We start from the raw sequence: 53,724 nt of genomic DNA, 5'->3' as shown, positions 1-53,724 counted from the left end.
AAAAAGAACTACAAAGGAGCCGCCACCTAACGATTGATGAACCGTTAAAGCGACAGCCCCTGCATACCTATTTTATATTACTAAGCTTACCCTCAGACATATTTAAAGTAATATATCTTTTATCACTATATATACTGCTGTCATGTGTAACCATTACAAGTATTTTATTCTCATCCATTATATTATCCACATATTCCATTATCAGTTTTCTGTTTTCAATTGACAGTGATGAAAAAGGTTCATCAAGTATCAAGACAGACGGACCATTTACCATTACTCTTGCCAAGGCAACAAGGTGCTTTTCTCCGCCTGACATTTGAAAAACTCTCTTTTTAAGTAACTTTTCAATTCCAAGTATCTCGGCAATTTCAATAACTCTTTTCTTTCTTTCAAAATATCTGTATTTTTTTGAATAGATAAGCGGAATAAATATATTATTGTATGCACTTTCATTCTCAAGAAGTTTATTATCTTGAAACATGAATCCGAAGACTTCATTCCTAAGTCTTGCAATATCACTTCCCGACATACTTAAGACTTCTTTTCCGTTATTCTGTATGTACCTGAAAAGTTTTTATCAAGGAGTCCGAGAATTTTTACAAATGTAGTCTTTCCACTGCCGTTTTCTCCAAATAAAGCATATCTTTTCCCGATATCAAATGTAGCCGTACAACCGTCAATAATATTTTTATCCGAATTATTATAATGTTTTTTTATATCAGTCATTTCAATCATTGCCGGTCACTCCTTTCTGACAAAAAATCATCATTTAAAGTGCTAATCACATTAACTATGAGCATTATCAGTAGAAAAAACAAAGATATTACTACTGTGAGTGCAGCAGCAAAATCCCATCTGAACCTGTTTAAATAAAACAGTATCAAAATATCTGCCAATATCACCACAAAGCTCATAGCGAAATTTCTGATTATAATATCCCTTTTTCTTGCCCCATATGTTATATGTATCATAAACACTTTGTGCATTTTATTCTTTATATGCTCTAAAAATATAAAAAGCACTGAAATGATTTCAAGTATAATAAACATCACATAGATAAGCACATACCTTATTATAAAATTCATCTCTTTAAAATCCTTGGTTATCTTATTCACCTTAAGATAAAATGATGAATTTTCAAAGACTTGTACAAAATTATCTACAACACCATTTTTTATATCTTCCTCACTGAAAAAAGTTTCCTCAACTATTGAAGCAATATTCAGAATTGAAATATTGTAGTCTTCAAATCTTTTATATTTATCATCCTTAATCTTTATACATATACTTTCCTGTTCATAAAAGAAATAATTAAGCCACTCTCTGTCATATCCTTGATAAACTAAGTCATCTACAACTTGTTTCTATGTGATAATATCGCCCTTGACATCTCCTTTAAAATAACTGTTATACTCTCTTTCAGGCAGTATCCAGATATATTCTCCACCATTACATACCAAAACATTTATATCTGTCTTAATTTTACTTGATTCATAAACTGTAGTAAACATAGCTATACCGCCATCCTTGTACACTCTATCCAACTTTTCAAGGATACTCTTTCCTTCATCACCTTTTTCATCTACAAATTTTATAGGGACAAGATTCATATATCCAATCCCCTCGGTCATAGACAGATCGTCTTTAAAAGATAATGTTGCAGCTACTAAGACAATAAATACAGATATTGTTATAATAACGAAGCTTAAAGCAATCATTTTATTTTTCAAAGCATCTTTTATACCAAGCAACATATCAGTCAGCATATATTACCTCATCTCTCTTGAATATCTAAGAAATCCAAATATATATACTCCTGTTATACATAATAAAAATAATAATAAAAATATAGAGTCAACAACTATATAATCAAAGAAACTCATTATTCCTTCTTTTATCTGCCCTAAATATATCCAAATCCCAAAAGATGACACCATGCTTATTAATACAATCTGAAAGATACTATATTTTAAAATAAGCTTATACATTTTAAAAAAATCGGCACCACATACTCTGCCGATATAAATATATTCTTTATATTTCCACAAATATATCACAGAGGTGTATATGAATACTGATAATGATGCCATTGCACAATATAATATAAACCTCTCATATTTTCTGTAATTTAATACTGCATGAATAAATGCCTTTATCACCGGTTGTGCTTTATTTTCAGATATCTCTGTAAATCCGTTCTCTTTTAGTACTTCATATACCTTTTCCATTTCATTAAATTTTTCAGTCTCAGACACATCTATATACGGCACATCTACATATATCTTCTTTATAAGATTACTATTTAATTTAAAGATATTTTTAAATACTGCAAATTCATCAGTAGGATATGACTCCTCAAGTGAACCATATCCTACTGAAGCAATATCAAGCGCCCCTATAATATCTATATTATATGTATCAGCTGCTCTTTTCATTCCCTTTTTTATTATGTACGGACTTAGCTTTCCGCTTCGAAACATAATATCAATATTTATAAGGGCTACTCCTGTATCGGTCTTTTTTAGATAGTCCTCATTTGAAAAATATCTTAAATATCTTGGGTCAAGTGCTTTTGTGGAATTTACAAAATAGTACATACCCGGGTCATAAAGTCCCACAACCTTACTATCTGATGTCTCAGCTACCAATACTACATTTCGCTCAAGCAAAAAATCCCAATCAAAATTTTTAACCTTTTCGGTAGGGACAAATACCCTTCGGGTTTCATATAACTCATATGGTATTGATATAGTATTTCCAACCACATAATTAGCTGCAATTAATATGATAGAATTCACTGCAAATATCAAAATATAAAATATTATATTTTTCTTTACAAAGCTTTTCATACTGCTCCCTACCTTTGGTAATCTTACTCAACAACTATATTTCTACTGATAAAAGTATCTACCTCATTCCCAACAGAATTTACTGTACTGCCGTCTGCAACAGCATAACTAACTGAATATTTCGCTGTGGTCTTAGGTCCATTATTCCATTTATCTTTTACTTTACTATGTTTTACAATTTGCTTACCACGTTCCTATAACTCTTTGTATTAACACTTAACATAAACACAGCTAAAATTTAGCTATCTATAATATTCATATCTGCCAACTATGTACAGTAATTATACATAGTATTCCTAATATGTTTAATATTAAATATTTACAAATATATATGTATATATCGTATAAAAAAATTAGTTGTTCTGATTCCATTGTAGTGACAACAAAATTACAGTCATTATCTTCGCAAGCTTTGTATAAATCAGGAGAAACAAATCCGCTATCACCACGAAGATAAAGAGGGAGCGATAGATATTTTGCACGGCATTCCTGTAACAGTGGAATCATGAATTTGTCAGCATCATTACTGCTTAGATGAAAGTAAGAAAGTTTTGTAAATGCAGTAACTATGCCATGAATAATTCAGGCTTAATTATACCTCACCCTTTCTTCTGCCACTAAAGGTAGAGTTTTTTCTGTATTATTAGTATACGTAAAAATATTATGATTCTCTTCAAAGCTGTTATTATCAGTCCAAAGCTCGCACTGTGTCATAACAGTCTGAACGGCATCATCCATTCCTTCAGGCGGATATTTATGTTTTTTCAAAAGCTTTTTTATGAGCATACGCATTTTAGCTCTTGCCGACTCACGTTTCTGCCAATCAATAGTCTTATTCTTACGTAGAGTATCAGCAAGTTCTTTTGTGATTGCAATCAACTCTTCATTTTCATAAAAATCTTTGATTGCTTGCGGCTTTGTTAATGCATCATAGAAGGCAAGCTCGTCAGCAGTAAGCCCAAGTTTGTCACCTTCTTTTTGATCCGCCGCAATTTGTTTTGCCAACTTTAACATTTCTTCTATAACTTCTTCATTGGTAAGCATCCCGTTAAGATATGCATTGATAGCACGTTGCATAATCTCACTGAACTTTTCGGATTTTACAATATTTGTTCTACGATAAACCGAAACTTGCTCTGCAATCAATTTTTTCAATAATTCGACTGCAAGGTTCTTCTCTTTCATATTTGCGACTTCCTGAAGGAATTTAGGATCAAACAAAGAAAACTCCTCTTTGATATCGGAAAATAAATTTATTACACCATCACTTTTAATACTCTGTTTCAAAAGTTCATTTATTCTTGCATTCATTTCCGGTAATGAAATCTTTTTACCAACGCCGGTATTGGTAAGCCTGAGAACAAGAACTCGAACAGTCTCAAAGAACGCTGCTTCAAATCTACTATCTTCATCAACTAACGATGAACAAAGAGAAAGGGCTTGATGAAGCATAAGGGCTTCTTTTACGAATGAATCTTTATCATCAACCTTTTCTCTACCCATAATAAAATTCACAGCACCGCTGATAGTTTTTGCTCTTTCAAGGTCTGTACCATTGATAAACTTTGTGTAATCATATCCATGAAACTTATCACGGCAAACTGATAATTTCTCCAAGAACTTCGGATATGCAACCTTTGCAACATCTGTATCGCCATAGTTCTTTTTATCACGAGAAGTATAGTCATTCATGGCCTGCTTCAGAGCAGTAGCAATTCCAACATAGTCAACAACAAGCCCACCTTCTTTATCACGAAATACACGGTTTACACGAGCAATTGCTTGCATAAGATTATGTCCGGACATAGGCTTATAAACATACATAGTGGCAAGAGAAGGAACATCAAACCCCGTCAACCACATATCAACAACAATGGCAATCTTCATAGCACTGTTGTTATCTTTGAACTTCTTTGCAAGCTCATTCTTATGATGTTTATTACCAATAATCTGTCGCCATTCTTCCGGGTCGTTATTACCCGAAGTCATAACAACTTCCACTTTTTCAGTCCAAGTTGGGCGCAGTTCCAATATTTTCTTATAAATTTTCATGGCAATAGGGCGAGAATATGCAACAATCATCGCCTTGCCGGTAAGCAGATTCTCTCTATTATTTTCATAGTGGTCAAGAATATCACAAACAAGCGAATTTATGGTATTATCATTCCCAAGCACTGCTTCCATCTGACCAAGTTCTCTTTTGCTCTTTTCAATAACCTCATCATCTGCATTAAGAGCCATTAAATCATACTCTGCATCAATCATCTTCAATGTTGCTTGATCAAGGTTTAATTTAATTACACGACTCTCATAATAAACCGGGCGTGTTGCTCCATCTTCAACAGCCTGTGTCATATCGTAAATATCAATATAATCGCCAAATACCTCACGAGTACTTCTGTCTTTTGAAGAAATAGGTGTCCCGGTAAATCCGATATATGTAGCGTTTGGAAGTGTATTACGAATAATTCTTGCTGTGCCGATAACCCGCTTTGCTACTTCATCACCATCTTCATTCTTTGTAATTTTAATCTTTTCAGCAAGTCCATACTGTCCCCTATGAGCTTCATCAGCCATAACTATAATATTGTGGCGTTCAGACAGAGGTTCGTTAGACTCCTCAAATTTCTGCATAGTAGTAAAAATTATCCCGTTTGCCTGTCTGCCGGCAAGCAAAGTTTTTAGATTCTCTCTACTTTCTGCTTGTGACGGTTCTTGCCTTAAAAAGTCTTTACACTTTGCAAACTGACTATAAAGCTGGTCGTCAAGGTCATTTCTATCGGTGAGTACAACAATAGTCGGACTATCTAATACCTCCTGTAACAAATGAGCATAGAAAACCATAGAAAGTGATTTGCCGCTTCCTTGTGTATGCCAAAACACACCACCTTTACCGTCAGTAACAGTAGCGTGTTTTGTTGATTCAACAGCTTTTCTTACCGCAAAATACTGATGGTATCCGGCAAGAATTTTATAAGTATTAATCCCCTCATTTGAAAAACAAATAAAGTTCTTGATAATATCAAGCAGTTGTGTCTTTTGAAATATTCCCTCAAAGAAAGTGTCAAACTGAGCATACTGAGTATTCTCATAATTACCTTCTTTTGTTTTCCACTCCATGAAGCGGTCTTCACCGGAAGTAATTGTCCCGGCTTTTGATGTCAACTGATCGCTCATAACACAAATTGCATTATAAATAAACATGGAAGGAATTTCCTGCATATAGTTACGCAGTTGCCTATACGCTTCGGATGCGTCTGTTTCTTCACGGGAGGGAGATTTCAGTTCAACCAATACGATCGGCAAGCCGTTTAAAAAAAGAATTACATCCGGACGTTTTTTACTATTCTCAATAAAAGTCCATTGATTAACAAGTACAAAAGAGTTATTATCGGGATTTTTATAGTCAACAAGATAAACGATAGAGGAATGTTCCTCACCGCCAAGGAAATATCTTACCGGAATACCGTTTTGCAAGTAGTCCATGAAAACAGAGTTCTTCTGCACAAGCTCTCCGTTTTCAAAGTTTTTAAGTTTGAATATGGCATCCTGAATAGCATCATCCGGCAAACCTCTATTCAAACGATACAGAGAGTCGAGCAGAACTTCCTCATATAATGGATTATAAAAATCCCTTTCAATATCGGGACCATATGCGTATTCGTATCCCAAGTTGTTTTGAAATAATTCAATTATTGAGTTTTCATAGTCGGATTCGTTAAACATAGTTCCTCCATTATTTATTGAACTTTTTTGAGTTTGATACTATATTTATAATATCTAAAAGGTTCTCCTCTTTAATCACCATTCTACTTTTTATTTTACCTTTATCTTTGTTCTCTAGTATATAATAAGTTGTATTATTGTGTTTTCTAATAGCAAAAGAACCATGCGCTATTGCACATCTAATAGCATAGAAAAATGAATCAATATTACTCTTTTTATTATTGATGTGAATTGCTACTTCTTCAAATTCAACTTTTTCAAATTGCCCTTTGTTTTTTATTTGTGTTTCAATATCTTTAATCGTAGTATTAATCCAATTTGATGATAAAAAATATATTTCTTTTTTTAATAAAGGTGTCAATCTCCTTTTATTCCATCCTAATTGCTTAAATGTTTTACCTCGAACACTTACATTATCTACTGGTGTATTAAACAAATAGAAATTTACTATTTCATTTAACTCCTTGCTCCATTTAAGTTTATTACTAAAAGTCCACCTTACCACAATATTCCTCCTTTAATATACTATTACAAAAAACAATAACTGAGCAAGTCGCAGACTTGCGATGCTTATTGACCGTATGGCAATAAGATAGCTTGGACTCTGAACAGCAGGTAAACAATAATTTACTTCAGCAAATACAGCTCCTTTGTCGCTCATGGTTAGTTGATTATGCGCCTTTCGGATACGAGCAACCTGCAACATGGTCTGTAGTTCCTCTGTCATTAATAGCTGACTTTGTTAGTGGTTACTCTTATAAAGGTGCAGAGCTTGCCGATTCTGACATAGCAATGGCTACAATTAAAAACTTTGACCGCAAAGGTGGCTTTAAAATCGACGGTTATAAAGAGATTCAGCCATCGGCTAAATTAAAGCCAGAACAACACGCACAATTATTTGATACACTCGTAGCTCATACCGACTTAACTCAAAATGCTGAAGTAATCGGAAATGCTGAGCCCATCCTGAGCATGTCAGGATACAATGACATCGTCTTTTCGATGGATGTAGTCAAAGTTCTTCCAAAAGAAGGCGTTTCAAGATTCCTTATTGCTGCACTATTACAGGACGGCAGGTTCAAAGCTCACGCTTTGGGCTATATCAATGGTACTACCGTTCTTCATCTTAGCAAGAAAGCATTGCCAGAGTTTGAGTTGCTACTTCCACCAGATTTAGAGGAGCTTGCACCACTTGCTAATACTGTTGAGGCTATGTATCGTAAGATTGCTGATAATATTGACGAATCAACACATTTAGCAAACCTCCGCGACACATTGCTCCCTAGGTTGATGTCCAGGGAATTGGATGTCTCCAACATCGACCTTTAAGCTGCTAATAGACTAAAAAACTGCTCCGTAGTTTCCTCGTTACCGCCTCTGTCAGACACCTTGTCGTACGTATGCAAGCATTCGTCCGTCTTCGGTGTCTGCCTACGCTGCTGCGCAGCTATCCGTGTGTTGCACGGATGAGTCGGTAAATTATTGTTTATTGTATTGTTAAGTTTTATTTTATCATCCAAATTTCGTAAAATTCTGCTTATTACTTTTTGCTCTTCAACTGAAGGAACCTTAATATCTAAATTCCGTAGTACATCTGTTTGCACTCGTTGCCTACCCGATGAACCAACCATTGATTTAATTGCCGGCTCTCTTACAATTGAGCTACATACTAAATAATACAGGTAATCTGCATCAATTCCTTCTTTTGCACGGAAAACGATATATTCAGTAGAGCCAAATCCGATTTCATCTTCATCAAGAATATCAACCTTGGCAATTTTCCCGTTTTCTAAGCACGGAGTTATCCTTGCCATAATAGTATCGCCATTACGGAATTTAGCCCCACTTGTAAACGGTTCATTTTCATATGAAATAATATCTCTACAAAACGATTGTAATTTATCCATTCCAATCTTTTTAGCAATTCTTCCTTTTTTCAATGACTCACGAGGATTAAAATCTACAATCTCTGACAATTTCTTTATTTGCCATTTACACTTCATACCCAATCGCCCCCAGTTTCTTTCTAATCTCCTCTTCCAACTCATGAGACTTTTTAAACATATCTGACAGTTCTGAAGTTAATCTTGTCATCTTTTCTTCAAAAGGCTCTCCGTCACCTTCCTGTTCCTCAATACCCACATATCGACCGGGAGTTAAGATATAGTCATGTTTTGCTATATCTTTTATCGTAGCAATAGCAGAAAATCCTTTTCTCTCCTTCAATACTCCATTTTGAAAATCTTCAAAAGTCTTTGCCAATAAGTCAATATCCCCAAGGCTTCCGTCTTCTTGTATCCCTTCCGTAAAGTCTCTATGTTTCCTATCAACCATATATCCCATTTTCCTGGCATCAATAAATAGAGTCCTTCCTTTTTGCTTTTTATTCTTAGTGATAAACCATAGTGTCACAGGAATAGTTACACTATAAAATAGCTGTGTAGGTAAAGCTACAATTCCCTCAACAAGATCATCTTCTATAATCTTTTTTCTTATTTCCCCTTCTCCGGAAGTTTGAGATGATAATGCACCATTAGCAAGTACCAATCCAATTTTTCCATTTGGTGCTAAGTGATGAATCATATGTTGTATCCACGCATAGTTTGCATTCCCTGACGGCGGTGTTCCATATTTCCACCTAACATCATCTTTTAATTTGTCCGCTCCCCAATTAGAAAGGTTAAACGGTGGATTTGCCATAATGAAATCAGATTTTAATGTTTTATGGATATCATTAAAAAATGTATCTGCATTGGATTCTTGACCATAAACAGAAATACTCCCTCGATTATCACTATGAGCCTGTACAAACTTTTCACTTTGTACAAACATACCGCCACTGCCGCAACAAGGATCATATACACGGCAGTTATTAAATGGTTTCAGTATGGCAACAATCGTTTTTACAATACTTGAAGGTGTGTAAAACTCTCCGCCCTTTGTTCCTTCATAGGCAGCAAACTGAGCAATACAATATTCATATGTCCTGCCCAATAAATCTTTACTTGCCTCTGTTCCATCCATTTTTACTTCGTTAGTAAATAAGTCTACAACTTCCCCCAATACTCTTTTATCTAAATCAGGACCGGCATAATTCTTAGGCAAAACATTTTTCAAACTCACATTTTCTTTTTCAATTGCCCTCATAGCATTGTCGATTACTATACCAATTTCAGCTGTATGTGCCGAAGATGCAATCTTACTCCAACGAGCTTCTTCCGGCACAAAGAAAATATTTTCTTCTGCATATGCATCTCTATCGTTCTCAAAATCATCGCCTTCTTCCAAAAGTTCCTCGTAACGTTTTTCAAAGGCACTGGATATATAACGAAGAAAAATAAGTCCAACTATTACCTTTCTATATTCAGCGGCAGGAATATGCCCCCAAAGAACACAAGCTGCATCCCAAATTTGTTTTTCAAAACCTATATTTGCATTGTTTTTTCCGGCCATTATTTATTCTCCATACTCTATAAATTCTATAATATTGTCCAAATCTGTATTAAAAACCTTACTAACCCACACCATTGCATTTTCATTCTCACCAAATAAAATGTGTATATTAGTTTTTTAAGTGGTCCCTTATAATTTCAAACAATTGGCTTATATATTTTAGCATATTTCAAATTATTAACATAGCATATATTGTAAATAATGAAAAAGCCGGTGTAGTCTGAAGACTCCATTGACTTTATTATGGTATATCGGAGTTAAGTTTTCTTTTTCCCCCCGATATACCCCTTACTTTTTTATAAATATTATTTAATCCACTTTATAAATGCTGTCTTATCGGCACAATTATAGCCCGCATTTTTATAAAAGTTTAATGTGGATTCATCCTTTGAGCCTGTTAAAAGCATCATCTTATAACAATTCTCTTTTTTAGCTATCTCTCCCACTAATTCATTTTCTTTTATCTCTCTTACCATTTGGTCTCCCATATATCTAAGATTTTTGCTATAAGACTTATATTGCAAAAAATTCACTCACTCTTTCCGCATTTTCTTTTGTCCATGCTCCTGACCATAAAAGCTTTCCATTCTCCAAAAAAATCAAATAATCACAACATTCCTTTAAAAACTCCGGATCATGAGTTATGATAAAGCTTGTTCTTCCCTCAGCTTTTAAATGCTTTATGATTTCAGAAACTTCCAACATATGCTCATAGTCAAGTCCGCTTGTCGGCTCATCAAAAATCAATATTTCCTTATCACTTGCTATTGCACTGCCAATTGCCACTCTCTGTTTTTGACCTCCGGAAAGGGAGAGCGGATGCACATCACAAAACATCTCCAGATTCAGCTCTTTAAGTATTTTCTTAGCATTTTCTTTTGAGATTTCATCATCTTCTTCCATACTTAAAATAACTTCATCCAAAACACTTTCCGTAAACAATTGATGATTCACATCCTGCATTACCATATAACTTAGATTTTTCCAATCCTTTGCCATAATAATACCGGATTTATAGTTTAAACTTCCATTTACCCTCTTTTCAAGTCCGCATATCATCTTTGCAAGAGTGGACTTACCTGCACCATTATACCCTAAAATCCCTACAATTGCACCATATGGAACTGTTATATCAGGAATATCGATAAATTTCCTTTTCCCATAAGAAAATGAAATATTATTAAAACTGAAGTTGTTTTTATTACTGTTTTCATCATTCCTTGCATCAAATTTTACCGGACAAACGGAACGAAGCCCCATTTGATGCAATTGTGTTTCTTCAATTTTTTTAAATTCACCAATAGATAAGTCATTTACAATCCTTCCATCCCTCATATAAATGACTCTGTCCGCAAGCTCCATCAGATAATACAGCCTATGCTCAGCAATAATAACAGTCTTACCTTGCTTTTTCCAATTTCTTATTACCTCCTTTAAATCGGAAATAGTACGAAGATCCAAATTTGAAGATGGTTCATCAAGGATAAAAATTTCCGGTAACATTGCTGCAACAGATGCACATGCAATCTTTTGTTTTTCGCCTCCTGACAAAGCAAAAATATCTCTGTCAAGAAGATATTCCATATTTAAATCCTTGGTTATAATACCTATTCTTTTATATATTTCTTCTCTTGCTACACCTGTATTCTCGCATCCGAAAGCAATCTCACTTGTGGAATCAACACTAAAAAACTGAGAACGAGGATTTTGAAAAACTGAGCCTATTTTTTGTGACAATTCGTATAATGTCAATTCCGATGAATCTATGCCGTCAATAAGTATCTTTCCTTTCAACTCTCCGGTATAATATGTGGGAGAAAGCCCGTTAATCAATCTTGTAATTGTAGTCTTACCACAGCCTGAAGCACCGCAAAGAATAACAACCTGCCCTGGCAAAATCTCCAGATTGATATCATAAACACCGGCACTATGCTCTACAGTATTATAAGAAAAAGATACATTTTCAAGTACAACCATACTATTTATATTCTCCCTATTATTGTCCATATAACTAAAGCAAATATGAGAATAGCCATACATACATCCCATATTCCAAATCTCAGCTCAACCATGCAAGTCCTTTTTTTCAGACCTCCAAGTCCTCTTGAAAGTGCCGCCGCTGAAAGTTCCTCGCCTATCTTTGCAACAGACATCATAAGTGGAACCAATCTGTATTCCAAAATCATTGACGGATTTTTCCAAAATTTCTTAGTTCCGAATCTTATCTCTCGCATCCTCATTGCATTACTGATGGACTTATTCTCCTCTGCCAAGGTCGGAACAAATCTAAAAACAACCGAAACAGGAATAATAAATTCCTCCGGAACATGCCACAAATTCATTGCGGATATAAACTCATTCGGCTTTGTTGATTTTATAATGTAATAACCGAACATAAATACAGGAAAAAATCTAAAAATAAGTTCTACAATAAGTCCCAAAATCATAGAAATCAGATATGGGAATTCAAACTTTTCTCCATATATTTTTACAAAGATTGCAATTACAAATAAACCTCCGTAAACAAAAGCCGGACGATATCTCTTATCTGAAATCAACAAAAAAATAGGAATAAATACAAGTATTGAATTCAATATAAGATTCTTATGAACGAAAAAAATCAAAGTTGCAAGTACAAGCATAACAAGTACTTTAGTACGAGGATCAAGGTATAATCCCCTATGTTTTGGTGACCTGTAAATTATATTTTCTTCCATACTATGCAATTCCCGCTCTCTCAAAATGCTTTTTTAACATCCTTCTGCCAATAAATGCCCCAAGAATTGAAGAAATAATAATACAAACCAATGCCACAAATCCCATCCATGGCGGCATAAATTTTGTTACTTCCATTACATATTTCTCACCCATAGCTTCACGAACACCTGCCATATAAGTCTCTGTCATCAGCCACATAGGTGCAGGAAGTCCCAGCATACTGCAAGAAAAAATTACAAATCCAAGAATATTTATACTGAACTTTTTATATTTTCCCGCTTTCATAACAAAGTCGGAAATAAGTCCCAACACAATAAAGCTTACAGTCGGAATCCATGTATATCCCATAATATACCAAAATATACCGATAATAACCGCCATAATACTTACCATTCCGAACTTTTCCACTTTAGTCAAAAATAGCATAAAAGGTATTCCTGTAATAAGCGGAACCAAAATAAACAGCAAAGGATAAAGGAATGGGATTGCATTAATCATTCCCACTGTAAAAAATACCACAATATAAATTGCTGTATACACACCTACATGAATCAAATCTTTTGTCTTTAAACTGTCACTTTTCATACAAATTCCTCCTAGAATTTATTTATCTAATTTATGATAACTTAGATTGCACACTTAGTTATCTTTAAGTTAAAAATATGCCACATACTGTGACAATCCTAGATTTGAAGCAGTTTCCTCCATCCTGCTGTAAAAAAACTCGACAGACTTTGAACAGAATCCAGTGCTGTTTCTTTACTGAAATCATGTAAAACCGTTTCAAAAATACAGGCATAATATGCATGTATAATCATATGTAACTCATTCTTTGCAACACGATTATAAGAAATCCCCTTTTCATCCAGTGCTTCATACATACGATACATACTGTTTAATTCACGCTCAACAATGCGGTCAATATAGTTATTATATTCCGTTCCGTCCGAGCAGCAAATTATAAGCTTAAATATATCGAAATGCATATAAATATAGTGTATAAATTCTCTGATAGCATCCGAAGAAATATTCCAGATTTCATCCGTATTTCCCGTATCTATATTATCAAAGCATTTATCTTCAGCTCTATCAAATCCGGATAAAAGACCGGTTGCCACATCATCTACAAGTTCGCGAAAGATGGAAGACTTGTCTTCAAAATGCCTGTAAAAGGCACCTGTAGTAACTCCTGCCTTCTTACAAAGTTCCCTGAGATTGGTTCTTTCATAACCTTTTTTTAAAAAAAGTTCCTTTCCGCTTTCTAATATCTTTTTATGTGTGATATCATATGCTCCGTTTGACATACTTTTACCTTTCCGATAACTTTGTTATCATTTTATCCCCTTTTAAGTTAGGTGTCAATAACTGACACCTATATTTATTGCAAATAATCAAGCCTTTTTAAACTCCCCTCATCAAAGGTATAATTCTGTGTTCTTAAAGGATATTTTATCTCTCCTTCATAATACCATGGATCCTCACTGTGGGCGGGATTTTTAATTATATGAAAACTTTGTGCCGGCATAAATCCCTGTGCCAATAAAAATGCCTTTTCCCCGGCTTCATTTTCACAGATATCAGCCACCATTACCACATGTCCGGGACTTCCTCCCTTTATAAAAATATCCCCCACCTGAATTTCAGAAATATCTACAGTTCTTGACTCTTTTTCCATAGACAATGTGGATGAATAGGCAAATACAATGCGAAGATACTTTTTAAATGTTTCCTCACCGCTGTCAGGGTTTGCACTTTGCTCCCAGTACGGCTTATCATTTGAAAACTTTACTCTATACCCCTGTCTCCAGTGCTTAAAATCACATACAAAGCCGTCTACAAATGTAAAGCTTATTTTATCCTGCTCTCCTGTCTTATACAAATATTCGGCATATATTCTCATAATACTGTCTGCACATTGCTGCAAATCCTCCTCTGCCACTTCCATGGAAAATACCGCCACGTGACCGTTTCCTGCCTTTTCTCTTTTATCAAAATAATATACCGGAGTACCGTCAGGTTCCAAATTATAATTGCCTATAAAATGAGCAAAACTTCCCTCAGGCACATCCACCCTTTTATATCCCTTTGGAGTAATAAAACGGGTAAAAAGTGTATTGCCCTCAGGATTTATAAAATCTGAAAGTTTTACAGCACTTTCCTCAGTGCTTTCTTCCATGCTCTCATTATCATTTGTTTTTGTATCATTACTATTTTTAACAATTGTACTTTCTGCTTCCTCTTTTGTGACGGTATTCATATTTTTACTCTTACAACCACAGCATATACAAATAATCACAGTAAGCAGTAAATAAAATTTATTTCTCTTCATAATTATAAATCCTACACTTTCATATGCGGAATCTGCATCATTATTTTCTTCTTCATATACGGCTGCATATAGAATGAAGATAATTTTCTTTTACTATATTCCTTATATCTATTACCCTTAGTTAATTTAATCAAAAAATCTGTAAAATACTGTTCCCAACTCTCATATTCTACACTATCAGCATAATTATAAGTTTCAGTTATTCCGGCATAGTTTTCAAATTCGTCAGTTTTTAAAATTAGCCATTCAAAAGACTCCGGTAAAAATAATGCCAACTTACCATAACTAAGTTCCTGTTCTTTTACAAGACTATCAACCTCACTTCCAATAGCCGCACCATCTGCAATAATAATGACATTAAAACTTTCATATTTCTTCAAAAGTCCTTTAATTTTAGACTTTCCCCCTGCTGCTTCACATTTTATATTTGTATTTTTTACAGTATCTAAGAAAAACTCATATCCGGACTTGCTGTCTTCTGTAATAATAATGTCCGGCCTGAATGGAAATCTGTTTGGGTCCGGATTATCATAAAATTTATCAATATCGGTATACACTCTCTCAAATTCTTTTTTCTTTCCTCTACCCTTAATGCGATATATTTCATCAACACTATATGGCAACTGTGGAAGATAATTTCTTGTTATTATTAGAAAATAATTATCGCAACCCTTTACCTTGCTTGCAAATTCCTTTGAAAAAACAAACTTGCTTCCTTCATCAATCACTACAACAGCTTTACTCAATTTATCAAGCTCGTCTTCCCAATTTCTTCCTTCCAGTGTTACGACCTTACAACCACTAACCCTTACCCCACTTTCTTTTCCCAAATTATTGTAATCTCTAATCATATCATATAATGTGGTTTTTCCGGTGCCGCTATCTCCACGAAGAATAGTAATATTTCGATATAATATAAATTTATACTCGTTTCTTTGGTTACTTATACTAATACTTTTCTTCCCACGCATTACTATAAATTCTCCTTAATATATTTATCCGCTGCATCTAAAAATTCTCTCATATTATGTACAATGAGTTTTTTATCATTTAGAATACGAATCTCAAAATCTTCCTTTCCAAAGTCCATTATATGATATAGAGCTATTGTAAAATTTTTTTCTTTCCCAAGCTTTAGTATCCATTTTGCACAATTATCTCCACAGTTAGATGCATTAAATGTCTTACCCGGTTCATTTTTCATCAATATCAAAGCCTTCACACCACCGGATAATTTATCAGGTGGTATTTGCCCTAAAACAGGGCTTTGAATAGTATTTGCATCCAAAACTTCCGATCGGTCAATATCTTTAATAGCAGCTCTTGCAAAAGCATCTGTAATCCAGCTGTCTTTATATCTGTTTCTAAAATATACCGATGTATTATATATTACATTATCTCTGTCACCAAACCACACTCTGAGCATAATATTCCTCCATATTTACAGATATATTATATCATAATTTATTTTAAAAAAGATGAGCCAAAATTTGACTTACCTAATATTACATATGCCGATATACAGACAGTACCTGTACAAACTTTATAGGTTTAATATTATAGAAATTTATAGTTTGCTAAACTTTCCAAAATCAGATTTATTTACTTTAAGTACTTATCTATTTTATTTCTATATTTTTTTAGAAGTTCCCTTGAATAAACTTTTTCATTTTTTGAGGCTCTAACTTCTTTCCAAAGGATAGCTGCAGCTTTTAACTTATCAGAATAATGATTGCTACATTCATCTAAACAAAAATCTTTTAGGAACTGATTCCATTGACAAGCTGAATTATCATACTTAGCATAATCTGATTCACCATAATATACTTTCAGCATATCTTGAATTGTAAAGCTTAAATCCTTTTCGGCTTTTACTTTCCTCCAAGCTGTTGCCATATCAGCATTAAATTTAAATGGATTAACACCTGTTACAGCCGAAAAATAATCTCTAAATCTTTGGTTAAAGGAAAATCCACATTCAAGCAATGGCGTATTTAAGTTTATCGCTTCAGTTTTATTTTTATTTACTTTCCTTACAGATTTTTCTACTCTATTTCCCTTAAAAAATTGTTCTATAATTAAGTTCAGCTCTTGCTTTGTGCATCTATATTCCAGCCCAAGAGACTTACAAATTTGTGAAAGTTCTTCTCGATACCAATAGTATCTGTTGAATTCTTCAAATGATTTTATATCTTTAAAATCCGGTCTAATATCTTTCATCATCCCTCCTCTATAAATACCGATTTAGCTATAATAGTTATCATAGTAAATAATCCAATTCCAAACTATATTTTAAATCACAACTCTTTTGTATAATAGTATCTCTCTCCTGTATATGGATATTTTTTCAATGCAAACACCTCTTTATAACCATGTTTTTCATAAAATTTCGGTGCTTGAAAATTAAAAGTATCCACAAATGAATACTTACATCCTCTATTTCTTGACTCATTTTCCGCCATTTCTAATATCTTTGATCCTATCCCTTGTCCACGTAAATCATCACTGACATACAGATATTCAATCTCAAGCCAATTCCCGAAAGTCTCCGCTACCATTCCTCCCATTAAATCACCCTCTTCATCTTCCAAGTAGATATTAAGAGGTTCACTTTTAGATGGTTCTCTATTGGCTCTGTTGTAAGCTCTGATTAGATTTGCCAGTTCATGTGTTCTTTCCGATTCTGTATTTTCCAATTTCAATTCCATACTGTATAAGTCCTCCACCAATTTTATACTTCTTGCAGCAATTCTTTTGTACTGATAAAATCTTGATTTTCAATTATAAAGTCTTTCATCTACTTAAACATTCGTATTAAAGCCTTGCTTTGCTTAACTGCCGGTTCTCCCCTTAATAAAAAGCATATAAATTCCCTGCGCTGTAAAGCATAAGGTAGTTTTCTACGACAGCCCCAACTTGATGTTGATTTTTTCGATATCAAGTTTTCAAACTCCGACTTCGTCAACCGGAACATAAAATCATCATCAAATTTCTCAGCGTTGTTTCTTACTTGTTCGTTAAATCTTGTCGTTGTATACCCATAAATTTCAGCAAGTTCAAAATCAAGCATAACCTTTTGATTTCTTAAATAATAAATCTTACTTTTAATTGTAGTTTCATATATTACCACTATTTCCTTATTTTTTCTATTATAAAATGAACCTCACTAAATTTATCCTGACCGGTAAACAGGGATTTCTTAATTACTCATTTTTTTAATTAAGCTTCCCAAAAGATTTTCTGTTGTTGCAATTATACCATATATCAATACATAAACAGCTGTACTTTCATTATAAAATATAAATATAGTCGGAACAAAGAGTAACATAATTAGCAATAAAAATATCAAGTTAAAAGAATGTCTAATTCCATAAATTAGAGAAGCTAAAAAACAGATAATCGGAATTAAAATTAGTAAGAAGAATATGCCGGTTCCTGTATCATTAATTAAAACAGGTAAAACATAAAAAGCTAGAATTATCACTATTAAGTAAACAGACATTTCTCTTATTTTTTTCATTTTCTTTACCTCCGTAAATTCATATACTTTATTTCTACAAACCCGAATTATCCCTTAATCGATAATTTCATAGAATTCATAGTGATTACTTCCAGAACAAAGTGTTCATCACTAATTCCGGTATTGGGATGTGAATCTGCAATCTTTATGTTAAAATCTCCAACATAATATGAATTATCATTCAGAAAATTCTTTTCTTGACTTAGCATAGTAAAGCTTACAATAATCACAGTCACATAGCATATCCGATGACAATGAATTGTAGCACTCTTTCGTTTTAACTATATCTATCTTCACAGTTATCTCCTTAAAACTTTATCAAACACCAGGTTTTCTTCTCCCCTGTACTTCTATCGGAAAAACCGACAGAACTCTTATTTCATTCTTCATCCTTTAGTTCCCCTCCCGGAATATTTCCCGAAAACATTTCTAATATAAATTTTACTGCACTTTTCATATTCAGTCCATCTTTTAGTCCCGGCCTGTAGAAAAACTCTTCTGTATCTGCTCCGCTACTATGGTACTCGCAAATTCTTCAAGCTTTACTACAACTTTTCCAAAAAAATTACTGAATACAGTAAAAGCACATAGCTGAAAGATTTTATAATCTTAAAGTTATGTGCTTTTTACACCATTCAATGATTTAGACAGATTGGAAGTTATCAGTTTGTAAATCTCAATAAATATCCATTTGGATCTTGAATCAAGAACTCCATCTGTATTTCTTCTATTCCGTTAACCAAATATACACTTTTAGTCAGTTTTTTGTAAATCTCTAATTTTTTACTTTTAACTAATGTATATAGGTTTTCAATATCATCAACTGCTATGGAAAAATTTACTCCTCTTCCTAAAGGATAGGTTAATTCTCCTGTGTTCCACCCAGCATCATGAATTTGTTCAAACATAAACTGACTATCTTGAAAAGACATAAAAATAAATTTCTCTTTCTGTCGTTCGTACTCTATTTTAAACCCTAATTCTTTGTAAAATTTTTTAGTTTGAAGAATATCAAAAACTGATAATTCAGGAATCAAATTATTAAAATCCATACCAACTTCTCCTAAAATTCTAATTTACTTTTTATAAACTTACTTATTTAACATTGCCTCATAAATATACAATTTTGTTAAATTTATCGGGCTTATCAAACCGAGATTTTCAAATTAGTCTTTACAAATTACCTTCGAACCTTCACCATCAATTACAATTCCCTGACGGTTGTTAATTGGTAATAGATTTAAATCCGAAAACTTAGTCATTATTTTTTCGGTAACTTTCTTAAATGGTGCCATAAGATAATGCGGAAGAACATAGAAATCAATCAAATCAAGACCTAAATCATCTTTTTGTGAGTAATCCTCCGGCTTCTCGTCCATTTGTTCAATATATTGTATGGTTTGAGCACATATAATCGCACCTGCCGATTCACCAATCATGAGTTTTCCATTTGCTAATTCTTTCTTCAACAACTCATCAGTTCCCGTTTTGCGTAGTTGATCCATAAGGAAAAAAGAATTTCCGCCAGTAAAATATATAATATCCGCATCTTCAAAAACAGACTTTATTGTTGAATAAGTCTCCGTTGAAATATCAATTTCAGTTACGGCTGCTCCAAGTTTTTTAAATAGTTTTCGAGCCGAGCCAACATAACCTGTATAGCCTTCACGCAGTGAAGCTGTTGGAATAAATGCGACTTTCTTGTTATCAATTTCTTCTTTTATCAAACTTCCTACACTTGAAAAGTGCGAACACAAAAACAGTTTCATCTAAATTCTCCTTTATAAATTCAAATTTACAGGGCCTATCAAACTGGGATTTCTTAATTACTAATTTTTTCTTCTAGCAACTGAACCTTCATCTAATTTTGAGGTCAAAAATTTTGACCTCAAAAATTCCCATTCCTCTTTTGTAAATTGAAATCTAAAATCATCTACAAATTCCCAAACACCCTTTTAATCCCATCTTCATAACACCTACTATCAAAATCCGGTTTATACTTTGTCGTTTTCGTCTTAATGATATCCGAAAGCTCCATAAGATAGTCCTTATACATTTTAAGAAACTTACTTACACTTTCTATCTTTTTTGAATCCCACTCATTTAAGCTAAAATGAATATATACCATAAACTTCTTAGCTTTAGAATAGTATCTTGCCTGATAAATTCCCGATTCAGGATAATATTTTGATATATTTCCGCTAAGACAAACGCAAATATCCATCTTCTGCAATGCCTCTATCTCAATGCTATCAAAAGTTTTTTTCATTTCTTTTCTTACAGTTCTTGCGGCAGATAGTATATTATCCAATATATCATCCGTTCCGCCGACAATAATATTCATATTAACTTTCATATTTCCCTCAAATTTCGGCTGTGAAGTTGAAAAATCCCCCAACACTTGACATAATATCCAAAAAGCAAACGCAACCACAGGCTACATCGGCTTTTAATCCATCACTATAAAAAGTTCCCGGCGTCTAAAAACGCCTTAGCTATCACTATATCCTCAGGTGTGGTTACCTTTATATTTTTATAATCACCCTCTATCAGTCTTACCTTGGTATCGGTAAACTTCTCAACCACCATCGCATCATCTGTGATGCCTAGATTCTTATAGTCTGTTTTATATAGCCTTTCAAATGCGTATTTTATTAAAGCTATATCAAAACACTGTGGGGTCTGGATAATGCAAAGTGTATTTCGATCGATTGTCTCACCACCAAATTCTCCCTCTCGCACTCTTATAGTGTCTTTCGGAGCTACTACAGGGACAACCGCCCTATATTTAACAGTCTCTTCTATGCATCTGTTTATAAGCTCCACACTTATCATTGCTCTTGCAGAGTCATGTATCAGGCAGATATCGCCTGTAGCTTCTTTTAAACCGTTGTATACCGAATCATATCTTTCATCACCACCGGCTACAGTACTCTTTACCTTGTAAAATCCGTATTTTTTAACAATATCTTCTCTTACAAAATCAATATCATCTTTTGAGGTGACTACAATTATATCATCTGCATTACTTTCACTAAATGCTTTTAAAGAATAGTATAATAACGGCTTATCAAAAAGCTCTACAAACTGTTTCTTTTTCTTGGCACTAAATCTCTTGCCGCTGCCTGCAGCAAGTATTATCGCCGTACTTCTCATAATCATATTCCAATATCAATAAATACTTTTTAAAATCGCAGTTCCAGATTCGGCACTGCATTCAGTGTCAAATCCTTAAAGTTGTTGTTAATATATTCAAAGTATGCGGCTACACCGATCATTGCCGCATTGTCGGTACAAAATATCGGTGAAGGGAAGTGAAGTTTCAATCCTTCTTCACTGCACTTTTCTTCCATCAGACTTCTAAGTGCCGTATTTGAAGCCACTCCGCCTGCCATAGCTACATTCTTTATATTGTAATCCTTTGCTACAGCAATGGTATGCTCCACCAAAACCTCTACAACAGCTCTCTGAAATGAAGCTACAAGGTCATTTACATTTATCTTTTCACCTGTCATATTTGCCTTGTTTTGATAATTTAAAACGGCAGACTTTACACCTGAAAAGCTGAAATCATATTTTGAGTCATTGACTCTTGCCTTCGGAAACTCTATAGCATGAGGATTTCCAAGTTTTGCCGCCTTATCAATCTTCGGACCTCCGGGATATCCAAGTCCGACACTTCTTGCCACCTTATCAAATGCCTCGCCTGCCGCATCATCTCTGGTGGTGGCAATTATCTCAAAATCATTATAATCTTTTACAATTGCTATTTCGGTATGTCCGCCTGAAACGATAAGACATACAAAAGGAGGTTTCAGCTCCTCGTGTTCTATAAGGTTTGCAAACACATGTCCCTTTATATGGTGTACACCTATAAGAGGTTTGTTAAGGCCGTAGGCAAGAGCCTTTGCTTCGCCTACTCCTACAAGCAGTGCGCCTACCAGCCCCGGTCCGTATGTAACCGCTATAGCGTCTATATCATCAAAGGTGACATTCGCCTCTTTCAGTGCATCTTTTATTACAAAATTTATATTTTCTATATGCTTTCTGGAGGCAATCTCAGGGACTACTCCTCCGTATATTGTATGCAAGTCTATCTGTGATGAGATAATATTTGAAAGTACCTTTCTGCCGTCCTCTACTACAGCTGCCGCAGTCTCATCGCATGAACTTTCTATTGCAAGTATCTTTATATTATTCTTCTTCATAACCCAGTTCTACACTCCATCCGTCTTTGGCAGTCTTTATAGCCGGAAAAATTTTCTTCAGCTTATCAATATACTCGTCAGGCTTATTCATTGAAGGTGAATAATGTGTAAGCCACATTCTTTTAGGATTTGCCTCTTTGCCTAGATTTGCAGCCTCAGTCATTGTCATATGCTTATAACCTTTGGCATTGTCCTCCTTATCATCCTCACCGTACATACCCTCACATATAAATAGGTCACAGTCTGCGGCATACTCCGCAATAACGGGTACAGGTCTTGTATCGGTACAATAGTTGACCTTAATACCTCTTCTGGCCTCACCCATTACCATATCGGGAGTATAGGTCTTATCTCCGTCTTTGATAATCTCGCCATGCTGCAATTTATTCCAATATTTCAGAGGAATATCAAGCTCCTTTGCTCTTGTCGCATCAAACTTTCCTTTTCTCTCAATAGAGATTCTGTAACCGTAACAAGTCACCCGATGGTTTACCTTATACGCCTCTATCTTATATGGGGCAAAATATATCACTTCTTCGTTTTCTCTAAGTTCTCTAAACTGTATTTCAAAAGGAAGCTCAGGCGCTATAACTCTCATAGCATTTACCACTCTCTCAAGTCCTTTTGGACCTATTACAAGCAAAGGTGTGGTCTTTTCACAATTTCCCATTGTGAGCAAAAGTCCCGGAAGTCCGCTTATATGGTCCGCATGATAATGCGTAAAGCAGATCACATCTATAGGCTTCGGGCTCCATCCCTTTTCCTTTATCGCAATTTGGGTGCCTTCGCCGCAATCTATCAAAAGATTTACTCCCTCACATCTGGCCATCATTGAAGTCAGCCATCTGTAAGGCAGCGGCATCATGCCCCCTGTACCTAATAAACAAATATCTAACATTTTATATATCCTTCCATCAACAGAGCATCATCTAAAGGATTTGAGTAATACTCTCTTCTGATACCGATTTTTTTGAAGCCGTAGTTTTCATAAAGCCTTATGGCTGCGGTATTTTTACTTCTTACCTCAAGAAATACTTTCTTTACCTTCATTGTCCTCAGATTTGAAATCATAAAATTCATAAGTTCATGAGCAAACCCTGAGTTTCTGCTGTTTTTATCTGTAGCTATACGAAAAAGTTCGGCCTCATCCATATTTACTCTGAAAATAATATAGGCTAAGACTCTATAGTCTTCTTCGATTACCATACAGTAATCAAACTTTGATTCTATAGAGTCTTTTATATTGTTTTCGCTCCAGGCATCACTGAAAATATCACATTCAAGTTCCCTTATCGCCTCGGTATCAGAGGGAAGCATCGGTCTTAGCCACATCTCTCTCTCTTTCCGCCTGACTTTTTCTAAGGTAGTTCGGCTTCATATCATCTGCCGATATAACCTTGCCGGCTTTCATCATTTCCATACCGAGCATTGCAATATTTGATGCTCTCTGTCTGTTTAAATTTAACGGTGCAAAATCATGTTTCATTGTAAGCTTTTCATCAATATATTCTCTGAATACCGGTACACCGTCACCTAAGAATATCGCTCTTTCCACATTTTCCTTTGCACTTGTTTCTTTTAAAATTTCAAACAGTTCATCTATAGACACCGCCATAGACTCTGCTTTGACCTCAAGTTTTGTGTCGTTTTTATATATTCCGGTATACACCTGATTTCTTCTGGCATCCATTATCGGCACTATAATCGCGTCACTTGCATAGATATTCATTGCCATAGCATCAAGTGTAGGAACTTCTATAAGAGGCAAATCCAGTGCCAGTCCAAGTCCCTTTGCACTTGCAGCCCCTATCCTAAGACCTGTAAATGAGCCGGGACCTCCTGAAACGGCTATAGCCGAAAGCTCATTAAGGCTTATCCCCGTCATCTTTACTATCTCATCAAACATCGGCAACAATGTCTCCGAATGTGTCTTTTTAAAATTTGTAGTGTATTCAGCTATTGTCACATCTTCATCTATTATTGCAACTGAAGCCACCAATGCGGCACTTTCAATTCCTAAAATCTTCATCATCCATACCTTCTACAGCCACTTCTCTATAATCAAATCCCTTTTCAAGGTTCTTTGATATAACCACTCTTATCAAATCTTTCGGCAATGCTTCCTCTATCAGAGTTGACCACTCTATAAGAATGACCGCATCATCAAATAAAAACTCGTCAAAACCTATCTCATCAAGCTCCGATATATCGCTGATTCTGTATACATCAAAGTGGTGCAGCCTTTTATCGCCCTCATAAGTTTTTACTATATTGAAGGTGGGGCTTACAATATCCCTTTTTATATTAAGCCCTGCACCTATTCCCTTTGCAAATACAGTCTTGCCGACTCCAAGGTCTCCGTCCAGACATACTACTACAGGACCGCTTCTTTTTTTCAAAATATTTGCAAGTCTGTAGGCAATATCAAATGTATCCTTGTCGCAAAAGCTGTCAAAAACAATTTTACTCATTCTAAAATATACTCACTCTTGTCTTTTCTTTTAAAATAGCGACTATTTTTTCTTTATTATCTTTTGTATACCTGTCAGGTAAAAGATATCCTCTTATCGCATCCACATATATAACTATAATTCCCGGCAATATCCTTGAACGAAATCCGCTTTCCCACTTAAAGTCGACCTTGTCGTCTCCTGATGCCACCTCTATGCCCTCGTCATCAAGCGAAAGAGAAAGTCCTGCCCTAACGGCATCCGTCCTTGCCTGCTTTTGTGACTTTAAGTAAAGCATTGCAGGTTGCACTATGAGAAACATATTTGACATTACCAAAAATAAAATCTTTCTCGGAATATCAATCCTGTTCCAGGTAGTAATCATAAAATAATACATTGCCACAGTGAACAATATATTGAAAATAAGCAAAAATCCTCTGTTGCTGTGATACATGGAAAATAACCAAATATCCTTAGCATTCAGTTTCATATCTATTTTTATTTTGTTCATATCAATCAAATACCATAGACAGCGCTATTCTCTTTTTCTTCAAATCCACACTGTCCACCCTTACTTCAACAATATCTCCGACACTTACCGCCTCAAGCGGGTGCTTTATAAACTTCTTACTAAGCCTTGAAATATGCACAAGTCCGTCCTGATGTACTCCGATATCCACAAATGCACCGAAGTCGATAACATTTCTTACAGTACCCTTTAAAATCATGCCTTCTTTCAAATCTTCCATCTCCATAACATCCGTACGGAGTATCGGCTTTTGCATCTCATCTCTCGGGTCTCTTCCCGGCTTTTCAAGTTCCTTTACTATATCTCTTAGAGTGATTTCACCGATTTCAAGTTCATCACTTATCTTTTTGAAATCATGTATTTCCTTTGAAATACCGCTAAGACCTGATAAAGTGATATCACTGTCACTATATCCCAAGCTCTCCAAAAGCTTTTTGGTGGCGGCATAACTTTCAGGATGCACACTTGTCATATCAAGAGGTTCTTTTCCGTCATTTATTCGAAGGAAACCTGCACATTGCTCAAATGCCTTCGGTCCAAGCTTTGAAACCTTCAAAAGCTCTTTTCTTGTTTTGAAACTTCCGTTTTCTTCTCTGTATACCACTATATTCTTTGCAACAGCCTTTGATATACCTGAAATATACTCTAAAAGCGGTGCAGATGCGGTATTTAAATCCACACCTACCTTATTTACACAGTCTTCCACCACAGCTCCAAGTGCCTCTGAGAGCTTCTTTTGGTTCATATCATGTTGATACTGACCTACACCTATGGACTTAGGGTCTATCTTTACAAGCTCCGCAAGCGGATCCTCAAGTCTTCTGGCAATAGAAGCCGCCGACCTCTGTCCCACATCAAAATTCGGGAACTCCTCTGTTGCAAGCTTACTTGCGGAGTATACACTTGCTCCGGCCTCATTTACTATAATGTACTCAAGCTTGGTGTCCACTTCCTTTATAAGCTCTACAATAACGGCTTCAGACTCTCTGGATGCAGTACCGTTTCCAAGAGAAATAAGGCTTATATTGTACTTTTTTATAAGCTCCTTTAATACTTTCTTGGCCGCCTCCACCTTGTTTTGAGGTGCTGTAGGATAGATAACCGTGGTATCCAGTACCTTTCCCGTTTCATCCACTACGGCAAGCTTACACCCCGTTCTGAAAGCCGGATCCCAACCGAGCACCACTCTGCCCGCTACAGGAGGTTGCATAAGAAGCTGAGTAAGGTTCTTGCCGAACACCTTAATAGCCTCATCCTGTGCCGCCTCTGTCAGGCTTGATCTTATATCCCTTTCTATAGAAGGTGCAATAAGTCTTTTATATGCGTCGTCTATAGTATCCTTTAATATCTGCTCTGTAAACTTGTTATGCTTTTTTATAATACTTCTTTCAAGGTATTTTATAATGTCCTCAACCGGCGGATCAAGTTTTACTGTAAGGATTTTTTCATCCTCACCTCTGTTTATAGCAAGTATCTTATATCCTGCCACCTTTGAAACACTCTCCGCAAAGTTATAATAATTTTCGTATACGGACTCTAATGTTTCATCCTTTGCTGCTGACATTAAAATACCCTGCTTAAAGCTCATCTCTCTTATCTTATTTCTAAAGCCTGCATCATCTGAAATCTTTTCGGCTATTATATCCATAGCTCCGGCTATAGCATCCGCCTCACTTTCCACCTCAAGCCCCTCTTTATCTGAGAGATATTTTTTAGCTTCCTCACCGGCGTCATGCTTTAGTTTTTCTTCAAATATATCATTTGCAAAGCCTTCAAGTCCCTTTTCAACGGCAATCATTGCCCTTGTACGCCTCTTCGGCCTGAAAGGTCTGTATAAATCATCTACCGCTACCAAAGTGATTGCGGCTTCAATTTCTTTTTTCAACTCGTCGGTAAGCTTCCCCTGCTCCTCGATGGCTGAAAGTACCTGAGTCTTTTTTTCCTCAAGATTTCTAAGATACTTCAGTCTTTCATCAAACTGTCTGAGTATCTCATCATTAAGCGAACCTGTAACTTCTTTTCTGTATCTTGAAATAAAGGGAATGGTATTTCCCTCATCTATCAGATTGATAGTAGCCTCTACCTGTGCGGTCTTTATACCAAGCTCTTCTGCAAGTATTTTTACTATATCAGTCAAAATTACCTCCTTATCAATGTGCTATATACATTTGAATATAGTCCTGTATAACCTTAATCTGATCCGGTCTGAATTGATTTAAAATTCTTTGATCCTTCAGCTGTACCACCACAAAAAGTATCATGGCATATATGACAAGTCCGATAACTATCCCAAATATTCCGGTCACAATACCGGCCACAGCCTTTCCTCTCATTCCGCCCTTGGCTGAGATTATGGCAAATGCGATTGCAAATATCCCAAGCGGAATACCGAGCGGAACACCCGATGTGGGCAGTGAACACATACATGACAGTATTGAGACTATGCCGAACACCATCGACCTGTTCTCCCACCTCTTTTTTGTCTTTTCTTCAGTATTTTTCATCTATAATCCCCGTCTATTTCAGTAAGTCTATGCTTCTAAAAACTAAAAACCAGTCCTTCACAACCCAATTCAAAAGCATTATAACGACTCCGATATACAGCATAGGCAGAATAATCTTATCCTTATTCAAACGCCTGCCGCTAATCTTATACTTTACTACAAAAGCGAAAAAAATAAAAGTTGCAATAACCGTATACAGCACTATCGGATTATAAATAAAGCTCTTTTCTACATTTCCTCTTATCAAAAACCTGACTGCCCTTGTGCCTCCGCATCCGGGACAATATAATCCTGTGAGCTCGTGAAATGCACATGGCGGCAGCGGTTTTACCAATTTATCAAATATTCTTTCCATATAAAAATATAGCACCACCTGTGGTGGTGCCGAATGCTTAAGCTATCTTTGTTCTAATATATTTTATCACATCACCGAGATTATTCAAGGCTGCAAGGAAATCTCTTTCCTTCATAAGGTCTGTAACCAATGCAAACTCGTCTTTGCCGTCAAGGTATACTTCCTTTGCATTCTTAAATGTCTCTTTGCACTTATCTATAAACTTGGCATCCCTGCCCTTAAATCTTACAAAGTACTTATGGCTTGTCTCATTCATATCGACCACATTCTGCTTTTCATCTCCCCCGCCGAATGTTGCCACATTTTTATCCTTATTCTTTGTAATGGCTACGATATCAGCCACTACTGCACTTGCTGTAGGCAGCTTACCTGCACCGCTTCCGTATAACATACTCTTTCCGAGCATATTTCCTTCCACCATAATACCGTTGAACACATCATTTACCATATAGAGAGGATGGTCTCTTTCAACCATTACAGGTGCAACAAATGCAAACACCTTGCCGTCTTCAAACTTTGAATCACCGAAAAGCTTGATAGAAAGCTTCATATGCTTGGCATATTCAAAATCTGTTGTGTCTATCTTTGTAATACCCTCCGTATGGATTTCCTCAAAGTTTACTTCCTTGCCTGTTGCCAAAGATGCCAATATCGCAATCTTTCTGCAGGTGTCATAGCCTTCCACATCAGCTTCCGGATTTCTCTCGGCATATCCAAGCTCCTGTGCTGTGGAAAGTGCTTTTTCAAAGTCCTCACCCTCCGTATCCATCTTTGTAAGTATATAGTTTGTTGTACCGTTTAAAATACCTGTAATCTCTTTAAAATGCTCACCGGCATAGCTTTCCGTAATTGTTCTGATTATCGGAATACCTCCGCCTACACTTGCCTCAAAGAAGAAGTTTACATTTTTTTCTCTTGCAATCTTTAAAAGCTCGGTGCCGTGTGCAGCTACCAATGCCTTATTTGATGTGGTGACATGCTTTCCTGAAAGAAGCGCGTCTCTTACAAACTCAAATGCAGGAGATGTTCCTCCCATTGTCTCCACAACCACATCTATATCATTATCTTCTATTATTTCCTTTATGTCATGTACAACAAGACTTTCCCACTCGCTGCCGGGAAATTCACGGATATCAAGTATCTTTTTTACCGCTATATCTTCACCTGTCTTTTGCTTTAAAAGAGCATTGTTCTCCTTTATAACTTCATATACACCTGAACCTACTGTTCCAAATCCTAAAATTGCAATATTAAACATATATTACTCCCTAGCTAAAATTTTTATATCAAAGATGCCTTCCAAACTTCTGATTTCATCTACCAGCTTAGACAAGTCTCCGGTATCCTTTAAAATCTCTATAGACAAAGAAATAGTTGCCACACCGCTTACCGGTATAGTTTGATGTATTGTCAAAATATTGGCATGATATTTTGCAACTACTGCCAAAAGCTCCGATAAAAGACCCGGTTCATCTGATATCTGAATTGAAAGGGTGATATTCCTTCCCTTTGAAGAATCATCAAACGGAAATATATCATCCTTATATTTATAAAATGAGCTTCTGCTTATACCACATTTATCTGTGGCTTCTTTTACAGTCATCATCTTATCCGCTGTCAACAGTCTTTTCGCCTCAACCACTTTTATAAGTACCTCAGGCACCGCCTTGTCTTTTACCACATAATATTTGACATTCTGTTCCATGTTCGCCTCTAAAATACATCTGTTCGTCTACCGCACAATGATAGCATACAGGATTTTAAATTGCAAGTAAAAATCAGTTATGGCATCCGATTTACGACACAAAAAAGAGGCCGAATACACAGCCTCTAAAAAAATTTATGCTAAATGCTTCTTAAGTTCGTCAGCTATTTTGCTCTCAAGTTCTCTTGCACTTGACTCATCTTCACCGGTTATTGCAAGGTATAATTTAAGCTTAGGCTCGGTTCCTGAAGGTCTTAATACCGCACTTGAATTGCCCTCAAGCATATACTTGATAACATTTGACTTCGGAAGCTTTATCTCCTCCTTGGCACCTGTTTTAAGTGTAGTCTGAGTGGAAGTCTCATAATCTCTTACCTCAAGCACCTTTACACCTGCAATTTCACTTGGAGTATTGTTTCTGAAGCTGTCCATTATCTCATTCATCTTGTTCATACCGCTCTCGCCTTCAAACTCAAATGAATAAAGTGTATTCAGATAATATCCGTACTTCTTATAAAGTCCTTCAAGTACCTCAAGCAGTGACTTTCCTTCAGCCTTGTAGTATGCAAACATCTGTGCAATCAGATATGAGCCGTTTACGGCATCCTTATCTCTTACATAGCTCCCTGAGAGGTAACCGTAGCTCTCCTCAAATCCGAGAAGATATCTGTCAACCTCACCGTCCTTTTCAAGACCTGCAATCTGATCTCCAATATACTTAAATCCTGTAAGTACATCTCTGGTCTCAATGCCGTAGTCGTCAGCCACTCTCTTTGCAAGATCCGTGGTAACTATGGTCTTTACAAGTACAGGCTTCTTAGGCATTATACCCATAGCAATCTTTCTCTTTGCAATAAAGTCTGTAAGAAGTACACCTACCTCATTACCTGAGAAAAGTCTGAAGTCGTCGCCCTGCTTTACGGCAATACCCACTCTGTCACAGTCCGGGTCTGTAGCTATAAGTATATCGGCACCCACATCCTTTGCAACCTTAAGTCCTACCTCAAGCGCCTGTCTTATCTCAGGGTTAGGGTATGGGCAGGTAGGGAAATCACCGTTTGGAGTGGCCTGCTCTTTAACAACTTCGATATTTGTGAAGCCGTTTTTCTTAAGGCAGGTTGTAACACATCTGAGTCCCGTTCCGTACAGCGGTGTATAAGCAATCTTTACGTCCTTATTTACATCATCACCTATGAAAGTCTGTGTTGAAACCGCATCTATGAACTCGTTAAAAGTATTCTCACTTATATACTCTATAATACCTGTCTCAAGTCCTTCTTTGAAGTCCACAATATTGTAATCGGAGAATGTGTCTACACTGTTTATCTCATCAAGTATTCTGTCTGCCGCCTCATTGGCTATCTGACATCCGTCCGCACCATAAACCTTATATCCGTTGTATTTTGCAGGATTGTGGCTGGCTGTTACCATTATACCGCCGTCACATCCGAGCTCTCTTACTGCAAAAGAAAGTGCAGGTGTAGGCATAAGCTCTTTCCAGATATATACCTTGATTCCCGCTCCTGCAAATATTCCTGCCGCCCATTTTGCAAAAAGCTCCGAATTATGTCTGCTGTCATATGATATGGCAATCTTAGGAGTCTTTGATATGGAATTTATATAGTTTGCCAACCCTCTGCTGGCTTTACCTACAGTATAGATATTCATTCTGTTACTTCCGACACCCAGTACGCCTCTTAAACCTCCTGTACCGAAAGCAAGCTCCTTATAGAATCTGTCGTTGATAGCGTCTTCATCGCTCTCGATAGCCGCAAGCTCCGCTACAAGATTTTCATCCTTAAGTTTTGCACTCTTCCAAGTCTCATAAGTTTTTTTTGTAAGTTCGTTCATAATGCTCCTTTCATAGGGAATATATGTTACCCGATTGCTGCACATTTTGCACTCACAATCCTTGTATCATCATACCAAATTTCATGGTTATTTTCCAGCACGTTTCGTACTTTCTCTGCCGTAATAGAAAATATATTGCTGAATAACTCCGGCATAACCGTCATAGAGTTTTAGCGGAAATTCTCCGGCATAATGCTCATCAATCATTCTCTTTATCCAAACGTCAATAGGAAAAGCCGCAATCCTGTGATATCCGAAAAGTGCCACACAGTTTGCAACCTTGATGCCCACTCCTTTAAGGCTCATAAGTGCCGCCAAAAGCTCATTGTCATCAAGCGCACTCAAAGCTTCAAGGTCGATATCACCTCTGTATACAGCCTTTGCGCTCGCCTCTATATACGGACTTCTATATCCGAGTGAACAGGCATTTAAATCATCAAGACTTGCATCTGCAAGCGCTTTAGGTGTAGGGAAGGCAAAAAACTCACTGTTTTTATCAATATTTTTTATAAAATCAGGTACCTGTATATCTATCTTCTTGCCGTAGGTTTTTGCAAGTTTTTCGATAGACGATTTTATCGCAGGTATGCTCTTTCTTTGTGAAATAATAAAGGATATAAGCATCTCCCACTTGTCCTGATTGAGTATCCTGATGCCGTAGGAGTACTCGGCGGCATTTATTAAAAATAAATCATCGGCAGGAATATTCTTTTCAAAATCACTGTAATCAAGCCTTAAGTCAAAATAGTCAATCCAAAACTCTTCAAACTCGGACTCGCTGCATGAGAGTATATATCCGTCATCATCCTCTTTTATAAACAAAAGCTTATCCCCTGCCACAAGGCTGTATTCATCGTCATAAACATTAAATCTAAATATCTGTCCGCTCTCTGCGATCTTTTTCATATCCAGATACGGGTATTGTATTCTAAACATATTCATCCATTCTTTCTTTAAAATCTTTCGGCAACTCACATTCAAGGTATAAATCTTCACCTGTTATCGGGTGTATGAAAGAAAGGCTCTTTGAATGCAGCAGCGGCCTGACATTCTCTTTGTCATAGTACCTTTCATTATACAAATAATCTCCTACAAGAGGATGCCCTATATAACTCATATGAACTCTTATCTGATGTGTCCTGCCGGTATCAAGCCTAAGCTCTATCAAAGAAGCTCCTTTAAGCCTTTTTAATACCTTATAATGAGTAATTGCCCTATGGCCTTCAGTGCTTACTCTACGCTTTATAAGCGTATCGTCCTCTCTGGCTATAGGTGCATTGACAGTTCCGCTGTCTGTAAGGCTGCCGTCATCTTCAACTATTGCATTGTATACTCTTTTTATCTCACGCCTTTGCATAAAAGTATTCAGTATACCTGCACTCAGAAAATGCTTTGCCACAACGGTAAGACCTGTGGTGTCCCTGTCAAGCCTGTTTATACATCTGAAGACAAAGTTTTTATCCCTGTAGTAGTACATCAAAGCATTTGCCATAGAGTTTTCATAGTTGTTAAAGCTCGGATGTATAGGCATATCACTCGGTTTATTTACCACCACTATATCCTCATCCTCATATTTTATATCAAGCTTTATAAAAACAGGCAATATGTTTTCACTCTTTTTATATTCACATACACGAACAAGAAGCCGGTCAAATCTTGTCGGCTTCTGATTCATATACGCCCAAGTACCGTTGAGCATTATACCGTTTTTATATTTTTTAAGCTCCACTATATTGGAGAAGGTATATCCTCTACTCTTTAAAAATTCGGATATACTCTTATAGTCTTTATCTATTATATATAGAATCTGTCTTTCCATTACTTCATCATCTTCTTTATAGTATTTGACAGCTCGACTATCTTTTCCTTTCTCTCCTCATCACTGCCTGTAGCGGCGGCATCAAGTATGCATCCTTCTATATGGCCTTCAATGATGGTACGGTTCACCCTCTCCAAAAGAGCTCTGGTGGCAAGGACCTGATTGGATATGTCGATGCAGTATCTGTCCTCTTCCACCATCTTTATGATTCCCTCAAGCTGTCCTTTTGCAGTTTTCAATTGTCTCAGAACAGTCTTAGAGTCGGCTCTCATTATACCACCTCATAACCTGCGTCAGTGATAGCCTTCTTTACCTTCTCAAGGTCTGTACCTTCAGCGTACTCTATTGTAACATTTTTTGCATCCAAATTCACTATTGAATTGCTTACACCCTCTACAGCCTTTGTTACCTTCTCCACTGTTGCCTTACAATGTCCGCACATCATTCCGTTTACATTAATTACTGTTGTCATAGTTTTTCCCTCTTTCTTTTTTTCATTATTTTCAATGAGAACTATCTCATCATTGCCTGATTTGTTATTTTTTATATTCCTCGGCTTAAATCCGCGAAGTCTGAGTGCATTGCTTACCACACATACGCTGCTCATTCCCATAGCTGCGGCACCAAACATCGGACTGAGCTTCCATCCGAGGCTTAGATAAAACACACCTGCCGCAAGCGGTATTCCTACAGAGTTATAAAAGAACGCCCAGAAAAGGTTCTGCTTTATATTTCTTATAACCGCCTTGCTGAGGTCAATAGCTGTCGCCACATCCTTAAGTGAGCTGTGCATAAGCACTATATCCGCACTCTCTATAGCCACATCGGTTCCGGCACCTATTGCGATACCTACATCGGCTCTTGCAAGTGCAGGCGAATCATTGATACCGTCACCTACCATTGCCACCTTATGTCCGGCTTCCATAAGCTTTCTTACATGCTCTTCCTTATCTGTAGGAAGTACCTCGGCTATTACCTTGTTGATACCTGCCTGCTTTGCAATAGCGGTTGCGGTATTCTTGTGGTCACCTGTTAAAAGTACCACATCTATATCTCTTGCCTTAAGAGCCTCTATAGCCTCTTTACTGTCATCTTTTATTGTATCCGCTACCGCAATGATTCCTATAAGCTTGTCATCCGCCATAAAATACATCGGAGTCTTACCCTGTGATGCCAGCTCATTACCTTTATCAAATACCGAATCAAATCCCGAGTCGTTTCCTACAGCTTCCCTTATTGCCTGCTCATTTCCGGCTACAATCTTTTTACCGTCAATATCGGCTCTGATACCTCTTCCCGACTGTGCGATGAAATTTTCAGGGGATGAGAATGTCAAATTCTCTTCTTTAGCCTTTTCCACAATAGCTTCAGCAAGCGGATGTTCAGAAGCACTCTCCACACTTGCCGCAAGCTTTAAAAACTCATTGTCATCTATATCAAATCCTATAATATCCGTAACTACAGGTTTACCTTTGGTAACCGTACCTGTCTTATCAAGTACCACCGTATCAATACTGTGAGTGGTCTCAAGCGCATCCGCAGACTTTATAAGTATACCGTTTTCAGCGCCCTTTCCGGTACCTACCATTATAGCTACAGGAGTTGCAAGTCCGAGTGAACATGGGCATGATATAACAAGTACCGCTATAGCACGATTGAGTGCAAATGAGAAATCATATCCGAGTACAAGCCATACAATGAATGTTACAAAAGCTATTCCCATTACTACAGGCACAAACACACCTGCCACTTTATCCGCCATCTTGGCAATAGGCGCCTTGGATGATGAAGCCTCCTCCACCAAGGCGATAATCCTTGAAATGGCGGTATCCTCGCCTACCTCAGAAGCCTTTATCTTTACACTTCCGTTTTTGTTGATGGTGGCTCCTATCAGCTTGTCACCCTTATCCTTTTGAACCGGAATACTCTCACCTGTGATGGCACTCTCGTCAACGCTTGTGCTTCCTTCTATGATAATACCGTCTACAGGGATACTCTCACCCGGTCTTATTACTACTATATCTCCTACTCTTACGTCCTCAGTCAGAATATTTTCTTCCACACCGTCTCTTATTACATTGGCTCTCTTAGGTGAAAGATCCACAAGCTTTGAAATGGCGTCTGTAGTTCTTGCCTTTGAACCTGTCTCAAAGAACTTACCTAAAGTAATAAGTGTAAGTATCATGGAAACCGACTCAAAATAAAGATTCTTTCTGTACTCCGCCACGGTATTCATATCACCGTTACTTAACGCATATCCCATAACATATATTGCTATAACACCATATATAAAAGCCGCTATAGTGCCTACCGCAACCAATGTATCCATATTCGGGGAAAGATGGCTAAGTGACTTAAAACCGCTGATATAATACTTTCTGTTTACATACATTACAGGAAGCACCAATAAAAGCTGTGTCAGCGCAAATCCTACCGGATTACCCGCTCCCGATAAAAAGTTCGGCAGCGGAAGCCCTATCATACTTCCCATACTGAAATACATCAATATGGCAAGGAAGATAACAGATACCTTCAATCTGAACTTCATGGAACTAATCGCATCATCATTTGTCTTTTTGATGCTCTTTTCCTTTGCCTTTTCCTTTGTATCACCTGCAAGTGAAGCACCGTAACCTGCATTCACTATACTCTTTATTATATCATCCGGACCAAGCTTCTTCTCATCGTATTCAACCTGCATAGAGTTGGTCAAAAGATTTACAGAAGCCTTATCCATACCTGCAAGCTTACTTACCGTCTTTTCCACCTTTGCGGAACAGGCGGCACAGCTCATTCCTGTGACATTGTACTTTTCCTTTGTCATATATCTCCTTCCCAAATATATCATCTGCACTTTCAAAAGTGCCGAAACAACAATATAATAAATAACTTATACACCTTATTGGGATGTAAACTGAAAAATCCTACTTCACGGTGTTTTCAGCTTTATATACACCCCCACAGGGTATATGTATAGTACAACAATTATTATGCTCTTGTCAACCAAAAATATATAATTTCTTAAAGTTAAATTGCATTATATCAAAAAAAGTCTTACAAAACGGCTTTTTTACTTTATTCTTCTTGACAAATGGTCTTAAACAGACTATAAATTTTATGTTATGAGTGGTGTTATGCCTCATAATAATTGCCGATTTTATTCGGCGACACTATTTTATTATAATGTTTTTTCAAGCATTATTTTTAGGAGGAAAAAATGAATAGAACAGAGTTAATCGATGCTATGGCTAAGAAGATGGGCGATTCCGCTACAAAGAAGGAAGCTGAAGCAGCTCTTAAGGCTTTTGTAGACGTTGTTACAGAAGAACTTGCAAAGAATGAAAAAATCCAGCTTGTTGGTTTCGGAACATTTGAGACATCTGTAAGACCTGAGAGAGAGGGTAGAAACCCTAGAACCGGTGAAACAATGAAGATCGCTGAGAGCGTAGTTCCTAAGTTCAAGCCGGGTAAGGCACTAAAGGATGCTGTTAATAACTAATGCGTATTGACAAATTTTTAAAAGTTTCAAGAATAATAAAAAGACGCACAATAGCCAATGAAGCATGTGATGCAGGCAGAGTTCTTATAAACGACAAAGTAATCAAAGCATCAGCTGAAGTAAAAGTTGGAGATATTGTAGAAGTATTATTCGGTGGTAAGTCTGTAAAGGTAGAGGTTCTTTCACTGAAGGAAACCACTAAAAAAGGTGAGGCACAGGAATTATTTAAATATCTTTAGTAAATAGCCGGCTTGTCCGGCACAGACAATGCCGTATGGGTTTTACCAAACGGCATTTTTATTTTATATAACAATAAATTTATTTTAGGAAGAAATATTATGTGGATTGCAGATAATTGGAAGGACTATGAAATACTGGATACTTCAAACGGCGAAAAGCTTGAAAGGTGGGGAGATTATATACTTGTAAGACCGGACCCTCAGGTACTTTGGAATACGGGACATGAACACCCTGCATGGAAAAAGAAAAACGGTCACTACCACAGAAGCAAGGCCGGCGGCGGACATTGGGAGTTTTTCAATCTTCCGAACACATGGAGTATCGACTATGAACTTCCTTCATCAAAGATAACATTTAATCTGAAACCTTTTACATTCAAGCATACAGGCGTTTTCCCCGAACAGGCGACCAACTGGGACTTTGGCTACAACATGATAAAAAACGCAGGCAGAGAGATAAAAGTGCTCAATCTGTTTGCCTATACAGGCGGAGCCACATTGGCTGCATCCGCTGCCGGGGCTTCGGTTACACATGTGGATGCAAGCAAGGGTATGGTAGGTTGGGCAAAGGAAAATATGATAAGCTCCAATCTTTCAAATGCTCCTATCAGATGGCTTGTAGACGACTGTATCAAGTTCGTTCAAAGAGAAATAAGACGCGGTAACACATATGACGCTATAATAATGGATCCGCCTTCATACGGCAGAGGTCCAAAGGGTGAGATATGGAAGATAGAGGACTCAATATATGACTTTATAAAGCTTACAACAAAGCTTTTAAGTAAAGACCCTCTCTTCTTTCTTATAAACTCATATACCACAGGACTTGCGCCGGGTGTACTTACCTATATGATGCAAAAATCACTTGAAGAAAATAATCTTCCGAAAGCGCATATTGAAGCTATGGAGATAGGACTTCGCGTAAACAAATCCGAATATATATTGCCGTGCGGTGCAAGTGCCAGATGCACCTGGTAATATTGCAGATAAAAAAGGGGCTGTTATGATAGCCCCTTTAAATTATTTCATATCTTTTATTATCTTTTCTACGGCGTCAAGTAAATCCTTCGCCTCAATATCACAGCTTCTGTCATACTTGCCGTCATTTCCTGCAAATCCCGTATCCACAAGTACAGACTTAACACCTGCATTTCTTGCCAATTCAAGATCCATTGTAGAATCTCCCACCATATATGACTTGGACAAATCAATATTGTACTTATCTACCGCCTCATTTATCATACCGGTCTTAGGCTTTCTGCAATCACAGTCAAACTTAAGCTCAGGCACCTCTCCTTCAAATCCCTTATCAGGATGATGCGGACAATAGAAAATATCATCCACAAAAGCTCCCTTTTCACCTAAAAGAGTCTTTAACTTGTTGTGAATATTGTGAAGTTCCTCAAAACTGCATTCACCTCTTGCAATTACAGGCTGGTTTGTAATAACTATCGCCAATGCGCCGCTCTTATTGATAGCCTTTATGGCCTCAATTGTTCCGGGAATCAACTCAAGGCCGTCAGCATTTGAGATAAATCCCTTTGAAACATTCATAGTGCCGTCTCTGTCAAGGAATATGGCTCTTTGCCTGTTCTTAAGATTTTTGGATGCAATAAGGCCGTTTTTAAGTTCTTCCACAGTAGCATTGATTCTGTCTACGGTACCCACATCCTTCACATACTCAGGTGAATGGTAGGCATAGATATTTGCTCCGTTTTTTACCTGATTTGCCAAGATATCCTTTTCAAAGTCAATCTTTACAGGCTCCCCTACAAGTTCAAGCAACTCTCTGTTTATAACATACATACCGGCATTGACCATATTGTCATACCAGTAATCTCTTACATTATTTTTTGAATCAAATCCTATAACCTTACCGTTATCATCAGTCTGTATAAGATCCGAATCATAAGGATGTCCGTTCGGATGCGCCAGCAGTGTTGTAAGTGCTTCATTTTTGAAATGGAAGTCCTCCATTCTGTCAAAATCAATATCAAAGAACACATCACCGAATACAAGCAAAAAATCCTTTGCATCCGTCTTATCCTTAAGATAGTAGAATGCACCTGCAGTACCGAGAGGCTCTTTTTCTACAATGTAATCGATATCAACACCGAAATCCTTGCCGTCCTTAAAGTGATCCATAATCTTTTCACCCAAATGTCCGACAATCATTATAATCTTTTTGATACCGTATTCTTTCAGCTTTTCAACCTGATACTCAAGCAGCGGCTTACCGTCTACCGGCACCATAGGCTTTGGAATCTCGTCATTTGTTATACTGCGAAGTCTGCTGCCCTTTCCCCCTGCCATAATAACCGCAACATCTATTTTTTTCATTTATTCAACCTCTCTACAACTTCTTCAAATGTAGGGATACTTACAATACCGCCTCTTTTTTCCACACACAGACTTGCAACAGCATTTCCGTATCTTGCTATATCATACATCTGACTTGTGGTAATATCGTCCAAGCTGACATCTTCACTCAAAAATCTTGCCAAGAGTCCGCCCCAGAACGAATCTCCGGCACCTGTGGTGTCGACAACCGTACTCTTAAATCCCGGCACCTCAACATATCCTGAAGCCGATACCACAAGAGCACCCTTAGCTCCAAGAGTCACTACGGCAAGCTTTACTCCGTTTTCTATCAGATACTTTCCTGCCTCAAGCGGATCGCTATACGGTGTCAAAAGCGCAGTCTCCTCATCCGATATCTTCATAACATCGGTAAACTGTACCATAAGTCTCATCATCTCCATGGCCTTATCCACATTCTCCCAAAGCGGAGCACGGTAGTTCGGGTCGTAGGATATAATAGCACCTGCATCCTTTGCAATCTTTACAGCTTCAAATGTGGCAGTTCTTGCAGGCTCATCCGTAAGTGAAAGTGAACCCACATGAAAAATCTTTGTATCTGCAAGCATATCCTTATTTATCTCATCTATGGAAAGCCTTGTGTCCGCTCCAGGCTTTCTTGCAAAAGAAAATCCCCTGTCTCCCGTTATAGAAAGGCTTACAAATGCAAGAGTTGTAAAAACTGAAGGGTCGGTAATCAAACCGCTTGTATCAATAGGCACACCCTCCAATGTACTTCTCAAAAAATCTCCGTGCATATCCGCACCTATTTTCCCTATAAACGCCGTCTTAAGACCTGATCTTGATACCGCGGTCAGCATATTCGCAGGCGCACCGCCCGGATTTTGCTCAAAAAGCTTCATTCCTGCAGGTGAAAGACCTGCAGGTGTAAAATCAATCAACAGCTCGCCCAATGCAACTACATCCCAATTCTTCATCACATAACTCCATTCTTTTATTACACTTCAAAAGCTAAATCACAGACTTATAACTCCCAAAGTATTGAGTATGGCGCTAACCAATATAATAATCAAAAATACCGGTGCAAACACTCTCATTACTATATTATACATACTTTTTCTCTTAAATGCAGAAGAATATGATATTTCCTCCGCAATTTTTTTCAATGTGATAATCCTCACCACAAGATAGCAGGTGGCAAGAGCCGCTATCGGCATCATTATAGAGTTGGTAAGGAAATCAAGGAAATCCAAAATAGGCATTTTAAAAATCTTTACAAAATCAAGTATACCGTAACCTGCAGCCGATGAGCCGCCTACAAATACCATTATAACAGCCATCAAAATGACTGATTTATTTCTGCTTAAGTTAAGCTCATCACAGAATGTGGAAATACTAGTCTCCACAAGCGAAATGGCACTTGTAAGAGCCGCCAAAAGCACAAGTAAGAAAAATCCTATACCTGCAATCCTTCCTGCACCCATACTCTCAAACACCTTAGGAAGTGTAATGAACATAAGTGAAGGTCCCGCCTTAAGCTTATCAGGGTCACCGCCCGAAAAAGCAAATACGGCAGGTATAACCATCAGTCCTGCAAGTACCGCAACACCTGTATCCACCATCTCCACTCTGGAAGTGGAAATCTCAACATCCACATCCTTTGTCAGATATGAACCGTAGGTATATAGAATGCCCATCGCGATGGAAAGTGAATAAAACATCTGTCCAAGTGCCGCAACCACAGTCATCAGTGAAAAATTGTGGAAGTTCGGCACAAAGAAATACTTCACACCTGCCATCGCACCCGGTCTTGTAACCGAATAAAGCGCTACCACTATCGCAAGTATTATAAGAAGAGGCATCATTATCTTTGATACCCTCTCAATTCCCTGCTCCACGCCTCCAAGTATTACTACAAAGGTTGCAAGAGCAAATATCACAAACCAAAAGAAAACCACCTTTGTATCGCCTATAAAACTGCCAAAATACCCGTCGGCTGCAAGTCCGTCCACATTGCCCTTTATATACTCTACAAGATATTTTACGACCCAACCACCTATAACACTGTAGTAAGGCACTATCAGCACCGGTACTATCGCATTTATAAAGCCGCCCACTTTTAAAATCTTGCTGTTTCCAAAATAATTGAACGCGCCTATAGCACTTCTTTTTGTCATCCTGCCTATGGTAGTCTCGGACATAATCATTGCATACCCGAATGTCAATGTCAGTATCAGATATGTAAGCAAAAACATTCCGCCGCCGTACTTTGCAGCCAAATACGGAAACCGCCAAATATTACCAAGTCCCACCGCAGATCCTGCAACAGCCAATATATAACCCAGTCCGCCTGAGAAGTTTGCCCTCTTCTCACCTGTATTTTCTATACTAGTCTCTTCCCCGTACTTAAAATTGTCAGTCATATCTCTCCCCTTTACTTTTCTTTGCTAAGACTAACATTTTAATATTCTTTTTACAAGGAAAATTTATTGCAAATTCATTTCAAAGTACCGTCCGCTTCACTTCTTTTATCCATATTTTCATATATGTTTTACAAAGATTTTATACAAAACTATCATAATAGAAGCTTCACCTTTAAATCTAAGTGAAGCTTCTTTCAGTATTTTTGTTATTCTACATATTTTTTCAAATATCCATAGCCCTCTTCGTCCATTTTATCAAGAGGAATGAAACGAAGTGCAGCCGAATTGATACAGTATCTTAGACCTCCAAGCTCACTCGGACCGTCATCAAATACATGACCGAGATGAGCGTCGGCCGCATTACTTCTGACCTCAATCCTTCTTCTGCCAAGGCTTAAATCCTCACTGTACTTCACCAAATCCTTTTGTATCGGCTTTGAAAAGCTTGGCCAGCCGCAACCCGACTCAAACTTATCTGTAGAGAAAAACAGCGGCTCACCTGATGTGATGTCCACATAGATACCTCTTTCAAAGTTTGAATCAAACTCATTGTCAAAAGGTCTCTCCGTAGCCGCATTCACAGTGACATCATACTGAAGCGGCGTCAAGCTCTCCCTAAGTTCCTCATCGTTTTTTCTTTTATATTTTTCACTTCTTACTATCGGTTCATCTGCCAAATCCAAATTGATGTGACAGTATCCGTTCGGATTCTTATCCAGATAGTCCTGATGGTACTCCTCCGCACTGTAGAAGTTTTCTATCGGCAATACTTCTACAGCAATCTTTTCATTGTACTTTCTTTGCTCTCTTTCTATAGCGGCCTTTATCACAGGCAACTGATTCTCATCCGTATAGTATATTCCGGTTCTGTACTGTGTCCCCACATCATTGCCCTGCTTATTCACGCTGACAGGATCAATTATCCTGAAATAATATATAAGCAAATCTTCAAGACTGATAACCTCATCATCAAAATCCACCTTCACAGTCTCCGCATGCCCCGTATCATGTCGGCACACGTCCTCATAGCTCGGATTTTCGGTCCTGCCGTTGACATATCCGCAGGTAGTACCCTTAACACCCTCAATTCTTTTAAAGTAGCCTTCCACGCCCCAAAAGCAACCGCCGGCAAAAAACACTTCTTTTATCATATACTATCTCCTCATCAAAATATCTTTAATAATTGTATCACCATTTCATATATTTGCAATTATATTTTTTACAATCTTTTCTGTTTTAAAAAAGGATAAACCTATAAAAGCTTATCCAAAGTAGTCGTCTGCAATTCTCTGTTAAGTGAGCTCTGTATTCTGTTGAATTCCTTGTTCAAAATACACTCGCCACATCTGTTATTTATACAGTCATATCCTTCTCTGACACATTCCGTTATACTCATATCTTCACCTAATGCAACACAAATATCATATAGTGTCGTATTGGATAAATCACATTTTAAGTAGTAGCCTCCGTTTACTCCTCTCATACTCCCTATAAGCTTTGACTTCAGTAAACTGTTCAGTACCTTATATGTAATGGCCTGCGGTAAATGCTCCTTCTTTGCAACCTCAGATGCGGAAACCTTTGCACCGCCTTTTAAAGCCCTCACCACTCTTACTGCATAGTCCATTTCTCTAGTAATCAGCATTAGTCCCCCTAAATATAATTTGGTGTAAAAACTATTTTAATACATAAATACTAGCATAAAGCCGATTTTTTTTCTATTATATTTTATAATTTTTTATGTTTATAGTAAAGAATTGTAAAAAGCCGATACCCTTTCGGATACCGACTTTATATTCATTTACTGCAACTTGGCACTGTTTATAGCATCTGTAATTCCTTTAGATGTTACGGATGCTCCTGAAACATTGTCAACTTCGAACTTACCGCTCTTTTGCATACCTTTTTTGATCTTATTGATAGCTTTACCACCTATTTCGGCTGTCTCCTTAGGACCTGAAATCTCAAGGTCGTTTACTATACCCTTTTTGACTGTGAAGGTAACTTCTATATCACCGCCGAAGCCCTTAGCGCTGCCCTTATATGATCCGTCCTTAAGCTTGGTCTTTATATCCTTGGCTACAAAGTTTGCATCTTCAGTCTGCGCCGTTATAGTTCTCTCAGTGTTTCCACCGTTGTCAAGCACATACTTGTTTGCACTGTCACCTGCAATTCTGCCGAATACTACTATGTCTGTTACAGCATTTCCACCAAGTCTGTTGGCACCGTGTACTCCACCTACGACCTCACCTGCCGCAAAGAATCCCGGAATAACACTTCCGTCTTCCTTAAGTACCTGAGTTTCCTTATTTATCTTTACACCGCCCATAGTATGATGTACTGCCGGCTTTGCCTTACCTGCAAAATACGGTGGCTTTGTTAAAGGTACTTCCATACTCTTTCTGCCGAACTCGCTGTCCTTACCTACAGCCTGCATTGCCGCATACTCCTGCATAGTGGCTACAAGATTAGCTTCATTAACACCTGTCTTTTGAGCCAGCTCTTCAATGCTGTTTGCCTCTACAATGATTCCCTCATTGATATACTTTTCTATAGCTGAAAGTGACTCTCTTACAGCCGTATCAAATACAAGCCAGCTCTCACCGTTTGGCTGAGCCATAATAGCTGCAGAAACAACATCTCTTGTATCAAGCTCATTGACAAAACGCTTTCCGTCATCGTTTACAAGAATTGCACCGTTACCGCGCACACCCTCAGTGTACATAGTTGCAGTGTCAGGATTTACAGTCGGATGTGTCTGAATCTGTTCAATATCTGTAAGTCCCGCTCCAAGCTCGGTTGCCATCTCAATACCGTCACCTGTTGCACCTACATGATTGGTGGTAATAAACCCTTCAAGCTGTGGTGCATATTTTGCAACCATCTGAGGATTTGCACCGAAACCTCCTGTAGCAAGCACTACCGCCTTTGTATTTATAACGAAGACTCCGTTCTCATCTTCCGCCTCTACACCTGTTATCTTGCTGTCCTTATCTGCAAAGATTTTGGTTGCCTTAGTCTCCAACAAAACAGGTACACCCAGTTCATCGAGTTTTGCATTAAGTGTCTTTACAAGCATCGGTCCTACAGCGGATGTATCACTCGGTCTGTGTATTCTCTTCACGCTTGCACCGCCGAACTGTCCCACTACGGAAAGGTCGCCGCCTATAGAATTAACCCAATCTACAGCCGATGCGGAATTTTCCACCAAAGTCCTTACAAGTTCCGGGTCGTTCAGATTCTTTCCGCCCTTCATAGTATCCTGATAGAAAAGTTCATTACTGTCTTCTATACCGTCTCGCTTCTGATACTGAGTCTCTGAAGCGTTCAATCCGCCTGTAGCTCTTACGGTATTACCGCCTGTAATAGGCATTTTTTCCAATATAACCACATTTGTGGCACCTTTTTGTGCAGCCTCTATTGCAGCACTCATTCCAGCACCTCCGGCACCTATTACTACAATATCTGCCGACTGCGGTTTTCTTTCACCCTTTACCTCTTTGCCTTGAGCTTTCAGCAAAGCTTTCTTCAGTGCATGCTTTAATCCGCTTGATGTAATCGTCGCACCGCTGACAGAATCAAACTCGGTATCTAAATTTGCCTTCATCTGCTCATTCAGCTTTTGTATAGCGGCTCCACCTATATCCGGAGTCTCACTTTTTCCTTCAAATGAAATATTTTCAATTCCGTTGTCTCCCACTTTTACTGTGGCTCTTACATTGCCGCCAAAGCCATTATCTGCGGCTGAATATGTACCTGCAATATACTTTGTATTGTCTTTTATGTACTTTCTTACACCGTCAGTAACAGGGAAAGCTATTATAATAGTAATAACAGCAGCCAATACCATCAAAAAGAGCCCAACTACATTGCCCTTGTTCTTATTTGTTGGTTGCTTACCCATCCATTTCCTCCTTGAAACTCTCAAAAATTACTCTGATATTATAAAAGAAAGTTAAAAAACTATCAATAAATTTTTTTAATAAAATATAATATCGGCTTTTATTTTATTTTTTAGGTGTTATAATAAATTTTATACAATTAAATATCGCGGTGATATTTATTATTTCAATAAGGAGGCAATATGAAAAATATAACAGTTGCAGGTGGCGGTGTACTTGGCTCACAGATAGCATTTCAGACCGCTTTTTGCGGATTTAACGTAAAGATATGGCTTAGAAGTGAAGAGTCCATAGGAAGAACAAAGCCGAAGTTGGACAGATTATATAATATCTATAAGACAACACTTAATGCGGCAAAGAAAGAGCTCGGCACGGGAAAGGTATTTCCAAGAGGTTTAATCACAGATTCCTCTAAAGTTACCGAAGCGGACATAGATAAACTTTTGGAGGCTGTCGATAAGGCTTATAATGAGATAAAACTTACTACAAGCCTTGAAGAAGCTTGTAAGGATGCCGACCTTATAATCGAGAGTATGGCTGAAAATCCTGAAGCCAAGGTGGCATTCTATAAGTCTCTTGATCCACATCTTGAAGCAAAGACTATAGTTGCCACCAACTCTTCAAGTATGGTTCCAAGTCAATTCCGTGAATATCTGAGCAGGCCGCAACAATATCTTGCAATTCACTTTGCAAATAATATCTGGATCAGCAATACTGCCGAAATCATGGGACACAACACCACATCAAAGGACGCTTATGAAGCTGTAGCAAAGTTTGCATCAGACATCAAGATGATTCCTCTTCGTCTTATGAAGGAACAGCCTGGATATATACTGAACTCAATGCTTATACCTTTCCTTAATGCAGGTCAAATGCTGCTTGCAAATGAGGTGGCAGACCCTGCTACCATCGACCTCACATGGAGACTCGGTACAGGCTCACCATACGGTCCGTTCCAAATCCTTGATATTGTAGGCCTTAACACCGCCCTTAATATAGTATCAAACAATCCGCTCTCAAAAGACCCGACTACCATACAGGGCAAGATAAAATCAATCCTTGAAAAGTATATTTCTGAAGGCAAAACCGGAGTAAATGCAGGGGAAGGATTCTATAAGTATAATTAAAAATAAGGGGGCGTAAGCCCCCCTGAACGGTTTATTAAATTAAATTGATATGTTCCATCTTTTCAAGAATTGCTTTTTTAACCGGATCTGTCAAATAAGCTGAGTTTAAATTCTTTTTCTTATATGCCATGTAGCTGTCTTTTGTCATATCTATTAAAACAGCAGTAAAAAATCTCTCCCAGCTGAAATACTCTTTAGATTCTATAAAATCTGAAGGACTCTCCAATATCCTACTCAACATAGAATTTCTTACTATTCCGGATAACAGCACTAACCATTCAAATGATTCGGGTAAATATATTGCTATTCCTTTCTTCTCACTTATCAGCTCTGTTACTCTGTGCATTTCCGAACCGAATGCTGCACCATCCGCTATTACAAGAGTATTTTCACTACCGTGCGAATTCAAATACTGAAAAATATTCGATTTGCCGTTTAAACTCTCACATCTTAAATGTGTGTCATCGCATATGTTTTTAAAAAACTGGTACCCTGAATTACTGTCTTCAGTCACAACAATATCAGGATTTATTGACCCTTTATATATATCTGCACCATAGATTCTGTAAAACTCATTAAACTTCTGCTCAAGCCTTCCATACTTTCCTGAAGTTTTTATACCATATATCTCCTCTACACTATATGGTAGAGCAGGCAAAGACTCCCTTGTTACAATGACATAATAATTATCTGTATCTTGAATAAACTTTGAAAACTCTATTGTTTTTATGAATTCATTTCCTTCATCAATAAATACTATACTGTCTGAAACAGCTGCCAGCTGTTCCTTCCACAATGTACCGTCAAGTACAAAACATTTTTTATCACATACCAAATCAACGGATGTTCCGGAAGGATTGTTTACCGCTTCCCTAATCATATCAACTAATGTAGTCTTACCGGTCGCGCTGTCTCCTTGGATAATTGTTATATTTCTCCTTATCTCAAAGTCGTATTTCAGACGCTTTGTAGATACAATAACTCTATGCTTCCCTTTCATAATATCACGTCTTTTCTATACAAATTCGCCTGCTATACTTACAAGTTCCATTTTTGTATGTACTATTTGGTTTGTGTTCAATATCAATATATCAAATCCTTCTTTGCCGAAGTCCATCAAATGGTGCAGATTGATTGTCCTGTCTTCTTTCTCTGCAATCTTTAAAAACCATTTAGCACAATTATCACCACAGGTAGATGCATTAAATATCTTATCTTTTTCAAATTTAACCAAGATTAGTGTTTTCACACCGCCTGATAAGCCTGTTGGAGGTATTTTGCCTAATACGGGGCTGTCTATCACTCCACTGTCTAAAACAACCGACTTATCTACATCATAAATCATCTCTTTTACAAACGGATCCACTATCCAATCATCTTCGTAATCATACTTAAAATAAGATGCTGTATTATAAATAGACTCTTTCATATCTCCGTAAAAAATTTTCAGCATAATCCACCTTCCAAACCTCAAATAATTCTAAAACCAATCTCAGTATACAAATTATATCGTCGGAATACAATATTTTAAACCTAAAAAGACTGCCACCCTATGCCTTTCATAAGGTGACAGTCTATTAAATTTACTATCTAAGATGTGCGCTGCCTGCAGGATACAGACCTGCTTCAGCCAATAAATCCTCCATGGTCTTATAGCCTCTTTCAGCTATTCTTGCTTGACGTGCCGCATCTTCTGCAGCAATTCTTGCATCTTGGTCGGCCTTTCTAAGTGCTTCATATCTCTCAGCATCGGCATCTATTCCTATCATATCACTGCCGCCACAATTATATGCGTTAGCCTTATTGTATCCGAGACCTTCCAAACTTTTTAAGGTGGCTTCACTTAGAGTCTCCAGATATTCATGTTCTCCACTTCCATACCTTATTTTATCCATGGATATCTTAATACCCCTGTACATATCTCCGTCCGATAACTCTCTTCCGTAAGTACCGCTACCCTTTGTGTCATCTAAAAAACTGTAAAGCAATTTATCAGGCATAAAATTAGGCTTATTACAAATCAAACCTGTAATCATTTTGCCGTTCGCATCAACATAATATTCATTATCGTGATCTATTATGAGTGCACTCTTTACAAGTTGACCGTCCCTATAATATCCCCACTGATTGTCGGCACCCAACTTCCAATTATCATCGAATATCTTTCCGTCATTCAATACGCTGTTATAATCAACATCCGCATATGAACATATAGGCATAGATAACGCCATTATACATACTGCAGCTACCACTTTATTAAGCAATCTTTTCATCTTTTACTCCTATTAATATAGTCCCCTCATCATATCTTCAGTAACTTGGCTCATATCACCTGAAATGTACGGATGTGTGCCGAATCCGCAGCCGTATCCCATAGCATCGGCATATCCTGTTTTACCGTCCATATTTACAATACACCATTGGTGAGTCCACTGATTCGGATTGGCATGTTCCCAATCGTATCCCATAAAGTCAAGTACTCTTCCAAGCGCTCTGGCACCGCCTGCACAAGTATATACACCTGCAATAAATACTCCGTACGGTCCTCTGTAATATTTGTTGGCATCGGTTCCGTATGTGTTATGTAAATTATATTCTCTGTATATTATTGATGCGGCCTTTCTTATCTTAGCCAAATCGGTGGTAAGAGAATTATCCGATAAAACTCTTGTAGCAATATTCCTTGCTACCGCATCAGCCTGATTTGCCTGCTCCTGTGTACAATATTTATAATAGTCATGCTTTCCGAGGCTGCTTGCGGCTCTTGCTTCATCAAGTGTAACTTGTTTTTGAGATGTTGCCGAACTGTTTCCCGAAATCCACGCTCCGTCTGCACCTACCTGATATCCGTCAGGTGTAGTGGTATTTGTCAACATTCCGCCGTTTGAACCGAGATAATAATTACCTACCCAGCAGTTTGACGCCATTTTGCCGCCGTCATCAAAGTAGTACCATGTACCCTTGATGTCCTTCCATCCGGTAGTCATAAAGCCGCCTGAATTAAGATAGTACCACGCACCCGAGTCATTAATCCATTCATCCTGTACTGCATACTGATAATCTTTCGTATAGCGCCAGTTTGACCCCTCTTTGTACCATTGACCTGCAAATGCGGTGGAAGCTGTCGATATCGCAGTTGCCACCAATATTGTACCGAAAGCCAATTTTTTCATCACAAAACCTCCTTTAAGTGTTTTATGTGCAGATAGTTAATTAAATATAACTATTGTTTAATATTGTCTTAATTATAGATACAAATTTTATTAAAATCAATACCATATACAAAGAATAATTTACATAAATATTGTTTATGTTGATTTTTAGATTATTGCTTAAAAAATACCGACGCCCTGTCTAAGGCGTCGGTCATATATTCTAATACTTTATTTTACCCACACATCCCGCAGGCTTCACAGGCACTCTTTGTGACTGCGCAACCTCCAAGAGCGGTTTCTCTGAGTTCTACAGGCATTCTCTTGCCTACTCTATACATTGTGTCAAGCATCTCATCAAAAGGAATGAGCTGTGTAATACCTGCAAGTGCCATATCGGTTGCCACAAGCGCGTTGGCCACACCTGAGGCGTTACGGTTTTGACACGGGTACTCCACCAGTCCTCCTACAGGGTCACATACAAGTCCGAGCATATTCATAAGGACTGTTGACGCGGCATCAAGACTCTGCCTCGGTGTACCTCCCATCAGCTCCACGGCACCTGCCGCAGCCATAGCAGAGGCAACACCCATCTCCGCCTGACAACCTCCTACCGCACCTGCAACCGTGGCGTTTCTCATTGCGAGGTAGCCTATTGCACCTGTAGCAAACAGTGCATCCGTTATCTTTTCGTCCGAAAATGAATACACATCCTGCATTGCCAACAAAAGACCCGGTACCACACCTGATGAACCTGCTGTAGGCGCGGCAACAATAAGTCCCATTGATGCGTTGCACTCAAGTACCGCCATGGCATACATCATGCCCCTGCTTAGTACGGAGCTGCTGATATTTTTCTTTGCCTCTCTGTAATCACTGAGTTTTTTTGCTTCTCCGCCTATCAGACCTCCCATTGATTTCATAGGTGTGTTGATAGGCATTGTTGCGGAATCTCTCATGATTTGAAGGACTCTTTTCATCTTTTCTTTTATCTCTTCTTTTGAGCTTGTACTCTCATCGCATTCCCTCTGCTTCATCACCTCGGAAATGGACATTTTATTATTATCACAAAGCTCTAAAAGTTCTTTTGCATTGCTAAAATCCATAATATCTCCTACTGAACTATCATCACCTGTGATATATATTCGTTCTTATATAAGTCGTCTTTTACAGTCTTTGGAATAGACTCGTCAGACTCTATAATGGTATAAGCTCTATTGCCCTTTGACTCTCTGTAGAGCTTCATAAATGCGATATTGATATTGTGTTCGCAAAGTATCTTGGTGATATACGCTATTACTCCCGGTCTGTCCTTATGTACAAGTACAATAGCACTGTATTCGCCGGAGAAGTCTATATCCACCTCTCCTATCTTTACTATCCTTACCTTTCCGCCGCCAAGTGACTCACCTCTTACTGTTACGCTTCTGCCTTCTTCATCCTCCATACATACATCTACGGTATTCGGATGAATATCTGTCACCTCACTGTTCGGTGTAAACTTATATTCAATACCTCTTTCCTTCGCAATGTTGAATGAGTCACGGATTCTTACATCATCCGTCCCAAATCCCATAAGACCGCCAAGAAGTGCTCTGTCTGTTCCGTGACCCTTATATGTTTTTGCAAAAGAGCCGTACAGAATGAACTCCACTTTTTTCGGCTTACCTCCAAGCATCTTTCTTGCCAAAAAAGCTATCACACATGCCCCCGCTGTATGTGAGCTGCTGGGACCTATCATGTTCGGACCAAGCACATCAAAAACGCTAATAAACGGCATATCTATCTCCTACTACTTTTTCAATATAAACTTCTGATATATTGCCTCTACAACCACACCTATAGCATTGTCACCTGATACATTACAAGCTGTTCCGAATGAATCCTGTGTAATATAAAGCGCTACCATAAGAGCGCATATAGGTCCGTCTGTATTTCCCAAATCTTTTCCGAAAATCATATAAAGGAAAGGAAGTGCAGTCATTATAGAACCGCCCGGCGCTCCCGGAGATGCCACCATTGCAATACCCAAAGTCATGATAAACGGAACTACCGTATGGAATCCTATCGGAATCTCATTCATCAAACATACCGCTGTGGCACATGCAACTATAGTAATCATTGATCCCGCCATATGTATATTTGCACAAAGCGGTACTACAAAGTTTCTTATCTCCTCACTTACACCGTCATTCTTTGCACACTCAAGGTTTACAGGAATTGTTGCTGCAGATGACTGTGTTCCGATAGCTGTAGTATATGCAGGAATCTGATTCTTGATAAGTACAAAAGGATTCTTCTTGCTTATTGCACCTGCCACTGCAAACTGTATTGTTATTATAATCAAATGCATTATTATAACAACAAGGAATACCTTCCAAAGGATACCGAGAATAACAAATGTTCTGCCCGACTTTGTCATATCTACAAATGTACCGCAGATAAACAGTGGAAGAAGCGGAATTATTGCCTTGTGAAGTACCTTGTCAATGATTGTTGAAAAGTCCTTAAAGCTGTTATAAAGTGTATCTCCTATTTCTTTTCCTCGCATTGCAGACATACACAGTCCAAGTATGAATGCAAGTACCACTGCCGACAATGTATCTATTACAGGCGGAAGTGCTATAGAGAAGAACGAATCAACTGAATTTCCCGCCGTAGCTTCTATCTGTGCAAGCGCATCCGAACTTATAAAGTTTGGAAAAAGTGTTGATGATACAAAATATGAACCTGAACCTGCTACAAGTGTAGATCCGTATGCAATCAACACTGTAATAAGCAGAAGCTTTCCGGCTCCCTGTGACAAGTCCGCAATACCCATAGTAACATAAGCCAGAATCATAAGAGGAATTACGAACTTAAGGAATGAACCGAAAATTCCGGACAATGTTACTACAAACCTACATACGCTCTCCGGCAAAAATTGGCCGATCAAAATACCTATAACAATAGCGATGATCAGCTTCGGCACTAGGCCGATTTCATGTTTTTTCATTTAATTTTCCCTCCTAAAACATGTACATACTCATTTCTGTTATTATTATTTT

Annotated in this window: 57 protein-coding genes and 2 pseudogenes; 5 read left to right on the top strand and 54 right to left on the bottom strand. The window is 37.6% G+C overall.

Annotated features, from left to right (window positions below):
- Nucleotides 1-67 precede the first annotated feature (67 nt).
- The 7 genes and pseudogenes from ACO6FI_RS05335 to ACO6FI_RS05305 all read right to left on the bottom strand — a co-directional run bounded on the left by ACO6FI_RS05335 (nt 68) and on the right by ACO6FI_RS05305 (nt 7,080).
- Nucleotides 68-726 (bottom strand): annotated as a pseudogene (locus ACO6FI_RS05335) (ATP-binding cassette domain-containing protein).
- Between the two features lie 5 nt (nt 727-731).
- A complete protein-coding gene (locus ACO6FI_RS05330; protein WP_485456442.1) occupies nt 732-1,085 on the bottom strand; it encodes a hypothetical protein in 354 nt (117 codons plus the stop codon).
- A gap of 279 nt (nt 1,086-1,364) precedes the next feature.
- A complete protein-coding gene (locus tag ACO6FI_RS05325; protein WP_485456441.1) occupies nt 1,365-1,766 on the bottom strand; it encodes a hypothetical protein in 402 nt (133 codons plus the stop codon).
- A 3-nt stretch (nt 1,767-1,769) separates the two neighbouring features.
- Complete coding sequence (locus ACO6FI_RS05320) at nt 1,770-2,849, bottom strand: hypothetical protein (protein WP_485456440.1); 1,080 nt, start codon at nt 2,847-2,849, stop codon at nt 1,770-1,772.
- 351 nt (nt 2,850-3,200) lie between these two features.
- Nucleotides 3,201-3,377 (bottom strand): annotated as a pseudogene (locus ACO6FI_RS05315) (transposase); the annotation flags it as partial.
- Between the two features lie 60 nt (nt 3,378-3,437).
- Complete coding sequence (locus ACO6FI_RS05310; protein ID WP_485456439.1) at nt 3,438-6,575, bottom strand: type I restriction endonuclease subunit R; 3,138 nt, start codon at nt 6,573-6,575, stop codon at nt 3,438-3,440.
- 10 nt (nt 6,576-6,585) lie between these two features.
- Complete coding sequence (locus tag ACO6FI_RS05305; protein WP_485456438.1) at nt 6,586-7,080, bottom strand: hypothetical protein; 495 nt, start codon at nt 7,078-7,080, stop codon at nt 6,586-6,588.
- A 92-nt stretch (nt 7,081-7,172) separates the two neighbouring features.
- On the opposite strand from ACO6FI_RS05305, the gene ACO6FI_RS05300 reads away from it, so the two are divergent.
- On the top strand, nt 7,173-7,904 hold the full coding sequence (locus ACO6FI_RS05300; protein WP_485456437.1) for a restriction endonuclease subunit S: 732 nt from the start codon (nt 7,173-7,175) through the stop codon (nt 7,902-7,904).
- Here ACO6FI_RS05300 and ACO6FI_RS05295 read toward each other — a convergent pair.
- The 34 genes from ACO6FI_RS05295 to ACO6FI_RS05130 all read right to left on the bottom strand — a co-directional run bounded on the left by ACO6FI_RS05295 (nt 7,901) and on the right by ACO6FI_RS05130 (nt 36,840).
- Entirely contained in the window at nt 7,901-8,578 is a 678-nt protein-coding gene (locus ACO6FI_RS05295; RefSeq protein ID WP_485456436.1) for a restriction endonuclease subunit S, read from the bottom strand. The two genes, ACO6FI_RS05300 and ACO6FI_RS05295, sit on opposite strands and share 4 nt — an antisense overlap.
- On the bottom strand, nt 8,568-10,028 hold the full coding sequence (locus ACO6FI_RS05290; RefSeq protein WP_485456435.1) for a type I restriction-modification system subunit M: 1,461 nt from the start codon (nt 10,026-10,028) through the stop codon (nt 8,568-8,570). The genes ACO6FI_RS05295 and ACO6FI_RS05290 overlap by 11 nt, the downstream gene beginning before the upstream one ends.
- Nucleotides 10,029-10,333: 305 nt before the next feature.
- Nucleotides 10,334-10,504 carry a hypothetical protein gene (locus tag ACO6FI_RS05285; RefSeq protein ID WP_485456434.1) on the bottom strand — a complete coding sequence of 57 codons (171 nt, stop codon included), beginning with the start codon at nt 10,502-10,504 and terminating at the stop codon, nt 10,334-10,336.
- Between the two features lie 37 nt (nt 10,505-10,541).
- Nucleotides 10,542-12,005 (bottom strand): ABC transporter ATP-binding protein, encoded by a 1,464-nt coding sequence (locus ACO6FI_RS05280; protein ID WP_485456433.1) that lies wholly within the window; start codon nt 12,003-12,005, stop codon nt 10,542-10,544.
- Nucleotides 12,006-12,010: 5 nt separating this feature from the next.
- Nucleotides 12,011-12,745 carry an energy-coupling factor transporter transmembrane component T gene (locus tag ACO6FI_RS05275; RefSeq protein ID WP_485456432.1) on the bottom strand — a complete coding sequence of 245 codons (735 nt, stop codon included), beginning with the start codon at nt 12,743-12,745 and terminating at the stop codon, nt 12,011-12,013.
- A gap of 1 nt (nt 12,746) precedes the next feature.
- A complete protein-coding gene (locus ACO6FI_RS05270) occupies nt 12,747-13,331 on the bottom strand; it encodes an MptD family putative ECF transporter S component (RefSeq protein WP_485456431.1) in 585 nt (194 codons plus the stop codon).
- Between the two features lie 98 nt (nt 13,332-13,429).
- A complete protein-coding gene (locus ACO6FI_RS05265) occupies nt 13,430-14,050 on the bottom strand; it encodes a TetR/AcrR family transcriptional regulator (RefSeq protein ID WP_485456430.1) in 621 nt (206 codons plus the stop codon).
- A gap of 74 nt (nt 14,051-14,124) precedes the next feature.
- Nucleotides 14,125-15,075, bottom strand: coding sequence for a DUF4846 domain-containing protein (locus tag ACO6FI_RS05260; protein WP_485456429.1), 951 nt, complete (start codon nt 15,073-15,075; stop codon nt 14,125-14,127).
- 11 nt (nt 15,076-15,086) lie between these two features.
- Nucleotides 15,087-16,046 carry a DEAD/DEAH box helicase family protein gene (locus tag ACO6FI_RS05255; protein WP_485456428.1) on the bottom strand — a complete coding sequence of 320 codons (960 nt, stop codon included), beginning with the start codon at nt 16,044-16,046 and terminating at the stop codon, nt 15,087-15,089.
- Between the two features lie 2 nt (nt 16,047-16,048).
- Complete coding sequence (locus ACO6FI_RS05250; RefSeq protein ID WP_485456427.1) at nt 16,049-16,501, bottom strand: DUF4869 domain-containing protein; 453 nt, start codon at nt 16,499-16,501, stop codon at nt 16,049-16,051.
- 176 nt (nt 16,502-16,677) lie between these two features.
- Nucleotides 16,678-17,295, bottom strand: a complete 618-nt coding sequence (locus ACO6FI_RS05245) for an SAP domain-containing protein (protein WP_485456426.1) — start codon at nt 17,293-17,295, stop codon at nt 16,678-16,680.
- A 77-nt stretch (nt 17,296-17,372) separates the two neighbouring features.
- Complete coding sequence (locus ACO6FI_RS05240) at nt 17,373-17,783, bottom strand: GNAT family N-acetyltransferase (protein ID WP_485456425.1); 411 nt, start codon at nt 17,781-17,783, stop codon at nt 17,373-17,375.
- Between the two features lie 89 nt (nt 17,784-17,872).
- Nucleotides 17,873-18,145, bottom strand: coding sequence for an ORF6N domain-containing protein (locus ACO6FI_RS05235; protein ID WP_485456424.1), 273 nt, complete (start codon nt 18,143-18,145; stop codon nt 17,873-17,875).
- Nucleotides 18,146-18,274: 129 nt separating this feature from the next.
- Nucleotides 18,275-18,595: a hypothetical protein gene (locus ACO6FI_RS05230; RefSeq protein WP_485456423.1), complete on the bottom strand. Its 321-nt coding sequence runs from the start codon at nt 18,593-18,595 to the stop codon at nt 18,275-18,277.
- A 662-nt stretch (nt 18,596-19,257) separates the two neighbouring features.
- On the bottom strand, nt 19,258-19,647 hold the full coding sequence (locus ACO6FI_RS05225; protein WP_485456422.1) for a bleomycin resistance protein: 390 nt from the start codon (nt 19,645-19,647) through the stop codon (nt 19,258-19,260).
- A gap of 114 nt (nt 19,648-19,761) precedes the next feature.
- Nucleotides 19,762-20,364, bottom strand: a complete 603-nt coding sequence (locus ACO6FI_RS05220) for a Type 1 glutamine amidotransferase-like domain-containing protein (RefSeq protein WP_007591184.1) — start codon at nt 20,362-20,364, stop codon at nt 19,762-19,764.
- Between the two features lie 164 nt (nt 20,365-20,528).
- On the bottom strand, nt 20,529-20,951 hold the full coding sequence (locus ACO6FI_RS05215; RefSeq protein ID WP_485456421.1) for an Imm12 family immunity protein: 423 nt from the start codon (nt 20,949-20,951) through the stop codon (nt 20,529-20,531).
- Between the two features lie 104 nt (nt 20,952-21,055).
- Entirely contained in the window at nt 21,056-21,751 is a 696-nt protein-coding gene (gene ispD, locus ACO6FI_RS05210; protein WP_485456420.1) for a 2-C-methyl-D-erythritol 4-phosphate cytidylyltransferase, read from the bottom strand.
- A 29-nt stretch (nt 21,752-21,780) separates the two neighbouring features.
- The gene (gene tsaD / locus ACO6FI_RS05205; RefSeq protein WP_485456419.1) at nt 21,781-22,803 is read right to left on the bottom strand and encodes a tRNA (adenosine(37)-N6)-threonylcarbamoyltransferase complex transferase subunit TsaD; all 1,023 of its coding nucleotides are present in this window, start codon (nt 22,801-22,803) and stop codon (nt 21,781-21,783) included.
- Complete coding sequence (locus ACO6FI_RS05200) at nt 22,790-23,701, bottom strand: ribonuclease Z (RefSeq protein ID WP_485456418.1); 912 nt, start codon at nt 23,699-23,701, stop codon at nt 22,790-22,792. The genes tsaD and ACO6FI_RS05200 overlap by 14 nt, the downstream gene beginning before the upstream one ends.
- On the bottom strand, nt 23,695-24,135 hold the full coding sequence (gene rimI / locus ACO6FI_RS05195; protein ID WP_485456417.1) for a ribosomal protein S18-alanine N-acetyltransferase: 441 nt from the start codon (nt 24,133-24,135) through the stop codon (nt 23,695-23,697). The genes ACO6FI_RS05200 and rimI overlap by 7 nt, the downstream gene beginning before the upstream one ends.
- Nucleotides 24,107-24,835 carry a tRNA (adenosine(37)-N6)-threonylcarbamoyltransferase complex dimerization subunit type 1 TsaB gene (tsaB, locus tag ACO6FI_RS05190; RefSeq protein WP_485456416.1) on the bottom strand — a complete coding sequence of 243 codons (729 nt, stop codon included), beginning with the start codon at nt 24,833-24,835 and terminating at the stop codon, nt 24,107-24,109. The genes rimI and tsaB overlap by 29 nt, the downstream gene beginning before the upstream one ends.
- The gene (gene tsaE, locus ACO6FI_RS05185) at nt 24,813-25,274 is read right to left on the bottom strand and encodes a tRNA (adenosine(37)-N6)-threonylcarbamoyltransferase complex ATPase subunit type 1 TsaE (RefSeq protein WP_485456415.1); all 462 of its coding nucleotides are present in this window, start codon (nt 25,272-25,274) and stop codon (nt 24,813-24,815) included. The genes tsaB and tsaE overlap by 23 nt, the downstream gene beginning before the upstream one ends.
- Nucleotide 25,275: 1 nt before the next feature.
- Nucleotides 25,276-25,764, bottom strand: coding sequence for a YcxB family protein (locus ACO6FI_RS05180; protein WP_485456414.1), 489 nt, complete (start codon nt 25,762-25,764; stop codon nt 25,276-25,278).
- A 1-nt stretch (nt 25,765) separates the two neighbouring features.
- Nucleotides 25,766-27,919, bottom strand: a complete 2,154-nt coding sequence (locus ACO6FI_RS05175; protein WP_485456413.1) for a Tex family protein — start codon at nt 27,917-27,919, stop codon at nt 25,766-25,768.
- A gap of 13 nt (nt 27,920-27,932) precedes the next feature.
- Nucleotides 27,933-28,286, bottom strand: coding sequence for a leucyl-tRNA synthetase (locus tag ACO6FI_RS05170; RefSeq protein WP_485456412.1), 354 nt, complete (start codon nt 28,284-28,286; stop codon nt 27,933-27,935).
- Between the two features lie 13 nt (nt 28,287-28,299).
- On the bottom strand, nt 28,300-28,641 hold the full coding sequence (locus ACO6FI_RS05165) for a DUF2752 domain-containing protein (RefSeq protein WP_485456411.1): 342 nt from the start codon (nt 28,639-28,641) through the stop codon (nt 28,300-28,302).
- Between the two features lie 37 nt (nt 28,642-28,678).
- Nucleotides 28,679-29,899: a homoserine dehydrogenase gene (locus tag ACO6FI_RS05160; protein WP_485456410.1), complete on the bottom strand. Its 1,221-nt coding sequence runs from the start codon at nt 29,897-29,899 to the stop codon at nt 28,679-28,681.
- Between the two features lie 3 nt (nt 29,900-29,902).
- The gene (locus ACO6FI_RS05155; RefSeq protein ID WP_009446245.1) at nt 29,903-30,346 is read right to left on the bottom strand and encodes an ACT domain-containing protein; all 444 of its coding nucleotides are present in this window, start codon (nt 30,344-30,346) and stop codon (nt 29,903-29,905) included.
- Nucleotides 30,347-30,481: 135 nt separating this feature from the next.
- Nucleotides 30,482-32,197, bottom strand: coding sequence for a phospho-sugar mutase (locus tag ACO6FI_RS05150; protein WP_485456409.1), 1,716 nt, complete (start codon nt 32,195-32,197; stop codon nt 30,482-30,484).
- 87 nt (nt 32,198-32,284) lie between these two features.
- Nucleotides 32,285-33,133: a DNA-3-methyladenine glycosylase family protein gene (locus ACO6FI_RS05145; RefSeq protein WP_485456408.1), complete on the bottom strand. Its 849-nt coding sequence runs from the start codon at nt 33,131-33,133 to the stop codon at nt 32,285-32,287.
- The gene (locus tag ACO6FI_RS05140; RefSeq protein WP_485456407.1) at nt 33,126-34,016 is read right to left on the bottom strand and encodes an RluA family pseudouridine synthase; all 891 of its coding nucleotides are present in this window, start codon (nt 34,014-34,016) and stop codon (nt 33,126-33,128) included. Before ACO6FI_RS05140 ends, ACO6FI_RS05145 begins: the two co-directional genes overlap by 8 nt.
- Complete coding sequence (locus ACO6FI_RS05135) at nt 34,016-34,288, bottom strand: metal-sensing transcriptional repressor (RefSeq protein WP_124952311.1); 273 nt, start codon at nt 34,286-34,288, stop codon at nt 34,016-34,018. Before ACO6FI_RS05135 ends, ACO6FI_RS05140 begins: the two co-directional genes overlap by 1 nt.
- Nucleotides 34,288-36,840, bottom strand: coding sequence for a heavy metal translocating P-type ATPase (locus tag ACO6FI_RS05130; RefSeq protein WP_485456406.1), 2,553 nt, complete (start codon nt 36,838-36,840; stop codon nt 34,288-34,290). The genes ACO6FI_RS05135 and ACO6FI_RS05130 overlap by 1 nt, the downstream gene beginning before the upstream one ends.
- Nucleotides 36,841-37,233: 393 nt before the next feature.
- On the opposite strand from ACO6FI_RS05130, the gene ACO6FI_RS05125 reads away from it, so the two are divergent.
- The 3 genes from ACO6FI_RS05125 (at nt 37,234) to ACO6FI_RS05115 (ending at nt 38,732) form a co-directional block, all read left to right on the top strand.
- Nucleotides 37,234-37,515, top strand: coding sequence for an HU family DNA-binding protein (locus tag ACO6FI_RS05125; protein ID WP_485456405.1), 282 nt, complete (start codon nt 37,234-37,236; stop codon nt 37,513-37,515).
- A complete protein-coding gene (locus ACO6FI_RS05120; protein WP_485456404.1) occupies nt 37,515-37,754 on the top strand; it encodes an RNA-binding S4 domain-containing protein in 240 nt (79 codons plus the stop codon). Before ACO6FI_RS05125 ends, ACO6FI_RS05120 begins: the two co-directional genes overlap by 1 nt.
- A gap of 99 nt (nt 37,755-37,853) precedes the next feature.
- Nucleotides 37,854-38,732: a class I SAM-dependent methyltransferase gene (locus ACO6FI_RS05115; protein WP_485456403.1), complete on the top strand. Its 879-nt coding sequence runs from the start codon at nt 37,854-37,856 to the stop codon at nt 38,730-38,732.
- A gap of 42 nt (nt 38,733-38,774) precedes the next feature.
- On the opposite strand, the gene ACO6FI_RS05110 is transcribed toward ACO6FI_RS05115, so the two are convergent.
- From ACO6FI_RS05110 to ACO6FI_RS05085, 6 genes are all read right to left on the bottom strand, one after another.
- On the bottom strand, nt 38,775-40,094 hold the full coding sequence (locus ACO6FI_RS05110) for an HAD-IIIA family hydrolase (protein WP_485456402.1): 1,320 nt from the start codon (nt 40,092-40,094) through the stop codon (nt 38,775-38,777).
- Nucleotides 40,091-41,050: a carbohydrate kinase family protein gene (locus tag ACO6FI_RS05105; RefSeq protein ID WP_485456401.1), complete on the bottom strand. Its 960-nt coding sequence runs from the start codon at nt 41,048-41,050 to the stop codon at nt 40,091-40,093. The genes ACO6FI_RS05110 and ACO6FI_RS05105 overlap by 4 nt, the downstream gene beginning before the upstream one ends.
- Before the next feature lie 39 nt (nt 41,051-41,089).
- Entirely contained in the window at nt 41,090-42,496 is a 1,407-nt protein-coding gene (locus ACO6FI_RS05100; protein ID WP_485456400.1) for a sodium-dependent transporter, read from the bottom strand.
- A gap of 206 nt (nt 42,497-42,702) precedes the next feature.
- The gene (gene msrB, locus ACO6FI_RS05095) at nt 42,703-43,647 is read right to left on the bottom strand and encodes a peptide-methionine (R)-S-oxide reductase MsrB (protein WP_485456399.1); all 945 of its coding nucleotides are present in this window, start codon (nt 43,645-43,647) and stop codon (nt 42,703-42,705) included.
- A gap of 101 nt (nt 43,648-43,748) precedes the next feature.
- Nucleotides 43,749-44,141 carry an RrF2 family transcriptional regulator gene (locus ACO6FI_RS05090; protein WP_485456398.1) on the bottom strand — a complete coding sequence of 131 codons (393 nt, stop codon included), beginning with the start codon at nt 44,139-44,141 and terminating at the stop codon, nt 43,749-43,751.
- A gap of 156 nt (nt 44,142-44,297) precedes the next feature.
- Nucleotides 44,298-46,400: a flavocytochrome c gene (locus tag ACO6FI_RS05085; RefSeq protein ID WP_485456397.1), complete on the bottom strand. Its 2,103-nt coding sequence runs from the start codon at nt 46,398-46,400 to the stop codon at nt 44,298-44,300.
- A gap of 180 nt (nt 46,401-46,580) precedes the next feature.
- Here ACO6FI_RS05085 and ACO6FI_RS05080 point away from each other — a divergent pair, with 180 nt between their 5' ends.
- Nucleotides 46,581-47,525, top strand: coding sequence for a 3-hydroxyacyl-CoA dehydrogenase (locus tag ACO6FI_RS05080; RefSeq protein WP_485456396.1), 945 nt, complete (start codon nt 46,581-46,583; stop codon nt 47,523-47,525).
- A 34-nt stretch (nt 47,526-47,559) separates the two neighbouring features.
- Here ACO6FI_RS05080 and ACO6FI_RS05075 read toward each other — a convergent pair whose 3' ends face one another.
- The 7 genes from ACO6FI_RS05075 to ACO6FI_RS05045 form a co-directional block, all read right to left on the bottom strand.
- A complete protein-coding gene (locus ACO6FI_RS05075) occupies nt 47,560-48,525 on the bottom strand; it encodes a translation initiation factor 2 (protein WP_485456395.1) in 966 nt (321 codons plus the stop codon).
- Nucleotides 48,526-48,540: 15 nt separating this feature from the next.
- Nucleotides 48,541-48,978 (bottom strand): DUF4869 domain-containing protein, encoded by a 438-nt coding sequence (locus ACO6FI_RS05070; protein WP_124952321.1) that lies wholly within the window; start codon nt 48,976-48,978, stop codon nt 48,541-48,543.
- A 133-nt stretch (nt 48,979-49,111) separates the two neighbouring features.
- The gene (locus ACO6FI_RS05065; RefSeq protein WP_485456394.1) at nt 49,112-49,798 is read right to left on the bottom strand and encodes a hypothetical protein; all 687 of its coding nucleotides are present in this window, start codon (nt 49,796-49,798) and stop codon (nt 49,112-49,114) included.
- A 12-nt stretch (nt 49,799-49,810) separates the two neighbouring features.
- Nucleotides 49,811-50,698, bottom strand: coding sequence for a cell wall-binding protein (locus ACO6FI_RS05060; protein WP_124952323.1), 888 nt, complete (start codon nt 50,696-50,698; stop codon nt 49,811-49,813).
- A gap of 215 nt (nt 50,699-50,913) precedes the next feature.
- The gene (gene sdaAA, locus ACO6FI_RS05055) at nt 50,914-51,783 is read right to left on the bottom strand and encodes an L-serine ammonia-lyase, iron-sulfur-dependent, subunit alpha (protein WP_485456393.1); all 870 of its coding nucleotides are present in this window, start codon (nt 51,781-51,783) and stop codon (nt 50,914-50,916) included.
- A gap of 8 nt (nt 51,784-51,791) precedes the next feature.
- Complete coding sequence (sdaAB, locus tag ACO6FI_RS05050) at nt 51,792-52,457, bottom strand: L-serine ammonia-lyase, iron-sulfur-dependent subunit beta (protein WP_485456392.1); 666 nt, start codon at nt 52,455-52,457, stop codon at nt 51,792-51,794.
- A gap of 12 nt (nt 52,458-52,469) precedes the next feature.
- A complete protein-coding gene (locus tag ACO6FI_RS05045) occupies nt 52,470-53,672 on the bottom strand; it encodes a dicarboxylate/amino acid:cation symporter (protein ID WP_485456391.1) in 1,203 nt (400 codons plus the stop codon).
- Nucleotides 53,673-53,724 lie beyond the last annotated feature (52 nt).

Source organism: Lachnoanaerobaculum sp., assembly GCF_057250505.1.
Note: the sequence above shows the minus strand (reverse complement) of the source record. Positions and strands in the feature narration are given on the sequence as shown.

Bases quoted from the DNA above. Each gene is read 5' to 3' on its own strand.
- ACO6FI_RS05330 (WP_485456442.1), bottom strand. From the start codon at position 1,085: ATGAATTTTATAATAAGGTATGTGCTTATCTATGTGATGTTTATTATA.
- ACO6FI_RS05325 (WP_485456441.1), bottom strand. From the start codon at position 1,766: ATGCTGACTGATATGTTGCTTGGTATAAAAGATGCTTTGAAAAATAAA.
- ACO6FI_RS05320 (WP_485456440.1), bottom strand. From the start codon at position 2,849: ATGAAAAGCTTTGTAAAGAAAAATATAATATTTTATATTTTGATATTT.
- ACO6FI_RS05310 (WP_485456439.1), bottom strand. From the start codon at position 6,575: ATGTTTAACGAATCCGACTATGAAAACTCAATAATTGAATTATTTCAA.
- ACO6FI_RS05295 (WP_485456436.1), bottom strand. From the start codon at position 8,578: ATGAAGTGTAAATGGCAAATAAAGAAATTGTCAGAGATTGTAGATTTT.
- ACO6FI_RS05290 (WP_485456435.1), bottom strand. From the start codon at position 10,028: ATGGCCGGAAAAAACAATGCAAATATAGGTTTTGAAAAACAAATTTGG.
- ACO6FI_RS05285 (WP_485456434.1), bottom strand. From the start codon at position 10,504: ATGGTAAGAGAGATAAAAGAAAATGAATTAGTGGGAGAGATAGCTAAA.
- ACO6FI_RS05280 (WP_485456433.1), bottom strand. From the start codon at position 12,005: ATGGTTGTACTTGAAAATGTATCTTTTTCTTATAATACTGTAGAGCAT.
- ACO6FI_RS05275 (WP_485456432.1), bottom strand. From the start codon at position 12,745: ATGGAAGAAAATATAATTTACAGGTCACCAAAACATAGGGGATTATAC.
- ACO6FI_RS05270 (WP_485456431.1), bottom strand. From the start codon at position 13,331: ATGAAAAGTGACAGTTTAAAGACAAAAGATTTGATTCATGTAGGTGTG.
- ACO6FI_RS05265 (WP_485456430.1), bottom strand. From the start codon at position 14,050: ATGTCAAACGGAGCATATGATATCACACATAAAAAGATATTAGAAAGC.
- ACO6FI_RS05260 (WP_485456429.1), bottom strand. From the start codon at position 15,075: ATGAAGAGAAATAAATTTTATTTACTGCTTACTGTGATTATTTGTATA.
- ACO6FI_RS05255 (WP_485456428.1), bottom strand. From the start codon at position 16,046: ATGCGTGGGAAGAAAAGTATTAGTATAAGTAACCAAAGAAACGAGTAT.
- ACO6FI_RS05250 (WP_485456427.1), bottom strand. From the start codon at position 16,501: ATGCTCAGAGTGTGGTTTGGTGACAGAGATAATGTAATATATAATACA.
- ACO6FI_RS05245 (WP_485456426.1), bottom strand. From the start codon at position 17,295: ATGAAAGATATTAGACCGGATTTTAAAGATATAAAATCATTTGAAGAA.
- ACO6FI_RS05240 (WP_485456425.1), bottom strand. From the start codon at position 17,783: ATGGAATTGAAATTGGAAAATACAGAATCGGAAAGAACACATGAACTG.
- ACO6FI_RS05235 (WP_485456424.1), bottom strand. From the start codon at position 18,145: ATGCTTGATTTTGAACTTGCTGAAATTTATGGGTATACAACGACAAGA.
- ACO6FI_RS05230 (WP_485456423.1), bottom strand. From the start codon at position 18,595: ATGAAAAAAATAAGAGAAATGTCTGTTTACTTAATAGTGATAATTCTA.
- ACO6FI_RS05225 (WP_485456422.1), bottom strand. From the start codon at position 19,647: ATGGATTTTAATAATTTGATTCCTGAATTATCAGTTTTTGATATTCTT.
- ACO6FI_RS05220 (WP_007591184.1), bottom strand. From the start codon at position 20,364: ATGAAACTGTTTTTGTGTTCGCACTTTTCAAGTGTAGGAAGTTTGATA.
- ACO6FI_RS05215 (WP_485456421.1), bottom strand. From the start codon at position 20,951: ATGAAAGTTAATATGAATATTATTGTCGGCGGAACGGATGATATATTG.
- ispD (WP_485456420.1), bottom strand. From the start codon at position 21,751: ATGAGAAGTACGGCGATAATACTTGCTGCAGGCAGCGGCAAGAGATTT.
- tsaD (WP_485456419.1), bottom strand. From the start codon at position 22,803: ATGAAGAAGAATAATATAAAGATACTTGCAATAGAAAGTTCATGCGAT.
- ACO6FI_RS05200 (WP_485456418.1), bottom strand. From the start codon at position 23,701: ATGTTAGATATTTGTTTATTAGGTACAGGGGGCATGATGCCGCTGCCT.
- rimI (WP_485456417.1), bottom strand. From the start codon at position 24,135: ATGTGGCTAAGACCGATGCTTCCCTCTGATACCGAGGCGATAAGGGAA.
- tsaB (WP_485456416.1), bottom strand. From the start codon at position 24,835: ATGATGAAGATTTTAGGAATTGAAAGTGCCGCATTGGTGGCTTCAGTT.
- tsaE (WP_485456415.1), bottom strand. From the start codon at position 25,274: ATGAGTAAAATTGTTTTTGACAGCTTTTGCGACAAGGATACATTTGAT.
- ACO6FI_RS05180 (WP_485456414.1), bottom strand. From the start codon at position 25,764: ATGAACAAAATAAAAATAGATATGAAACTGAATGCTAAGGATATTTGG.
- ACO6FI_RS05170 (WP_485456412.1), bottom strand. From the start codon at position 28,286: ATGAAAAATACTGAAGAAAAGACAAAAAAGAGGTGGGAGAACAGGTCG.
- ACO6FI_RS05165 (WP_485456411.1), bottom strand. From the start codon at position 28,641: ATGGAAAGAATATTTGATAAATTGGTAAAACCGCTGCCGCCATGTGCA.
- ACO6FI_RS05160 (WP_485456410.1), bottom strand. From the start codon at position 29,899: ATGTTTAATATTGCAATTTTAGGATTTGGAACAGTAGGTTCAGGTGTA.
- ACO6FI_RS05155 (WP_009446245.1), bottom strand. From the start codon at position 30,346: ATGGAACAGAATGTCAAATATTATGTGGTAAAAGACAAGGCGGTGCCT.
- ACO6FI_RS05150 (WP_485456409.1), bottom strand. From the start codon at position 32,197: ATGAACGAACTTACAAAAAAAACTTATGAGACTTGGAAGAGTGCAAAA.
- ACO6FI_RS05145 (WP_485456408.1), bottom strand. From the start codon at position 33,133: ATGTTTAGAATACAATACCCGTATCTGGATATGAAAAAGATCGCAGAG.
- ACO6FI_RS05140 (WP_485456407.1), bottom strand. From the start codon at position 34,016: ATGGAAAGACAGATTCTATATATAATAGATAAAGACTATAAGAGTATA.
- ACO6FI_RS05135 (WP_124952311.1), bottom strand. From the start codon at position 34,288: ATGAGAGCCGACTCTAAGACTGTTCTGAGACAATTGAAAACTGCAAAA.
- ACO6FI_RS05130 (WP_485456406.1), bottom strand. From the start codon at position 36,840: ATGACAAAGGAAAAGTACAATGTCACAGGAATGAGCTGTGCCGCCTGT.
- ACO6FI_RS05125 (WP_485456405.1), top strand. From the start codon at position 37,234: ATGAATAGAACAGAGTTAATCGATGCTATGGCTAAGAAGATGGGCGAT.
- ACO6FI_RS05120 (WP_485456404.1), top strand. From the start codon at position 37,515: ATGCGTATTGACAAATTTTTAAAAGTTTCAAGAATAATAAAAAGACGC.
- ACO6FI_RS05115 (WP_485456403.1), top strand. From the start codon at position 37,854: ATGTGGATTGCAGATAATTGGAAGGACTATGAAATACTGGATACTTCA.
- ACO6FI_RS05110 (WP_485456402.1), bottom strand. From the start codon at position 40,094: ATGAAAAAAATAGATGTTGCGGTTATTATGGCAGGGGGAAAGGGCAGC.
- ACO6FI_RS05105 (WP_485456401.1), bottom strand. From the start codon at position 41,050: ATGAAGAATTGGGATGTAGTTGCATTGGGCGAGCTGTTGATTGATTTT.
- ACO6FI_RS05100 (WP_485456400.1), bottom strand. From the start codon at position 42,496: ATGACTGACAATTTTAAGTACGGGGAAGAGACTAGTATAGAAAATACA.
- msrB (WP_485456399.1), bottom strand. From the start codon at position 43,647: ATGATAAAAGAAGTGTTTTTTGCCGGCGGTTGCTTTTGGGGCGTGGAA.
- ACO6FI_RS05090 (WP_485456398.1), bottom strand. From the start codon at position 44,141: ATGCTGATTACTAGAGAAATGGACTATGCAGTAAGAGTGGTGAGGGCT.
- ACO6FI_RS05085 (WP_485456397.1), bottom strand. From the start codon at position 46,400: ATGGGTAAGCAACCAACAAATAAGAACAAGGGCAATGTAGTTGGGCTC.
- ACO6FI_RS05080 (WP_485456396.1), top strand. From the start codon at position 46,581: ATGAAAAATATAACAGTTGCAGGTGGCGGTGTACTTGGCTCACAGATA.
- ACO6FI_RS05075 (WP_485456395.1), bottom strand. From the start codon at position 48,525: ATGAAAGGGAAGCATAGAGTTATTGTATCTACAAAGCGTCTGAAATAC.
- ACO6FI_RS05070 (WP_124952321.1), bottom strand. From the start codon at position 48,978: ATGCTGAAAATTTTTTACGGAGATATGAAAGAGTCTATTTATAATACA.
- ACO6FI_RS05065 (WP_485456394.1), bottom strand. From the start codon at position 49,798: ATGAAAAGATTGCTTAATAAAGTGGTAGCTGCAGTATGTATAATGGCG.
- ACO6FI_RS05060 (WP_124952323.1), bottom strand. From the start codon at position 50,698: ATGAAAAAATTGGCTTTCGGTACAATATTGGTGGCAACTGCGATATCG.
- sdaAA (WP_485456393.1), bottom strand. From the start codon at position 51,783: ATGGATTTTAGCAATGCAAAAGAACTTTTAGAGCTTTGTGATAATAAT.
- sdaAB (WP_485456392.1), bottom strand. From the start codon at position 52,457: ATGCCGTTTATTAGCGTTTTTGATGTGCTTGGTCCGAACATGATAGGT.
- ACO6FI_RS05045 (WP_485456391.1), bottom strand. From the start codon at position 53,672: ATGAAAAAACATGAAATCGGCCTAGTGCCGAAGCTGATCATCGCTATT.